The following is a 46,971-nucleotide window of genomic DNA, read 5'->3' on the forward strand; positions in this document are numbered from 1 at the left end:
TTTGTTGATCAGAAGGAATTGTTTCCAGCGAACAAAGCAGAGGCTTAAAGTTCGATAAATTAATAGATATTGAGCCTACAATTTTGCCTTCATCATCAAAGACAAGACGATCTTCTGCAGCACGATCGCCAAGTGCAAGACGAAGAGCCACACTGATAGCAACAGAGTACTTGGCAAGCAAGGCTGGATAGGTACTATCTAACGGTTTAAAAAACCAGACTTTGTTTGGCCATCAACATCAACAAATTCAACTTCTGAAACCGCATGGCCTGAGGGCGTTGTGGCTCCTAACAATTTCAACTGATTATAACGTAACGCCTTCACTGGCAGGGGCATTGGTGCATTCCTTAGAGTCCGATTCCAGAGGAATATTCATATTAAGCAGAAATAGAGATGGAGTTCAATAGTATTATTAATGACAACAATGATCCATCGTAAATTAATTTGACGATTTAATGGGCTTGTTAAGCCGTATTTTTGCCTCATAAAAAATCCTTATGAGATAAAATTTCTCTTTAAGGATAATCAAGTAATTTAAAGATCAATTAGCAATAAATTAGATTATTACATTTACAATCAATTTAAAATTTTAACTTAAAATTGGTCTTCATTTTGATAATAAAATTTGCTTTTAGAAATCGTTTACCGCCAGCCAATACAATAAATACGACGATTCCTATCTTAAGCTCAGTCCTATAAGATAAGTGTTGGAAATCAAAGTAAACAGCTAAGCTTAAGCCAGGATTATTCATTCTTTATGGTCAAACAAAACTCCATGGAAGGCTTTAATCCGATAAGATGGGCATTTATTGTTATTTATCTTATTCTTACCGTTACCTCTGTGTTTTGGCATTCTCCACTGGCTTGGGATATTGTACCCATCGTACTCGTCTTTTCTATTTTTATTGCGGTCTTGCTGCATGGAAAAGAACGTTATGGAATAAAAACCTACTGGTATTTTTTAGTCAATTTTTTGGATGGAGGCCGTTGCAATTTATGGGATCCAACGTTTGATATAAATACTGGAGCCTTTCAGTGTCTCAAGTCATATGGAAATTTATAGGCCAATAGCTTTAATTACTCTTTTAACAATGATATTCGTAACTTTACTGTCTCTAAGTATTAAAAATAGTAGCCACTTAACGGGCTAGCAGTATTTTTTGCGAGGATGAATCCTATATAACTTATTAAAAAATAAAATTATATTTCTTTTTTCTTTCTTTGGACCTACGTCCCACACTTTATGCGCGGGACTCAGTAGCGCATTACAACAGTTGTAAAGACAGACTAAATTCGTCTCCTCATCTCATCAGCATGAGCATCATTACTTGCAAAAAGAGTAAAGAACCCTCATCTTAACTGTTTCTTTGACAATAAATAGAAATGGATTTGATTAGTGAGAAAACTTTGTTATGCAGTTTAATATTATTGGTGCCGGCCGTTTAGGAAAAATATTGCTTTAGCCCTGGTTAATTCGGGTTTGGCTCAACTTGCCGCAGTCTGCAACACCAGTTTCGGCAGTGCTGAACAAGCAGTCCAGCAAATAGGCTCAGGTTTTCCTGTGGCCTCTTTAACTGAACTACCTAAAGTAAATTTAACGTTTATTACTACACCAGATGATCTTATTCCGTCAATTGCTCTGCAATTAAAGGAACAAGTACCAGTAGATTGCTTTGTTGTGCACTGTAGCGGTGTTTTGAGTTCCGCTGAATTAATGCCGCTAAAAACCCGTGGCTGTCATATTGCCAGCATCCATCCACTAAAAGCATTTAGTAAAGCAAATCTTGATCAACATGCCTTTACTCATTGCGATTGTGTCATTGAAGGTGATCAACTCGCAGTAGAACTCCTCACCTCATTATTCACAAAACTAGGGGCAAGGATTATCCCAATTAAAGCTGGTGGCAAGACGATATATCATGCTGCCGCAGTTATTGCCTCTAATTATTTGGTCACCTTGGCAGCAACTGCCAATGATTTACTGCAAGAAGCAGGTATTGAGGCCAAACTAGCCCAACAAATGATTGTGAATTTGATGGCAAGTAGCCTTAATAATGTGCAACAGGCAACCGCGATAAAAAAGGCACTTACCGGTCCCTTAGCCCGTGGAGATCTAAATACCATTAACAGACATTTAAAGGCCTTAGACAATTGCTTCGCGGATGAGCTCTATCGCCATGCTGCACTTGCTACCCTACCAATAACTGATTTAGATACTGAACTTAAGAGCGCTTTGACTGTCTTATTACAAAAAGCAATCTAAAAAAGGTTCTTTCAATCAACCTTATTTTTCTGAATACGCTTCACATAAAGCGTTTTTTTGACCGTCGCAATGGTCTGCTGACTTTCATCATAGATCTGAGTATGGAAAACTGGTAGTGTTTTACCATTATTCTCATTCAGAGCCTGCTTTATGGCATCCAACTGTTCATTATTAAGCGTGAAATCCGCATAAACGCGGCCTTTTCCCGGCTTGATATAGTTAATTTCTCCTTCTTTATCCCATACGACGTAATCAGGTCCTAGGCGGTGGATCAAAAGGAGAGCAAAAAAAGGATCAGTCATTGAATACAAACTTCCGCCAAATTGAGTACGCATGTAATTTTTATTGTACCAACGGAAAGCCAGAGAGACTTGTGCAAAAGAAAAATCCTTAGAAATTTTCTCTACTTTGATCCCAGCCCCCCAAAATGGCGGCCAGCAATTTAAAATAAAATGTAGCGTGCGAGCAGATAATTGCATAGTGGCTTATACGCCAGTAGTAGTGCCAAATACCTGCATGGCAGTTACATTTTGCAATCCGCGTGGCAATCGATTGCCACGACGACCTCGTTCGCCTTGGTAATGACCAAGATCAGTTGCTTTCAAAGTAAAATGGCGCTTACCTGCATACACCGTTAAGGAATCATCGACAGATAATATTTGTAGATCGATGACAAACTCTTCACGTTGCTGTGCCTTGGCAGAAGAGATATTAATTAATTTATTGCCTTTGCCTCTAGAGAGCTCCGGTAACTCACTCGCTGAAAACACAAGTAAACGTCCTGCATTGGTAACGCAGGCAATAAATTGCGATTCTTTTGCTACAAATAAACGTGGCGGTAATACTCGACTGTTTTCAGGCAATTTAATACAGGCTTTACCGTTACGGTTTTTAACATAGAGCTCTTTCAGTTGCGTAACAAAACCATACCCAGCATCACTAGCCAATAATACCCAATCCTCTGCTTCGCCACTAATAAGCGCTTCAAAATGTATGCCGTCACTGGGATTTAACCTACCAGTTAAGGGTTCTCCTTGACCACGTGCAGAAGGTAAAACATGCCCGGGCAAGGTATAAACCTTGCCTTCACTATCAAAAAACACAACCTGCTGGTTAGATCGAGCATTCGCTTGAGCTTTGAATGCATCGCCAGCCTTATAACTTAATTCACGACCATCAATGTCATACCCTTTCGCAGCTCGAATCCATCCCTTTTGCGAAAGCACCACGGTAATGGGTTCATTAGGAAGAATATCCTCTTCTTTCAACGCTTGAGAATCTTGGCGTTCAACCAATGGCGCTCGTCTGGCATCCCCAAATTGATTACGATCAGCAGTAATTTCTTCTTTCACCAAAGCCTTCAACCGTTTTTCATTGGCTAAAATGGTCTGCAAGGAATCACGTTCATTTTTCAAATCCTCTAATTCCGCACGTAATTTAATTTCTTCCAGTTTGGCGAGATGTCGTAATTTCATCTCCAGAATAGCTTCCGCCTGTCTTTCGCTCAAATTAAATCGTGCAATTAGCTCTTGTTTGGGATTGTCATGTTCTCGAATAATGGCTATGACCTCATCAATATTTAGATAGGCTATTAGCAGACCTTCCAGTATATGAATACGCTCAAGTACTTTATCCAAACGGAATTGCAGACGTCTTTTTACGGTTGTCAGACGATAAGTTAACCATTCTTGTAAAATGGTTAGTAACCCTTTAACTCGCGGCTTACCATCCAAACCGATCATATTGAAATTAATGCGATAACTACGTTCCAAATCGGTCGTAGCAAACAAATGTGACATTAATCCTTCGACATCCACTCGATTTGATTTCGGCACGATAACAAGACGAGTTGGATGCTCGTGATCAGATTCATCCCGTAAATCCTCAACCATTGGCAATTTCTTTTGCTGCATCTGGGCCGCTATCTGTTCTATTACCTTTGCTCCGGAAACTTGGTAAGGTAAGGCTGTAATCACAATATCGTGTTTTTCCAGACGATAAATTGCCCGCATCTTTATAGAACCTCCACCGGTTTCATAAATATTGCGGATCACATGGCTGGGTGTAATGATTTCTGCTTCAGTGGGAAAATCAGGGCCTTTAATATGTTTGCATACAGCCGCCAAATCTGCGTTGGGGTTATCAAGTAAGTGAATACAAGCGTTAGCGACTTCTGTAAGATTATGGGGCAAAATATCAGCAGACATCCCTACAGCAATTCCTGTTGCACCATTGAGCAATACGTTGGGCAATCTGGCCGGCAACAACGAAGGTTCTTGCAGCGTCCCATCAAAATTATCAATCCAATCGACTGTTCCCTGTTGCAACTCCGCTAAAAGCAAATCGGCGTATGCTGATAAACGTGCCTCAGTATATCGCATTGCAGCAAAGGATTTAGGATCATCAGCAGAACCCCAGTTACCCTGCCCATCAACAAAGGGATAACGATATGAGAAAGGCTGTGCCATCAATACCATTGCCTCATAACAAGCTGAGTCGCCATGAGGATGGAATTTACCAAGTACATCCCCCACGGTGCGTGCTGATTTTTTATGTTTTGAGCTGGCTTTCAAGCCCAATTCAGACATTGCATAAACAATACGGCGCTGTACGGGTTTTAAACCATCAGCAATATGGGGTAATGCTCTATCGAGAATAACGTACATGGAATAATCAAGATAGGCTTTTTCAGTAAATTCAGTAAGTGGTTTACGTTCTATGGCATCGTTCATAACACTAGGATTTTATACTTCAATTTGCTTATAACTATCATCGTAGTGCAAATAGGGTTAATAAGGCAAAGCTATTTTAACAACTAATTGTAATTAGAGCGAACTAAACGAATGAATAAATTGTTAACAATTTTTTGTGAGCTTACGGCATTAATTCGTATCTTATTGATTTTAATAAATATTCAGTTGTAACTTTCTCTTAAAAAGAGAGTAATCCCTGTGGATAATTTTGTGAATTAAAAGGATAACTTTTGGTAAACAAATAAAAATTCTCTATGGAAATCAGGCGCTAAAGCGATTAATTGATCAATCATGTTCGGCCAAACAAAATTAACTTCGTGGAAGTTAATTTTGTTATGACTCATAAGCGTCTTGCCTGACTGACAAGAGATCTAAATGAAAAATTATTTAATTTTCTTACGTAGCTTTTGGATTGCACGTATCTGTGCAACTGCACGAGCCAATTCTGCCGCTGCTCTTGAATAATCCAGTTCCGCGCCTTTATTAGCAATTGCTTCTTCTGCACGTGTTTTTGCAGCCAGCGCAGCAGCTTCATCAATTTCTTCCGCACGCTCTACTGTATCAGCCAATACTGTTACATAGTGAGGCTGAACTTCGAGCATACCACCAGAAACATAATAAATTTCCTGTGCACCGCCTTGGCGTGTAACACGAATCTCTCCAGGTTTAAGAATGGTCAGCAAGGGAGCGTGACCGGGAACAATTCCGATCTCACCCAATTCACCTGTGGCGACAACCATTTCGACGACACCCGAAAAAATTTCCTGCTCAGCACTAACGATATCCAAGTGCGTTGTTCTTGCCATGTTTACTTGCCTCATAAGGTTTTCGCTTTAGCAACTGCTTCCTCGATGCTTCCAACCATGTAAAATGCCTGTTCAGGCAAGTCATCGTACTCACCAGCAAGAATGCCTTGGAACCCTTTAATGGTATCTTTTAGAGAGACATACTTACCAGGGGAACCAGTGAATACTTCGGCAACGAAAAACGGCTGAGAAAGGAAACGCTGAATTTTACGCGCACGAGAAACAACACGCCTGTCCTCTTCAGACAACTCATCCATACCTAAAATAGCGATAATATCTTTCAACTCTTTATAACGCTGCAGCGTTTGTTGAACACGACGAGCCGTATCATAGTGCTCTTGACCAACAATCAGTGGATCCAATTGGCGTGAAGTTGAATCCAGTGGATCTACTGCCGGATAAATTCCCAACTCAGCAATTTGACGGGACAGAACTACTGTCGCATCCAAATGCGCGAAAGTAGTTGCAGGTGACGGATCTGTCAAGTCATCCGCAGGAACATAGACTGCTTGAATAGAAGTAATAGAACCCGTCTTGGTAGAAGTAATACGCTCTTGCAGCATACCCATTTCCTCCGCCAGTGTTGGTTGGTAGCCTACTGCAGAGGGCATACGGCCAAGTAATGCAGATACTTCAACCCCAGCAAGCGTGTAACGATAAATGTTATCGATGAATAAAAGAACATCCCGGCCTTCATCACGGAATTTTTCCGCCATGGTCAACCCAGTCAACGCTACACGTAATCGGTTTCCTGGTGGCTCATTCATTTGTCCATAAACCAGTGATACTTTATCCAGAACGTTAGAGTCTTTCATTTCATGATAGAAATCGTTACCTTCACGAGTACGCTCACCCACACCAGCAAATACAGAGTAACCACTATGCTCAATAGCGATGTTACGAATCAATTCCATCATATTAACGGTTTTACCTACGCCGGCACCACCGAATAAGCCCACTTTCCCACCTTTGGCAAAAGGACATAACAAATCGATAACTTTAATACCAGTTTCCAACAACTCCTGGCTACCAGCTTGTTCTTCATAGCTTGGAGCCTGACGATGAATGGCCCAATGCTCATCAGCATCGATAGGACCAGCTTCATCAACCGGACGTCCCAGAACATCCATAATACGGCCCAAGGTTTTCTTACCAACAGGCACTTGAATTGGTTCGCCAGTATTTTTAGCCTGGACCCCGCGTTTCAAACCATCAGTGGTACCCATGGCAATTGTGCGGACAACGCCGTCACCTAATTGCTGTTGTACCTCAAATACCAAATCCCCTTCAACGAGTTTTAACGCATCGTTAACTTTGGGAACGTTATCACGGGGAAACTCAACGTCTACAACCGCGCCAATAACTTCAACTACAGTTCCTAAACTCATCATATGCCCTCTTATAAAGCGTCCGCACCACCGACAATTTCTGCCAATTCCTGAGTAATAGCAGCCTGCCGAGCTTTGTTATACGCCAATTGAAATTCTTTGATTAACTCACCTGCATTATCAGTTGCACTTTTCATCGCAATCATTTTTGCAGCCTGCTCGCAGGCAATATTTTCCACAACCGCCTGATAAACCTGCAATTCAATGTAGCGCTCCAACAAAGCGTCTAATAATTCCTTGGCATCAGGTTCGTAAATATAATCCCAATGATGGCCAAGTTCTTTACTATCTTCTTCAGAACTAGGTAAGGGTAAGAGCTGTTTAATTGTCGGTTTTTGCGTCATAGTATTAACAAATTCGTTATACGCAATATGTAACGCGTCAATTTCACCCTTGTCAAAGGCGTCCAGCATGACTTTTACCACGCCAATCAAATCTCTTACACTAGGTTTATCGCCCAGTTGATCAACAGAAGCAATAATATTTCCGCCAACCCGTTTGAAAAAAGCTTGTCCCTTCCTACCAATAACACAAACATCAATTTCCTTCCCTTCATGCTGCCACTGGCGCATGTGACGTATTGTTTCGCGTAGTAAATTGGCATTCAAACCACCACACAATCCTCTATCCGTCGTTACGACAATAACACCAATCCGCTTGATATCACGCACTGTCATAAATGGATGTCGATATTCAGATGCTGCACGAGCCAGATGCTTAACAACTTTATATATTTTGTTTGCATAGGGCTTGGATGCACGCATTCTATCTTGCGTTTTACGCATTTTACTTGCGGCAACCATTTCCATCGCGCGAGTTATTTTTTGCGTGTTTTTAATACTCGCAATCTTTGTACGGATCTCTTTCGCTCCAGCCATATCTTGCTTCGCCTTTAATTAACAGATTTTTTGAAAATCTGCGTAATCAATTAAGCCATCACTGCTTTAGCAATGATGGCTAGTCAATTTACCAGCTACCAGTGCGTTTGAAGTCTTCGACAGCTGCCTTTAATTGGGATTCAATATCACCATCATAAGCACCAGATTCATTGATCTTGTGCAAAAGTTCCGCATGCGAAGCCTGCATAAAGCCGTGTAATGCTGTTTCAAATGCGCTAACTTCAGCAACAGGAACATCATCCAAGTAGCCTTTCTCTACGACAAAGAGAGATACAGCCATTTCAGCAACAGAGTAGGGTGAATATTGCTTTTGCTTCATTAACTCCGTAATACGTTGTCCACGCTCCAATTGCTTACGTGTTGCATCATCCAAGTCAGAAGCAAACTGTGAAAACGCTTCCAACTCACGGAATTGCGCAAGTGCTAAACGCGTACCACCACCCAATTTTTTCATAATTTTTGTCTGTGCTGCACCACCAACCCGAGATACAGATAAACCGGAGTTGATAGCAGGACGAACACCCGAGTTGAATAAATCTACATCAAGGAAAATTTGTCCATCTGTAATGGAAATTACGTTGGTGGGTACGAACGCAGATACGTCGCCTGCTTGCGTTTCAATAATTGGTAACGCAGTAAGTGAACCGGTTTTACCCTTTACTTCACCATGCGTTAATTTCTCTACTTCTTTCTCATTGATTCTTGCTGCGCGCTCGAGTAACCGTGAATGCAGGTAGAAAATATCCCCAGGATAAGCTTCACGTCCAGGTGGACGACGAAGTAACAGCGATATTTGTCGGTATGCCCACGCTTGCTTGGTTAAATCATCATAAACAATTAAAGCATCTTCTCCACGCTCCATGAAATATTCACCCATGGTACAACCAGCATATGGAGCTATAAATTGGAGAGCGGCAGAATCGGCAGCACCAGCAACGACTACAATGGTATGCTCCATAGCGCCATGCTCTTCCAGCTTACGCACAATCGCCGCTACAGAAGAGGCTTTTTGACCAACGGCCACATAGATACATTTTACTCCAGTCCCTTTCTGGTTGATGATCGCATCAATAGCAATAGCTGTTTTTCCAGTTTGACGGTCACCAATAATCAATTCACGCTGGCCACGTCCGACTGGAATCATTGCATCTACAGCTTTCAAACCAGTTTGTACAGGCTGATCAACTGATTGGCGAGCAATTACACCAGGAGCTACTTTTTCAATGGGGGACATCTTAGCCGCTTCAATAGGTCCTTTGCCATCGATTGGGTTACCCAGTGCATCGACAACACGTCCAAGGAGGTTTTTACCTACCGGAACCTCAAGAATACGACCAGTACATTTTCCTTTTTGGCCCTCAGACAGGCTTGAGTAATCACCAAGGATTACCGCACCAACTGAATCGCGCTCCAAGTTCAATGCCAAACCATAGACTCCACCAGGGAATTCAATCATTTCCCCTTGCATAACGTCGGCAAGGCCATGGAGGCGAACAATACCATCTTTCAGGCTAACGATGGTTCCTACATTTCGTGCCTCGGAAACAACATTGAATTCTTCAATCTTTTTTCTGATTAATTCACTGATTTCAGATGGGTTTAACGCTACTTGTTCTGTCATGAAATCTATCCTCTCTCTAGGCGGCTAAATCGGTGATAAGCTTACTTAATTTGCCTCGCACCGAGCCATCAATAATTAAATCGCCAGCTTGAATAACCGCACCACCCAGCAGTGATTGGTCAACATTTACATCAAGCGTTACTTGGCGTTGTAGCCGTTGACTAAGCGAACTGATTAAATGCTGTTGCTGAGCTGTTGAAAGTTCTGAAAAACTATAAACTTTTACCACCAGCGTTTTTTCTTGCTCTGCACGCAATACCTCAAACAACACTTTAATATCAGGCAATAGCATCAGGCGCTTATTATAAGCCAGTAATGCTATGAGACTTTCTATTGTGGCTGCCTCTTTATTGCTAATCTTTGCAAAAGGAATCATTAATAGTTCTGTTTGCTGTTTTTCTGTTACTGCAGGATTAGTAATAAATTGCATTGCTTTATTATCCAATACCGACATTGCCAAACTCTGCAGTATTTCAGACCATTGACTAAGTTTTTTAGCGGCCAGCGCATGCTCAAAAATGGCTTTTGCGTAGGGTCTAGCGATCGTTGTGGTATCTGCCATGTTAAATCTCTTTAATCAGGTTATCCAATAACGCGCTATTCGCCTGTTTATCGATTTCACGCATAAGAATCTTTTCGGCGCCAGCTACTGCTAATTGAGCTACTTGCTTACGCAAATTCTCTTTCGCACGATTTATCTCCTGCAGCAATTGCTCATGAGCAATCTTGGCTTGCTTTTGTGCCTCCAGCTTAGCGTCTTCTTTAGCTTCTTCGATCAGCTGCGCAGCGCGATGATTCGCTTTTTCAATAATTTCTGAAGCTTGTGATTTCGCTTGTTTAATTCATCACGAACACGATGTTGAGCCAGTTCCAATTCCTTACGGCCACGCTCTGCGGAGGATAAGCCATCAGCTATTTTGTCTTGGCGTTCTTCCATTGCTTTAGCCAGAGGAGGCCAAACAAATTTCATGGTAAACCAGACAAACGCGGCAAAAACCAACATTTGAACAATCAAGGTCAAATTTATATCCAAGGTAATTTCTCCTGTAACATTTGGGGCGCAAAATCGCCCCTATTCAGTGTTATCAAGAACCCAAACTGCTGAGGAAGGGGTTAGCGAAAGTGAAGAACAACGCAATACCCACACCAATCATCGTCACCGCATCAAGTAAACCTGCAACAATAAACATTTTTACTTGTAACATAGGTACCATTTCAGGTTGACGAGCAGAACCTTCAAGGAATTTTCCACCCAACAAACCAAAACCAATCGCGGTGCCTAAAGCGCCTAAACCTATCAACAGGGCGACTGCAATAACAGTCATACCTTGAACTTGTGCTATCAAACTTGCAGCTTGCATATAAATCCCCTTAATGGACAATTGTTTAAATTAAAAATGATTAATGGTCTTCATGGGCCAGACTTAGATAAACGATAGTCAGTACCATAAAAATAAACGCTTGCAACGTGATCACCAGAATGTGGAATATTGACCAGGCCAAAGCTAATAAAAACTGCGCTGCGCCCAGAGTAACTGTTCCAGCCAATGAGGATGCAGTTGCATTCAAGGTTAGCAAGGCTATCAGAATAAAGATCAATTCGCCAGCATATAGGTTACCGAATAGACGCAGTGCCAGCGAAATCGGTTTTGCAATCAACCCCACTAACTCCAACAACAGGTTGAAGGGAATAAATGCGGGATGATTAAAAGGTTGTAAAGTTAATTCTTTCACAAACCCTTTGATCCCCTTGATTTTTATGCTGTAGAAAATAATAAGCGCAAAAACTGATAAAGACAGGGCAAAAGTAAGATTAAGATCGTTCGTGGGCACAACCTTTAGATAATGGATACCAACTGATTGAGCTAGAAGTGGTAACATATCGACCGGAACGATATCCATAAAATTCATCAGAAAAACCCAAACAAAAATTGTCAGGGCCAAGGGTCCAATCAATTTATTTTTTCCGTGAAAACAGTCTTTAACCTGATTATCAGCAAACTCTAGCATTAACTCGGCAAAATTCTGCAGCTTACCCGGTACGCCTGTCGTTACTCTGCGGGCTCCTACATAGAGCAGCACTAAAATAAAAATACCTAGTACTACAGAAAAAACAGTGTATCAAGATTCAGCGTCCAAAAACCGCCCGAACCAAAGCTCATTGTTTTGAGATTGAAGGAGAGATACGTTAAATGATGTTTGATATATTCAGTGCTTGATACCATTTCAGTCACTTTCTGGCCTATTTTGTTTGTTAGCAAAAATCAGTGGTGCGAACCAATGGTTCATCAACACCATAATGTAAGTGAAAAAAACGCAAGAGGGGCTACTTTAAACAGTACAAACACCAGGGTAAACAGGATAACTGACGACAAAATTTTCAACGCTTCGCCTATATAGAAGCTTTTGACTATTTGCCGCGCTGCTCTGGCGCCCTGGTGGTGAAACAGTTTTTTTGCGAACAAGGCAGAAGGGATGACTGCTACCAGTCCTCCTAATATCGCGGATATCGCTTCGTTTGTTCCGAAAGTCAGCAGAAAAGCCAGTGCTATTACCACACTAGTAGCCAGCTGAGCTCCCATTAAGCGTATCACACCTCGCACGCTCCGCCTATCTTTCACATTTTCACCCATCTTTCAACGCGCGAATTATAAAGTAATCAAGCTGTATAAGCAACGTCGGCAGCAAAGTTAAGTCATTATTTGTCCTTTTTTGCTAAATCATATTGATTCTGGAATTGAATTTTTATTGATCTTATTAATTATTTAAAAATCTAGGTACTTATTTTTGATGCAAACAAGCTTTAATTGCTATAACTGCATTCGGCGCTGGAATATTAAGCGCGTATTGCTTATATTTTATAATAGGTGTTTTTATTTTTACACCAACAGTGTTTACCTCGACGTTAAGGAATTATAATATGTCAGAAAAGCAACAACGCACCGCTGCTAGTATGCGGGAAAAAATGCTCAATCGCTACGGTGATGGACTCCACCACAAACATGATAAAAACCATAACCCCTATAGAAAACATTGTAAATCTCACCCGGTACAACTACTGAACGGACATAATGAAGAAGATGTAAATTCATCGACGGGATTGTTACGTGCTTTTAAGTTAAGAAAAATTCGTAAACGACTAGATAAAGGTCGCATCCATTGATAAAGTAACGGTATCCTCCAGGTTAGCCACTTCCTGGTTTGGAACTGCGCACAGTGGCTTGAGTTCGCTCAGGCCACACTCTTCTAATGCAGATTAACCATCTTTTGTTGGCTGCATGCTCAAATTGTAATATTTGAGTAATTTAACGACTCGTTCGACACCTGTGGTATTCCTGGCAATATCGATTACAGCTGTAGCTTGGGCTGGTCTCACATCTCCCATTAGGTAAACAATACGATCAGAAGTAACAATCTTAAAAGCATTTGGATCAATCGCTGAGTTAGCAAAAATCTGACTGCGAATTTTAGCGGTGATCCAGCCGTCCTCTAACGTGTTACCTGGTTGTGGACTAATATCCATTTGGTTGAACAAACGACGATAACCAGATAGAGCAGATATCCTTTTAATCGCTGTCTCACGCAGTTCCAGACTGGGGACATGGCCTGCCAAAAGAATATCTCCATTGAAAACGGCCAGGTCGATTGCACAGCTCTCTGCTTTAAAAACGTTGTCTCCATACAACACACGATGTGCTTCTGCAGAAAGCTCATAATCACTGAGTTTCTTATAAACATTATGGCGATCATAAACTAAAGTAGCTCCGGTCCATACACCACCAAGACAACCAGTCAAAAGACTGCAGCCTAAAAAAATGACAACAAAACATCCTTGTTTTCTCATAGCTCTTAGACAATATATTGGAAAACTTTAACCACTTTACGAACACCTTGTACCTGTCTAGCCACATTGACCGCTAAATCGGCTTGCTCATGAGTAGCAATTCCCATTAAATACACAACGGCGTTTTCTGTCACAATACGAATTGAACCTGATTCCAAATCTTTTTTGGCCAACATTAAACTACGTACCTGACTAGTTATCCAGGCGTCCTTTGTTCGCTGACTTAGAGGTATAGGATAATCAACAGAAATCTCATCATAGACTCTTCTCACATTAGGAGTATTTTGTGCGATTTTTTCCGCTACCACTCTTAGTGATGCTGTTGGTGTTTGCCCAACAAGCAAGACAACACGGTTAAAGCTGCTTACTAGAATGCGTGAATCACGAAAACGGGGATCAGTGACTATAGCGGTATGAACCTTATGAAAAATACGAGCATCACTTTCTAATGTAACAACACTACGCCGATCATAAACAACAAGACCAGCAGCAGCCCCAGCTACGACTACGGCGACGCATCCTGTCAACAATGAACTAACTAGTAAAAAATTATTGAGCGAATCTTCATAACTTACCCCAACATTTGACCAAACAAAGATTGATCTATCAAATCACAAAAACAATGCAAGATGAATAAATGTGTTTCACGAATACGTGCCGCACTATCAGCCTGCACTCTAAGTTCAATGTCTTCAGGCCCTAGGTGATTAGCAAGAACACCTCCATCGCGCCCACTTAAAGCAATCGTATCCATCCCACGATCATTTGCTGCATTTACGGCGTGCAAAATACTATCTGAATTACCAGATGTTGAAAGTGCTAGTAAAACATCCTTTTCTTGCCCTAATGCATGAATTTGACGGGCAAAAATCTGATCATAATGATGATCATTGGAAACCGATGTCAGTGAGGCCATATCTGTACTTAAGGTTATAACAGGTAAAGGAGGGCGCTCTACTTCAAAATGATTGAGCATAACAGCAGAAAAATGTAAACAATTCGCAGCTGAGCCGCCATTACCGCACAACAATATCTTTCCATCGTTAAGAAGGCAATTAACCAAGCGTAATCCTGCCTTAGCTATTAATATGGACAAAGCATCAGCAACAGCTATTTTCCCTTCGATGCTAATACCAAAGAGTTGCCTAACTCTGTCTTCCATCTGTGTCATCTTTATATTCCCAATTAATTACGTGAGTTCGGCATAAAAAGCTTGTGTGCATTTTATGCCGTTAGATTCACATTTTTCTAAAAATCCAAACCAAAAGCATTTTTATCCACTCAATTTTTGCGGGCTTCCCCTCTAAAGTCAGTACATCAAAACGGGTAGGTTGTGTTTCATTAATTTTATTTGTAAGTAAATAGTGGGCAGCCGTTTTTACGAGTCTTTGCCGTTTACTGTATGTCACGCTTGCTGCAGCACCTCCAAATGAAAGTGAGGTACGAGCACGCACTTCGATAAAAACAAGGTAAGTGCCTTCTCGCATTATCAAATCTATTTCACCCCAACGACAGCGATAATTACTCGCCACCCATTTCAATCCCTGAGCAGAAAGGTGTGTCCGTGCTTGTTGTTCCTCTGTGTACCCAATCCTTTGCGACATTGTTTTACCACACCTATCTGTATTAGTCGGCCATGGCTACTGCTACACCATTCTTAAATTGACCCCAAGCAGGAATTCTTGCAACCTGCTGTGCCCGATTCAGATAAAGAGCACCACTTTTATCATTAACTCCCATCGCAGGGAAGAGTAATAGCTGATTCAATTGATTGGCCAACGCGTAACTATCCATCCCTAAGGCATATAAGCGATTATAACTATTAAGCTGTTCGGGCCAGTTCTTATTACCCATCTGATGAGCAAAAACCCAAGGCATGTCGCAGAAAATGATGCCATTTAAATCCTTATCTTTCATGATATTCAAACTTCCGCTATACACTGTGGACGTTGCATAAACCGGAACATCACCAGCAAAATAATATTTTAAAAGAGGCATGATTTGCCGTGCTTTTGAAGGATAGGCAAGCATAAAAATCATATCAAAATCCTGTCGTCGTGCAGGAACGGATTGAATATTACTGCCTAGTAATTGTTTAAGTGTCTTTTCGCGTGCCTGACTATCAGAGATATGAAGAATATCCCGCACAGCACTATTCAAATCCTCGTTATTGGCATACCTCAATTGATCAGTGATGATCCCTTCACCAGAGCGCCATTGTGAGGAAAAGGCAGCAACAATTTCATCGCCCCAACTCCCCTTTGGAGCAATAATCAAAGCCCGTCTATACCCTTTTTTACGGGCCTTGACAGCAACTTGCCTTGCCTCGTTAGAAGGTGATAAACCGAAACGGTAAGCATTCATATTAGTCCCCGTTTCCATATCATTCAGCAAAAGAGTGGGAACAGGATGCTCCATCGCTGCAACACTAGCCACATCAGTTTTGCTTAAAGGACCAACAATATAATCAGCGCCATCTGCTATTGCCTGCTGGTATAAATCGGTAACATTTCCTGAGGCTGTATCATATAAACGAATTTTCGCTATTGAACCAGTATTATTTTCTGCTGCACCTACAAAACCATCACGAATAGCATTACCAGGTCCGGCTAAAGGCCCTGTAAGAGGGAGTAAAAGAGCCATTTGGCGAGGGGCTCCATGCAAATAAGGTTTAACAGCAGATAAAGGGGAGGGCAAAATACCATTAGCAGGATGCCCAGGATAGTGCTGTTGCCATTGTTCAACACGAGCATAAGTAGCCTCAGCGTTTGCAGAATTCTGTCGTGGAATAAGCGCCAACTCCATCCATCCCTGTAAATCGGATCCCTCATGCGCCTCAATTGCCAAGGTATTAAGTTCAGCAACAGGCAATTTAGTCAAAGTAAGCCATAAAATGCGGCGGTTATTAGCCTGTGCTACCTCATCAGTTAAAAGGCGCTCTAATTTAATGCGTTCAATCACTGATTCGCTAGCATTACCCACTGATTCATAAGCATTAGCCAGGATTTCATGAAATTGAACTTGATAAAAAGGTGGCAAACTGTTAATTTCACGTACGCTCGACAGCTTGGCAATAGCTGCCTTCGGCTGCTCACGAATCAAATATGTTTTGGCGAGTAATATATTTTTTCGCTAGTCTGCTCGGGTGATAAATTATTAGTTTGCGTTAACGTTCTTATACCCTCTCGCCACTGGCCATCGTAGATAAAACGTCCGGCCGCCATGAGCAAAAGATTTTGCTGCTCGTCGCCGCCCTGATTTTTTGCCAAAGCAAGGTATGCACTTGCCGGCATTGGATAAGGAATGGTGGATTGCTTGTTTGAGCGTGAAGGAGTATTTTGATTTTCAGCAACTTTTGTGCATTGAGAAAGCAAAATGACCGAAACTATTAACAATACTAATTTTAACACGAATGAATTTGGTAACATGGAGGTACGTCCGAAGCGCTGGAACGGAATAGGATAAACTATGGTAAAAAGTTCAGCAACCATTGTTGGTACTCTTTATATCGTTGCCACACCGATTGGCAATCGCGATGACATTAGTTTGCGCGCGTTGGATATTTTAAAAACAGTTGATACCATACTGGCTGAAGATACCCGTCATTCCCAACAATTGCTGAGTGCCTTAGGCATTCATAAGCCTTTACTTTCATTACATGCACATAATGAAAATGACAAAAGCGAACAGATCCTTAATGCCTTACAGCAAGGAAAATCGTTTGCTCTCGTTAGTGATGCAGGAACTCCATTAATCAGCGACCCCGGCTTTCCCCTCGTGCGACTTGCACAAGAAAATCAAATTCCAGTTGTTCCGATTCCTGGGGCTTGTGCTTTAATAACAGCACTTTGTGCCGCAGGCGTTCCTTGTGATAGCTTCACCTTTGCCGGTTTTCTTCCCGCTAAATCAGTTGCGAGAAAAAATAAACTTGATGCTCTACAAAACTCAGAGCATACCTTAATCTTTTATGAATCTACACATCGAATTGTTGATTGTATTAATGATATTATGCAAGTTTACGGTCAACATTATGAAATGGTGCTGGCTAAGGAATTAACTAAAATTTTTGAACGCTTTATTAGGGGGACTGTCCAGGAAATAAAAGATTGGTTGCTGATGGATAATAACCACTCAAAGGGTGAGTTTGTCCTTATTCTTCCAGCAAAACCTATGGCTACAACCTGCACAAAGGGAGAAGAAATTTTAACAATTTTACTTGAGGAACTGCCCTTAAAGCAGGCAGTAAAAATTGCGAGTTTATTAACAAAAATCTCAAAAAATGAACTCTATAAGAAGGGGCTAGATATGTTAGAAAATGGCAGATGATGCTATTGAAAACTTTTACCATCGCTGATTTATGCTGCAGTCGGTGAATTCGTATTTTTACAAGCATAAAGATAATTTTTTACATACCGTAAGACACGACATACATCCTATAGAGAACAGCTTGATTTAGTTTAATTGATAAAGTATCAGCTACTTAAAAATAAATTTCGATCTGTATAGAATGTGAATATGGTTGTGTTAATAAGGATATTAATCATGCCAAAATTGCCTAAACTTTGTTTTTACCTTTGTTGTTATCATGTTCTCTTAGTTCTGCAATTACTTTAGGTCGCGTTGTTGTTGCAGATCCTCTCCTCGGTAGTCGTTCTATCATTTACGAACAAATTAATGGCTTTGCTGTAGTGGAAGGAGATATTCTTGTTGCTAAAATTGCCGATTTACGACGATTTCGTGCAGTAATAAGGCATAAAATTGGTGGCAGTAGATGGCCAGGTGGTATTATTCCTTTTGAAATAGCAGAAGATTTACCTTTTAAAAATAAATTGGCTGTTTTACAGGCGATCGCGCATTGGCAAGAAAAAACCAGTATTAAATTTGTAGAATTAACTAGCAAAAATCGCCATGACTATCGTGATTATGTTGTTTTTTTCCTGCAGAAGGCACAACCTGTTCATCTTATGTAGGAAAACAAGGTGGACGCCAGGAAATTAACTTATCAACTCGTTGTACTGCGATGAATACTGTGCATGAAATTGGCCATGCGCTCGGTTTATGGCATGAGCAATCACGTGCTGATCGAGAAGAATTTATTCGTATCCTTTGGGAAAATATTGAGGAGGATCATAAATTTAACTTTGATCAACATTTAACAGATGGTGAAGATTTTGGTAGTTATGATTACCAATCAATTATGCATTATGGTGCCTATGCTTTTTCAAAAAACGGTAAAAAACGATTGAGCCCTTGAGTGATGGAATCGAAATAGGTCAAAGAAATTATTTGAGCGATAAAGACATTGCAGCAATTAACGCGATGTATCCGGACGGCTATTAGTAGCAATATATAGATTGTAACAACCAACTATTAGCTAATAGTTGGTTGTTACGATAGATTGTTGTTTTATGCAGTAAATGAAAATGTTCGTTCAGCATTATCTTCATGATTTATACTAATCTGCATGGCTTTATCCTGATTATGCTTGCGGTAAGAACTTCCCAGGCTGTAAATAGTATAGACAGCTGTCATTGCTAAAGCAGCAGGTAAGGAGATTGCCATAGTACCCATAAATAAAGCAGGCATAACCGCATTTTTACCCAGGGTAAAATAAAAATTATCACTCGCAGTTTGCTGTTCCCACTGAGCTGATCTAATTACCTTTGGGTCTGCATTTTCTAATTTGGCTGTACGAAGAGCAACATTCTTCTCCTTATAATTGCTATAAGCGCCATCAGACAAGTAGATTGCTACCCCAAGAGTACATACCATATAGGAACCAACGACCAAAGCAGCAGGTGTCAGTAACATGGAAGCCGAAAAGCCCATCATTAATAGTAAAGCACCCGTGGCATTAAACAGGTAAGTGGAGCTTTCTACTTCCCAACTGTTATCAAGTTGCTTGATTTGTTCCCGTAATATTTCCAGTGCCAGTACATGCTCATGATCGGGATATTGCTCATGATATATACATTCTTCTTCATATTCTGCTTTTTTAGTTAAATAAGCATCTTTAGCCAGTTCACGCCGATATAAAAGCAGAGAGATGTCGAAGAATAGGAATCCTGCGGTTGCCCAACCAGCTACTGGATTAGAAATCCCAAAGTATTCATTATAATTAGTGAGGCCATTAACGCTAGCCCAAACTATATCGTTTAGATAAGTAGTTCGGCGCTCATAAAGTTCATCTGAAAAACGCCGCCAGGCAGTTAAATCTGTTTCATCCGTCGTCGGGGCAAGCGCATGTTTAAGCGCGATTCCCATATTCAGAATCATGCGGGCGACGAAAAAGCCAACGCTTAAGGCGCGGAAAATATCATTAGGCTTTTCCCAAGTGTGGACAATAGCATCAACATCAATCTCTTTACCCAGTATATTGCCTAATTTTTCCATCCATTGAAATTCACGAGCCAGAAAAAGTGAATTTTTCATAGTTAGTCGACAGAAAGTCCAATAAATACGGCTTACATTAGCAAAACCAACATTACTTATTATTTTGGAAATGCTAAAGGGGGTCTCTTTAATTTCTTTTATGCTAGCACCAATTTGAGTACTCAATTTCTTCAGAAATGCTTCATCCTTGGGGGCCACTACAGGTGTTACTACATCATTGCAACGACCTTTTATTGCTGCAGAAAAATCTGCAAACTCGTGTGCCTTGCCTTTTTCATCATGAATTTCATAATAATTTTTCAGCAGTACACTGCAGTAATAACAGTAAAGCCAAAATTTCTTTCCAGCCTCCTGGTTGGCAATACCCTTCTTTTTAAGAGCAGCAAATAATTGATTAAATTCTTGCTCGATTAGTAGTTTATTACTAGCCAGAAATTCGTACCGACGCTTGTCCAACTCAGCACCCGTCGCAAGCACTTCGACGTCATGAGTATTATTGACTTCCGAAGTAAAAAAATGTGTTTGTCCCGGGCAAAGCGGTAGTATCGATCTGAATAGGAGGCCATAGTCTAATCCATCAAAAAATGTGCAATAAGTTAAAAATACAAACTTATCATTAGAATGATCTGCAAAGCAAGCTATTTTGTATTTATTTTTTCATATTGCCTAGCAAATAGCAACATAAACTTTTATTATCTCTAACCATATGATTTTGCATATTTTTTAGATATCTGAATAGACGGCTTTTAAGAAAGAAGAAGAAATCCCTGCGATTTTACTTGCCAATACAAAAACTGGAAAAAATTCTACCAAGTAAATCATCAGAAGAAAATTCTCCTGTAATTTCTCCCAATGCTTGGTGAGCCAGACGTAAATCTTCGGCAAGTAATTCCCCAGCTCGTTGTGTTACCAACTGTTTCTGTCCAGCAAGTAGTAACTCTTTTGCCCTATCTAAAGCGTCTAAATGGCGCCTTCGAGCTAAGAATAAGCCTTCCGTTGGTTGATAACCAACTACTTCTTTAATTTTGTCTTTTAACAATTCCAGGCCAGCGCCAGATTTAGCAGAAAGGTAGACAGCCGCCTCTTTTTTTGAGGAGTTAGTCCCATAGAATCAATCTTGTTATAGACTTGAATCACTGGAACACCGGGTGGCAGAGTAGTGCGAATGGTTTCGCTTAATTCACTACTATTATCAGTCTTGCTGACATCGATTACCATCAATAAGCAATCAGCGCGGCTCACCTCTTGCCAAGCTCGCTTAATTCCTTCTTTCTCTACCAGATCCTCGCTTTCGCGCAGGCCTGCTGTATCGATCACGTGTAATGGAATATCATCGAGCAAGATATGCTCGCGCATAACATCACGTGTGGTGCCAGCTACATCCGTTACAATTGCCACATCGCGGCCAGCCAAACAATTGATAAGCGTTGACTTTCCAGCATTCGGACGACCAACAATCACAATAGACAGGCCTTCACGAATAATAGCGCCCTGTGACGCATTGTTACGAATACTCGTCAAGGATGCCAATATATCTGCCAACATTGCAGCCACTTTACCATCGTGAAGAAAATCAATTTCCTCCTCAGGAAAATCGATTGCTGCCTCTACAAAGAGGCGTAAATGAATTATACTTTCGTTTAATTTGTGGATTTTATCTGAGAAATCACCTTGCAGCGATCTCAATGCCATGCGAGCGGCTGTTTGTGAACTGGCATTAATAAGATCCGCAATCGCTTCTGCCTGGGTTAAATCCATTTATCATTCAAAAAGCCCGTTCGGAAAACTCTCCTGGTTTGGCTAACCGCGCCCCGAGAATTATGCATTCTTTTAGTAGGGAATCTAAAGCAATAGGCGCTCCGTGTCCTTGCAGTTCTACGACATCTTCTCCCGTAAAAGAATGAGGGGCTTTAAAGTAAATGACTAGACCATTATCTAAAATATCACCATTTCGATTAATAAAAGAGCAATATTTGGCAACACGGGGTGTTAAGTCCTTTTTAGCATTTAATTGTAAAGCGATTGAGTAAGCTTGTGGACCCGAAAGACGTATAACTCCCACTCCCCCGCGTCCAGGAGGAGTGGCGATAGCTGCAATAGTATCTGATGCCATTTATTTCGCAGAAACCAAAGCTTTCTTTGGTCTATCATCGCTATATTTACGCGTTATATACCATTGTTGCAGGATAGATAATGCGTTATTCACTATCCAGTATAAAACCAAACCTGCCGGAAAATTCCAGAATAGACCAGTAAAGAGGATTGGTAAGAACATCATAATCTTTGCTTGCATTGGATCAGGCGGCGTAGGATTTAAGCGCTGCTGGATCAACATTGTCGCTCCCATAATGATGGGTAATACATGGTATGGATCGGCAACTGCCAAATCTTTAATCCAGAAAATAAACGGAGCTTGGCGTAATTCGACGCTTTCTAATAAAACCCAATAAAGAGCAATAAAGACAGGTATTTGGATAAGAATAGGCAAGCAGCCCCCTAAGGGATTCACTTTTTCCTGGCGATACAACTCCATGGTTGCCTGACTCATTTTGGCCTTGTCATCACCATAACGTTCACGCAGAGCTTGTAATTTAGGTTGTAACTTACGCATACTCGCCATCGATTTGTAGCTGGTGGCTGACAAACGATAAAAGGCTAATTTAATTAATACGGTAACTAAAACGATGGACCAACCCCAATTACCTACTACTGAATGGATTGCTTTCATTAATGAGAACAATAGGGAAGACAAGAACCATAGCCATCCATAATCAACTGTTAAATCAAGTCCTGGAGCAATTCCCTTTAAAACACTAGTAATTTCAGGGCCAATGTAGAGACTAGAGCCAACTTTTTTCTCTGCTCCTGGTGCAACAACGATTGGTTCACTGACTGAACCAATCGTGTAATCCTGATCGGCAACACGAGTATAAAATAAGTTGTTGCTGCTCAAATTTGGTACCCAGGCACTTAGGAAATAATGCTGTTGCATTGCAATCCAACCACCTTGAGATTTCGTCTCCAGGTTTGCTTTAGTCATATCCTTGAAAGGAACCTTTTGGAAACGATGCTGGGGATTAGAGTAAGAAGCACCTGTATAAGATCCAACATGGAAAATACTCGATTGGTCCTCTTGTGGTGAACTGCGCAAGAGTTGAGTATTCATATAACCACTCCAAGCGTCTTTACCCTGATTATTCAATAGGTAATTCACTTGAACCAGGTAACTTCCCTTTGTAAAGACAAACTCCTTTTTAACATCTAACCCTTCTGAAGTTTTACCATTAAGAACAACAGTTAATTTTTTCGCATCTGGCTTTAATTCATAGTTTTGTTTGTCGGAGGTAAAGTTGAAATTAACAGTCTGCAATGACTGTCCTGATCCAGTTAATAAACCACTATTCGCCACATATCGCTCACCTGCACGATTTTGTAATAAGGTGAAGGGTTTATCTTTTTCTTCAATACTTTCAGGGTAGTCAAGTAATTGCGCTTCAACAATATCACCATAGCGTGTATCAATACGTAGATTGAGTACATCAGTTTTGACTTGGATTATTGGTGAAGAATTTTTTACATTTGCCGTTTCAGCAAGAGTAGCAACAGACGTTGTTTCTGTCTGATTTGCAGTACTGGTTGCTATGTTAGGTAGCAATTGATTTTTAGGCTCTGTAGCCTTCTCTTCAGTTGCTAGTTGTTGTGGTTGAACTGGCGGATAATCATGCTGCCAATTAGTCCACAGAGAGTAAACAATCAGCGCTAGCGCTGCATATAAAACTACACGTCGTATATCCATTAAGGCTTCTCTTCGTTAGGTAATACAGGGTCATAGCCGCCAACTGCCCAAGGATGGCATCTTAACAGCCGTCGACAGGTAAGCCAGCTCCCTTTTAAAACACCAAAATGTTTAATGGCAACCAGGGCATATTCTGAACAACTTGGGTAATAACGGCAACAAGGTTTCATGATAGGACGTAATAAAAATTGATAGACAACAATAGGTAAGCAAATTACATTGCGTATAAAGCGATTAATTTGTCCCATATAGCACCTAACCTGGCAATTATTGTTTTGCTTTCTACCTTTGCCACACCGTGTTTGGCCAAAACTATCACATCTATTGCAGGTAACCGCGTAGTTCGAAATCCTTCACGTAATAAACGTTTGATGCGATTTCTATCATGTGCTTTGGGTACCATTTTTTTGATAATGCCAACCCAAGCCTAGAATACCCCAGAGAATTTTTACGGTATAAAATAATGAACTCTGAGGTAACTAACTTCTTTGCCTGCTCAAACACATGGTCATAATCGCTTTTTCTTAATAACCGACGTGTTTTGCCAAAACAGTGCACTTAGGCTGATAAACGCTTACGCCCTTTAGCACGACGACGTTTTAGTACCAAGCGACCACCTCTTGTTGCCATTCGTTGACGAAAACCATGATCGCGTTTGCGCTTCAGATTACTTGGTTGAAAAGTGCGTTTCATGATGAACCTGTTGTTAATTAAATTTTGAGGTTGGCAATGATAGAAAACTTTACATCTGCTGTCAAACCATGTTGAAAGAATAAGCACGATTTTTAGTTGTTAGAGGGCCCAGCTAATAATTAATAAAAAGAATATTTTAGAGTTTTTATTTATATTTAGGTTTCTATTTTCTGTTGAAAGTTTTATTTTTTGTTTAAATACAGTAGGTTATTAAAATGTTTTTCTGTTAAAAACCACTCAATAGCCTTTAGATGAAATGTCTATAAGTTCAAGGTCTTCCTTCTCTTAGTAAAGTTATCCACTTATTTTAATAGTATTTGTTTTGATATTACTAACATCTTTTAGATTTGAGCTGATTGGCAATTAATGTCAAAGAGAACGGGTTTCCGTTGTTGACCAATTACTATAAAATTATTCTTTTAATATATTATTTCTTTTATATAGTTCTCAAAATCTGTTAATTCTTGTTATATCTAAAGTAAATACAATTGGTTACACTATTTTTTGTTGTAGATAAGCTTTGGTTACTCAGGCTAATAACCTCTTTATAAGATGATTCCCTTTGTAGGAGTTTCTCTTATACATAGCTTATTCATTATTTTTAACCAGTTTATCCCAAGGATTATAAAATCGGTTTATCTGGGTTCGTACTCGTTTTTATTGTTCAAGCTATTTCTTGATTTCATCAATTTTGATATTTTCATTCGGGTATTTTATTGCTATTGTGGATAACTCTGTTTTTTGTTCATTGCTTAGTATAATTGACGCCCTTGTAAATCTGATTTACCTAAATTTAATGTTGTTCTTGTTTCACATGGGCCTTGTTGTTGCCGGTTTGATATGGGCAATCTTTAAATTTCCTGAGCAAGTATTTCCCTTGCTCCCCAGGTTCATTCGGTGGCAATATTTTATTTGATTGTGCTTGCGTGATATTGTTTTAGCCTATTGAGGAGTTTTTGTGTCTGCAAATGTTTGGCAGAAGTGTTTGGGGCTGTTAAAAGAGGAATACCCCGTCCAGCAGTTCAATACCTGGTTACGCCCCCTACAAGCGGAAATACAGGATAACGGCCTTGTATTGCTTGCTCCTAACCGTTTTGTAGTAGATTGGGTAAAGAAAAATTTTTATTCAAGAATTAAAGAATTGGTTAGCCAGTTTGGTGGTGATGCTGTTTCAATGGTTAGTATAGAGATTGGTACTAAAGTAGCACAGCCTGTGGATACAGATGCTCAACCTGTAAAAGTACAGACAAACAGTACTAAAGCAATACTGAAGAAGGCAGCTGATTATAAAAATAGCTATCTTAATAAAAATTTCTTTTTGATAGTTTCGTTGAGGGTAACTCAAACCAATTAGCTCGCGCTGCTTCCTTACAGGTTGCTGAACGTCCAGGGGATGCTTACAATCCTTTATTTATCTATGGTGGGGTTGGGTTAGGCAAAACTCACCTAATGCATGCGATTGGCAATACTATCTTAAAAATAATCCTGAAGCGAAAGTGCTTTATCTTCATTCGGAACGATTTGTAGCTGATATGGTTAAAGCTCTACAAACGAATTCAATTAATGAATTTAAGCGTTTTTATCGTTCACTGAATGCACTATTAATTGATGATATCCAATTTTTTGCTGGCAAAGATCGATCTCAAGAAGAATTTTTCCATACTTTCAATGCGTTGTTGGAAGGACAACAGCAAATTATTCTTACTTCTGATCGTTATCCAAAAGAGATAGAAGGGGTTGAAGAGCGGCTTAAATCTCGTTTTGGCTGGGGATTAACTGTAGCTGTTGAACCGCCAGAACTTGAAATGCGTGTAGCTATTTTAATTAGCAAAGCCGAACAATCTAATATTGAACTTCCCTATGAGGTTGCTTTTTTATTGCCAAACGTATCCGCTCTAATGTGCGTGAATTGGAAGGTGCTTTGCGTCGAGTTATTGCAAATGCTCATTTTACTGGCAAGCTTATTACTATTGATTTTGTACACGAGGCTTTACGTGATCTGCTTGCGCTGCAAGATAAATTGGTTACTATTGAGAATATTCAAAAAACTGTTGCGGAATATTATAAAGTCAAAGTTGCCGATTTGTTATCAAAAAGGCGGAGTCGTTCTATTGCTCGTCCCCGGCAAATGGCAATGGCTTTAGCAAAAGAATTGACTAATCATAGTTTGCCTGAAATTGGTGATCATTTTGGTGGGCGAGATCATACCACTGTTATTCATGCGTGCCGTAAAGTCAAAGAATTAATTCAGGATGAAAATGATTTTGCCGAGGATTACAAGAATTTGATGCGTACTTTGTCGTCTTGATTAGAGATTAACTATGTTCGATCTGACACTTACTAAAGAACAATTACTTACCCCTTTACTAACGGTGGCTGGTGCTGTTGATAAGAAACAATCTTTGGCCATTTTGTCTAATTTTCTGTTTAGTTTGAATGATAATCGCTTGTTGATAACTGCGACTGATTTAGAAATGGAAATAACGGCTTTTATCAACTGTAATGCAAGTCACTCCGCTGGAAAAATAACAGTTCCTGCGAAAAAATTTATCGATATTATACGTTCGCTTGATGATGATGCCTGTCCAACTATTACAATGAAGGCAGGGACAGTAGTGATTAGTGCGGCTCGCAGTAAATTTAAGCTGGCCACCTTGCCTGCAGATGATTTTCCCTCAAGTGAGAATGAGGTGAGTGACGTTGAATTTTCATTATCCCGCACGGATCTTATTCATTTATTGCAATCAACCCATTTTGCTATGTCGCAACATGATGTTCGTGTTTTTTAAATGGATTACTTCTAGAGTTAGATGGGAATACAATTACAGCTGTTGCTACGGATGGTCATCGCATGGCTGTTTGTCGTTTATCTTGTGACTCCATTGTTTCGCAACATCGGTTTTTATTGCCAAAAAAGGGTGTTCAAGAAATGCTTCGGTTGCTTAACAATGTATCTGATGAGCAAATAGGCATTGCCGCCGGTAAAAATTATTTCAAATTATGTACTCAGGAATATACGTTTCAGTCCAGATTAATTGAAGCTCGCTTCCCCCCTTATGCTAAGGCTATTCCTAAAGAACAAGATAAATTTGTACTGTTAGACCGAGATGTACTGAAGAGAGCCCTTGCCCGTATAGCTATTCTTGCTCATGAGAAATCTCGCGCGGTGTTGTTGCATATGCAACCGGCTCTTCTTACTCTAATTTCGAATAATCAGGAACAAGAAGAAGCGATGGAGTCATTGGAAGCCCACACGGATGGTAATGAATTAAAAATCGGGATTAATGCGGGTTATCTTCTTGATGTGTTGAATATTGTTCCAGAGGGATTGATACGTTTATCAATGTCGACTACTGATAGTAGTATTTTGGTTGAGTCTGTTCAGGATGAACATTATCAATATATTATCATGCCCATGAAATTATGAGTCTTACTCATTTGCAGATCAAAAATCTTCGTAATATTGAATCTGCACGTTTGGATCTTCACCCACATCTTAATATTGTTCTTGGTGCAAATGGTAGTGGTAAAACCTCGTTTTTAGAGGCTGTCTACTTGTTAGGAAGTGGTCATTCATTTCGTACAAGAGAAATTTCACCTTTGGTCCGGCAATCGTCTGATTGTTTGACGGTTTTTGCTAGAACCAACGATGAGCAAACGATTAGCATACAAAAGTCTCTTCTTCTACCAACGCAAGTACGTATTAATTCTGCCGTTTGCCAGAGTAGTAGTGAATTAGCTTATTTTTTGCCTTGCCAGGTTTTTTATCAGGATATTTTTCAGATTATAGATGCAGGTCCATCAGTTCGCCGCAGTTTATTGGATTGGGGATTGTTTCACGTGAAACAATCTTATCATCCTTTATGGAAAAACTATCGTCGAGCACTAAAACAAAGGAATAGCCTATTAAGACAAGCTGCATCCAAAAAACAACTAGTACCCTGGGACAACATGTTGATAGCGCTCTCCGAGCAGCTAAATGAGTTGCGCCAACAATATTTTGTTTTGCTTAACAAAGAGTTTCAAAATTTACTTAGTCAGCTAACGGATAATAAAGCCACACTAACTTACTATAAAGGGTGGGATAGACGTGAGAGCGGTAAGAGCCTGTCTGCAATATTGGCTGATAATCATGAAAGTGACCTACATAGACAGTTTACCCAATATGGTGCACACCAGGCTGATCTGATAGTCAATTGCGAGGATTTTCATGCAAAACAATATTTATCTCGTGGGCAACAAAAAATAATTCTTTTTGCATTAAAATTAGCACAGGCAAAATTAATAACGAAAGGTTGTCTTTATCTTTGCGATGATATTTCATCAGAATTAGATCAAAGCCATATCAGTAATTTATTTGAGCTAATAAGAAACACACACGGTCAATTCTTTATAACAAGCATTCATGTTGACAGTCTTCATTTCGCAAAAATCTTGTTGATCACAAAACGTTATTTATTGAAAACGGTCATTTCACATAGCAAGAAATTTAAGGCAGAATAGCCGGTTCCAATAAATTAACCGATTCGTGGAACTAATGAGCATCGATATAGAAACAATAAAAGAACTGTTTAAGTTTCTTGAGGAAAAACTTGTCAACGAGAATAGTGAAGCAAGAAGAAAAATCTATTTGTTGCATCAACCATTAGCGTTAAGTATTTCGAAAAAACTTTCATCCGCAGTAGCAGAAGCCCAACAAGCAATTCTTAGTACGGGCAAAAAATTACCGTCTAACTACAGAAGCGCTAATTTAGCTAAGGAACGGGACGAACTACTCAACAATATTAATGAAGCAATACAGAAAATTTCTACCTATGAGGCCCTCGTATTGTGCGTAATGAACTGCTTTAAACAGGGGCTAAAAGGGTGCCAAGAACATGCAACACTTGTTAGTTTAGCATTAATGAGTCTTTATGGGGTTAATAAGGGTCCTAAAGCCGAAAATGTAATGCTGGAAATTCCCGGTACACGGTTAAACCATGAATTTGTTGTGTTAGCTCGTGCTGAAGGAAGTGCACTTGATGAAGTTGCAACGTGGGGCAATGGTCTTGTTTTAGATTCTTACGGGCACTGGTTTGCAGGCGTTGATAACTTGCCCCTCGGCACAGGCATAGCAAATTTATTGCATGACAAAACTAAAAGTGGACTAACAGTTAAAGTTTTTCACGATAACAAAATGAAGCTTAATTTACTTAATCGCTATAAGGATGATCCAAATCATCCTTACCACACTATTGAAAAAACTAGCTTAACTATACTAACCAACAATATTACAAGCTTTGTCGAGAATGCAATGACAACATTAGCTTTACCTACCTTAAGGGAACTTCCTTCGCCATTACCATGCACGGATTCATTCTTTAGTGTAGCAAGTGCACCAACCACTCCCAATCAATGTATTCCAAAAGAAAGGTCAGAGAATGGATTGGGGATTTAATAAAACTTACCTTGATGAAGGGAATAATTAGTTGGTAACTGTTTCACGTGAAACAACAAAACTACAAACCCCCTTCTCTAAAGAAGTATGACACGATGAATCATATAAAAAAGCCTTAAGTAGTGGTACAATGTCCCATTTGTTACAGCTATAGGTAAAGAGGATCTTTATGAGCGTTGACGCCAGTTACGATTCGTCGAATATCAAAGTTTTAAAAGGCCTGGATGCAGTTAGAAAACGTCCTGGTATGTATATAGGTGATACCGACGATGGTACTGGTTTGCATCATATGGTCTTTGAGGTGGTAGATAACTCCATCGATGAGGCCCTGGCCGGCTATTGTAAGGAAATTCGTGTAACGATTCATTCCGATGAATCAATCACCGTTAAAGATGATGGTCGTGGAATTCCGGTTGATATTCATAAAGAAGAAGGCCGCTCAGCTGCGGAAGTTATCATGACAATTTTACACGCAGGTGGAAAATTTGATGATAATTCTTATAAGGTTTCTGGTGGACTTCATGGAGTAGGGGTGTCAGTTGTTAATGCACTTTCAGAAGAGTTACATCTATCCATTCGTCGCAATGGCAAGCTGCACGAGCAACACTACCGCAATGGGGTGCCTGATGCACCTCTGTCAGTGACAGGGGACGCAACATCAACAGGTACACAAGTTTGGTTTAAACCAAGTGCTAACACCTTTACCAACATTGAGTTCCACTACGATATACTTGCGAAGCGCTTACGAGAGCTCTCTTTCCTTAATTCTGGCGTCTGCATTTACCTCTATGATGAACGCACTCAAAAACAGGATACTTTCCGCTATGAAGGTGGAATTCAAGCCTTTGTTGAGCATCTGAATCGTAATAAAACACCTATTATGCCAATCGTTTTCTCACTAAGCGGAGTGAAAGATAATATTAGTGTGGAGCTTTCACTGCAATGGAATGACTCATTTCAGGAAACTATTTTTTGTTTCACCAACAATATTCCTCAACGCGATGGCGGTACGCATCTGGCGGGCTTCCGAGCTGCATTAACCCGAACCCTTAATACCTACATAGAGAATGAAGGGTTTGCCAAAAAGGCTAAAATAACCACTACAGGGGATGATGCCCGTGAAGGTCTAACCGCTGTATTGTCCGTCAAAGTCCCTGATCCAAAATTTTCATCACAAACTAAAGATAAACTGGTTTCGTCTGAGGTGAAAGCGGCAGTAGAATCGTTGGTAGCCGAAAAATTAAACGACTTTCTTTTAGAAAACCCAGCTATTGCCAAGTCGATTGTTGGTAAAATCATTGATGCTGCAAGAGCACGTGAAGCAGCACGTCGCGCCCGCGAAATGACCAGACGTAAAGGCGCACTTGATATCGCCGGGTTACCAGGGAAATTAGCTGATTGTCAGGAAAAAGATCCCGCTCTCTCTGAATTATATATCGTTGAGGGAGATTCTGCGGGTGGTTCTGCAAAACAAGGTCGGGATCGGAAGTTTCAAGCAATCCTGCCGCTTAAAGGTAAAATCCTTAACGTTGAGAAGGCGCGCTTTGATAAAATGCTTTCTTCACAAGAGGTCGCTACACTCATCACCGCTTTAGGTTGTGGCATAGGTCCTGATGAGTATGATCCGGATAAAATTCGCTATCATCGTATTATTATTATGACTGATGCCGATGTGGATGGTGCACATATTCGTACTTTATTATTGACCTTTTTCTATCGCCAAACACCAGAACTAGTCGAACGTGGCTACATTTATATTGCCCAACCTCCCTTATATAAAGTAAAGCGCGGTAAGCAGGAGCAGTATGTCAAAGATGATGATGCCCTATTTGAATACTTAACACAGGCAGCATTAGATGGCGCTGAGTTTTTCCCTGGTAAAGATATCCCTGCAATCTCAGCTCATGCTTTGGAAGAGTTAGTTAGCCAATATAGACGGGTTGAGAAAATCATAAAACGCCATGCAAGACGTTACAGCACTGAAATTCTCAAGAGAATACTTTATTTACCTGCATTGCAGCATGATAATTTTAACAATCAGGACATTATTAGTAATTGGGCAAAGCAACTACATACGGGCTTACAGCAGCTAGGCAGCAAAACTCACCAATATGCTGTTGATGTGATTCATAATAACGAAAATGGTTACTACATCCCTCGCGTAATGGTTACTCAACACGGTATGGTCAATCCGATTCAGCTAAATACGGAGTTCTTTTTCTCGAAGGATTACAGAGAAATTGCTAGCTTGGGTACAAAACTATCATCGCTGATTGAAGAAGGTGCTTTGGTCAAACGCGGTGAACGAACAAAAGCAGTAGAATCTTTTGAAGAAGTTATTAATTGGTTAATGGATGAAGCGAAACGAGGGCAAACGATACAACGATACAAAGGTCTTGGAGAAATGAACCCAGAACAACTTTGGGAAACAACTATGGATCCTGAAGTTAGACGTATGCTACAAGTTAGTGTGGAAGATGCTGTTGCTGCTGATGAAATCTTTACTACATTAATGGGTGATAACGTTGAGCCACGACGTGATTTTATCGAAAGCAATGCTTTGGATGCCGAAAATATTGATGTGTAGTAACTGATTGATAGAATTGCGTAAAATTGCAATTTGCTTATCCCACTGCATTGGTAATACATCAGTGAGCAATGCCTTTGCAAAACAGTATGCTATTGAATCCTTTTATCTAACCAATTAAATAACAATTTTTTGTTTCCTCATTACCTGCATCCAGACTTTGGATGCATAAAAAGGCGATATTAGCTTTTTTATCTGCGATGGCTAATTTGTAACGTAATTTTAGGAGTGGATGACGAGCTACATTAAGGGTTATTCCTTGCAGTTTTTTATCAAAAAACACTCTTTCCTGTTTAATTTCCAAATGTTGAGCCAAGGATATAGGCCAAAATTGTTGATTATCACGCAGTACAAACTTGACATTATGAGTTAATAATTGGGGGTTTTGACTAAAAAATCCGCTAAGGTTGATTTCCTTATGGGGTGCGGCAAGTGAGGGAGGTAATAATAATATCTACTCCAACCAACTAGCTGTGCAGTTATTTCTTGTCGTGCTCTATGTCCGCCGCGCGAAGCTAATTGAGGGATACTTTTTTCAAAAAGCAGGCCATCCTTTTCCTGCTTGCGTCTTCCACTTACCGCGTAAGACCAGATAATTACCACGAAAAAATCTTCCGGTTTAACTGAACGAATAATAAAAAATCATCATTGAGATAGAGAAAGTTATCCGCGAGCCCTGGAATGCGCCATAATACCGATTCAATGCTCAGACTATTAAAGGTTGGCAAGCTATCTCCAAACTCACCAAATATCTCCTGATGATCAATCAATCTAATTTTATCACTAAAAGGGCTGTTTCTTAGATGCTTTACTATATTTGGAGTTTGCGCATCAGTAACGATAAAAATGGTTCTTATCCAGGGAGCAAAGCGCAATAAAGAAAGTACACAGTAATCTACTTCACCAGACTCATTAAATCTTGTTTGGGCTGCGGCTGTTGGTATTCTATTAAAACCTGCCATAGCAAGATAATTTGCTAGCTTCTCTGCATGGTGGGGATCTTGACCATCAACCCAGGTTATAACTGCATCAATTGGTTCAGCTGTTAACATATAGAGTCAGTGCTTCTTTGCTTTTCTGTTAGGAAGGAGTCAAGAGAACCAATTCTTCTATTCAACCAGGCAAAAATAATATCTTTTACTAACAAAGGTGTCCTATCGAGACTTTGTAGACAGACAAAGGCTAAATTTATATTCCTATCAGCCCGACGGATGTGCTGCTTTACTTTGCGAGGTGATTCAAGGTCGAGCTTCAATTGTAAACAATCTAATTGATTATCAATGACAGCTTCCTTCGCTTTAATTGCAAGATGAGCGGCAAGTGATGTCATAACAAATTGTTCAGCAGAACGGAAACGAAAGCATAGATTATTCTTTAACTGCTCACGGTGTAAAGTAAAATAATTGGCTAATGTCGAGCGACGCAGGCTATGTGGATTATGATAGAGATAAAAAAATAATTTTCATAGCCGATTAATCGAGCACTAGTCTCCTGTGCAAGTCGGTGCTTAGGAAATATCAATTCATTAGACAGGATTGCTTTCCTAAAAGTTCTAATTTTAGCACGGATGCGATGAGACAATTTTTGCGAATGAAATTTTTTCCATCTACCCCGTAACACGACATGACTATTTTGAAAAAATCTTTGGGTAAAACTGGTTTTACTAGAACAAAATCATCGTTAAGATAAAGAAATTTTTCCGATAGTTCAGGTATACGCCAAAGTAATGTTTCAATGGTTCGGCTGTTAAAGGTAGGTAAGAAATTATCAAATCCTGAGAAAATAACTTTGTGATCAATCAAACGAACTTTATGCTCGTAACAAGTTCCAGCAAGTTTGCTTAGTAAAGGGGGAATTTGGTTATCAGTAACGATATATATAGTTCTTAACCATGGCGCAAAACGAAATAACGAGGTAATACAATATTCAAGTTCGCCGATCTGATGGAATCGAGTTTTTGCGCTTGCTTCAGAATGAACGGTATTTTGTGATAAATAATGTGACAATTTCTCTTGATAGGCCGGCTCGATACCATCAACCCAAGTTATAACTGCATCGATACTTTCTATTGGTGGTGAATAACTAAGTTGCATCACGTTTCCTCTTCTTGCTAACTCTTTTGGGAAGCGCCATAACATAACTTCCAAATAACAAAAAATGAATCTAATCATTTAGCGTTGCATAATGTTAATTTTTAACAGCCATATTGTAACGCTTGTACTAAAAAACTTATGGAAAACCGTATTGAATAGGAAAAAAACTGCTATGATGCGTAGGCTTTCCAGGAATCTAGACTAATTATTTTGACTGAATTAAAGGAGTAAATCAGATATGTACAGTAAGTTAAGCACGTTGGTGTTGCTTTTAACTGCGCTAAATACTACAAATTTGTATGCTGGGACAGTTGGAAATATAGAAAAGGAACCAGCTCCTCCGGGATATGCTTTTAGCGTGACCCCTTTCTACGGTGCTATTAACGATGAGGGTATCCGTAAATTATATCTGGCAAAAACAATTGGCAGCGGGAATAATACCACTTATATAAAAACCCATTTCCCTGACAATGATTCCAATTGGGGTATTGGTGCAAGTGTGGGTTATCGCTTTAACCCATTCAATGATGTCGTTTTAAGTTATGCCTATTTATCTACCAGAGGGCAAAGGAATGTCTACAATACTGCAGGCGGGACACTCATTAATACCTTATCCCAAATTGCTAATTTTGGCGCTCAAGATTTAACAGGTGCTGCCGTAGCTTCAGTTAATACAAAATTCACTTACCAGACAGGCGATTTAATTACTCGCCGATTGTTTAATGCGGAAAATTACCAAAACATTCAATTCTCTCGATTTTTTGGTATTAAGGCGGCCTATTTCACAAAACGGTTTGATGCAGTTTACGCAGGTAATGTTGATGCGTTTGGCGGTCCTTTTCCCCTTAGAGATGGAATCAATTATGAAGCCAAATATTATGGAATCGGGCCACGTATTGGTATGGGTGGACGATGGTTTTTAACCGTTATATAAGTCTTGGTGGCGATGTTTCAGCTTCCTTGCTGGTTGGTGCTTATACTAATGAGTGGCGTGAAACGTTGATAACTGATTTCAATATTGGTGCTTTGCCGCAAAACGGGACTTATCGTTTTAATCAAAGAACGGATTCTAACGTTTGGATCGCACCAGTTTTAGCAGGTAATTTATCCGTTGCAGGCAATTTTGATATGCCCAATAACACTATTTTCCAAATCGAAGGAGGTATTGGCTCAGAGCAATACTTGCCTCAGTTAAACTCTGATGCTTATTCACATCCCAATAATGCAAATAAAATACATATAAATCAGCATTTTATGATAAGAAGTCTTTTTATAAAACTTAGCTATTTTTGTTAATCTTAAATAAGCATGGCTTGATTCAATCGAGCCATGTTCTACTTCTTTGATAAAATAATAATGACAAAATTTCTGAGTTTCTATTAATAATTTTTTGCCTTTCTGGGTGAAATGTAGAGTTGCAAAGGAGGTGACGCCGTGCTTATGAGTCCGTTAGATCAGGCACATCATCGTGATAATGTCGTGGTTATGTACCCTAACATTCACCCAACAGCGCTTGTTTCACGTCATGCACATATTGCGACAAATGTTGAGATCGGTCCTTACACAATTATCGGTGATCATGTCAGTATCGATGAAGGTACAATTATTGGTGCACATGTAGTCATCGAAGGTTGGACTGCTATTGGTAAGCGAAATCAAATTTATCATGGTGCAATAGTCGGTAATATTCCTCAAGATCTTAAATTTAACGGGGAAAAGAGCAAACTTACTATCGGTGATGACAATATCATTCGTGAATACGCTACAGTTAGTCGCGGAACAAAGGGTGGTGGCGGCGAAACCCGTATCGGTAACAATAATTTGATTATGTCTTATGTGCATGTGGCTCATGATGTGCAAATAGGTGCGCATAACGTTTTAGCTCATGCAGCAGGCATTGGCGGCCACGTTATCATTGAAAACTGGGTGACCATTGGCGCGTTAAGCGGCATTCATCAATTTGTCAAACTTGGGCGTTTGGCTATGATCGGGGCTAATAGCATGATAGCAAAGGATGTACCTCCTTATGCCTTAGTAAAAGGCAATCCCGCAAAATTCTATGGTGTTAATTTTACTCGTTTGCGGCGCAATGATTTTACGTCGGAAGAGCGTATACAAATACAACGTGCCTATAAAATTCTTTACCACTCGGGGTTGCATTTAAGCGAAGCAATTGAGGTCATGGAACAAGAGCTACCTAATAATGAGCATATTGATTATTTGCTGCAATTTTTGCGCAATGCCAATCGTGGAATTTACCGTTGATACGGTTAAGCAATTTAAGTTCACTCGCTTAAAAGAGAATTAGTCTATGAGATGTAAAAAATTGGATGGGGATTGTAATCCTTTAAGTCTTAAGGAGTTAGCAACAATCTCCGGCGCACAGCTTTTTAATATTCAAGCTGACGATTCTCTTTTTTAGTACAAGGATTAGCCTCACTGAGCGAAGCAAATGAAACGCAGCTTTGTGTGTTGCACCATAAAAAATACGTGCATGCTTTGAAAAACTCTGCAGCTGGGGCGTGTATTATTTCGCCTGCTTATGTTGCTTTAGCGCCAAAGAATATGCGCTTACTTGTGCATGAGAACCCTTACAAAGCCTATGCTTTGATTGCACAGGTGCTTTATTTACCCAGTTATGAAAAGCAAGGGTTTATCTCGGAGAAGGCCTTTATTTCTTCTACTGCCATTATTGGTGCAGAGTGTATCGTTGAATCTGGTGCTTACATTGGTGAGCAAGCAGTTATTGGTAAAGGTTCAAAAATAGGTGTAAACACCTATATTGGAGATGGGGTTGTAATCGGTCAAGAATGTCTTATTGAAAATAATGTCAGTATTTCAAATGCTATCATAGGAAATAAAACGATTATTTATCCCGGAGCAAGGATCGGCCAGGATGGGTTTGGTTTTGCCAGCGATAGAGAAGGGCACTATAAGATCCCGCATTTGGGCCGGGTGATTATCGGAGATGATGTTGAAATAGGAGCCAATACCTGTATTGATCGTGGTTCTCTCAATGATACGGTGATTGAAGATCAATGTAGAATCGATAATCTGGTGCAAATTGGACACAATGTAAAAGTAGGTAAAGGTTCTGTTTTAGTCGCTCAGGTTGGCGTTGCTGGCAGCACAGAGTTGGGCAAATTCGTGACCTTGGCTGGACAGGTCGGCATTATTGGCCATTTAAAGGTAGGTGATGGTGCAACGATTTTTGCAAAAAGTTTGGTAGTCAAAAATGTTGAGCCAGGAGCAAAGATGGCAGGATATCCTGCAGTGCCTTTATGGAGTTGGCATCGGCAGGTTGCTTTTTTAAAGAAACTCTTAGCATCTAAGAAATGACTTCATGCAAATTACACTAAAAATGACTGTGCAACGCTGAAAAATAATAAGGTTAAGGGCAGAGAATGATTGAAATAGAAAATAAATTAAATCAATTATCTGTAAGTTGGGCGGGTCGATTTCTTTATTATTTTTTGCCTTATAAAAAGGATGTGGTGTTAAAAAACATTGACTTAGTATTTCAGGAAGGTATGGGGAAAAAGGAAAAAAGCGCTTTGCAATGGCTTATTATTCGCATTTTTTCTTACTTTGAAGGAAATACTTTTTTTCCTTTTATGCCAATGAAGCGCATGCAAAAGCAGGCTGAGATACGAGGCCTGGAGTATTTTTTAGCTGCTTCAGCTCGGGGAAAAGGGATACTGCTTCTTAGCGCCCATGTTGGTAATTGGGAAGTTGCTCCACTTATATCATTTCCAGCCCTAAAAACGTTTAATAAACGAATCCACTGTGTTCGCAAAACCTTAAAAATAAGTTTATGGAAAGACTTTTATTTCAGCGGGGTGAAAAAGCGGGTATTTGTATGATCAGAAATAGCGGTGCCATGCGCAAGGTACGCAGAGCTTTGGCCACAAAGCGGCTCATTATAGCAGTCTTGCCATTCTGGCACGATCTACAAACGCATCTATTGTCCCTGTGGCTTTTTATCGCCTCAAAAATAGCCGGCATGTAACCGAATTTTATCCTGAAATAAAATGGCAGGATCACCATGATAAAAAGAGAAGCGGTCTACTATAATACCCTGGCTTATAACCACGCTTTGGAACGGATAATCATGTGTAACCCGGAGCAGTGGATTTGGTCTTATAATCGCTGGAAGTTATAGGGATCCTCCTCAAGAATAGTTCTTGATAAGTAAACTCTCAAGACTACAACTTGGGCTGTTTACTTTGAATATTGGAACGCTAACAATGGCAGAAACACAAAAGGAACTAAGTCAATTACCTGTCAACGTGGTTGGCCGTTTTTTTTATTATTGCCTTCCTTTTAGAAAAAAATTATTAAGCAAAATATAGATTTGGCATTTGAATATAACTTAACCCCGCATGAAAAAAATCTTTAATCTTGGCCTTTTACTCTCATTTGGCAATGTCCATTAAGGACGTTTTTCTTATGTATTTTAAAAGTAATGAGCAATTACAGCGGAGGATTAAAATTCAGGGGGGCAGAACATTTATTGCAAGCAACGGAGAAAGGAAAAGGGGTTCTCTTACTTACTTGTCATTTGGGAAGTTGGGAATTTTCATCTGTCATTGGATTGCCGTCTATAAGAGATTTTAAGGGGAGATTTCACTTTATTCGTAAAAGAATAAAAATAAATTTTTCCAGACTATTTTGTTTCAACGATATCGTAGCGCGGGTTTACATGTTATTGACAAAAAAGGCGCCCTCAGAAGAGCGCGAGGAGCGCTTGCGGCAAACGATGCAGTACTTTTTGCTATGGATCAACATGCCGCCACTCATAACAAGCAAGGAATTGCAGTTGAATTTTTTGGTAGAAAAGCGGGGACCTATCGCAGTTTGGCCGCATTGGCGCAGCGTACCGGAGCACCAGTTGTACCTCTAGTCTGCTATCGTTTAGCGAGTGGCCAGCATGTAATAGCGTTTTATCCCCAAGTTGAGTGGACGCAATCTGCGACGAAAGAAGAGGCTATTTATCATAACACACGGAATTACAATCAGGTCTTGGAAAAGCTTATTTTGACTCATCCGGAACAATGGTTATGGTCCCACCGGCGTTGGAAACTCTCAGAGGAAGATTGTTAACTTCCTGTCAGTATCCATCAATAGACTGCTTTCGAAACTCGCGGCAGAGCGAGGAGGAATGGCGGGCAGAACCGCAGTCTACATGCCAGTACATGAGGATTCGAGCGGCACCGTAGAGGTCTAATGCCAATATTCTTCAATCCAGTTAACCGGTAGTACCTTACGATACCATTTGCCGCTTTTGCCAAGAATTGCTTCATGTGGATTCGGTTTCCCATGAAAAACAATCACTTTTGCTTCTTTTGGCAATTGTGCTGGTCGATAAAGATTACCTGGAAATGACGGAAGGCAATGACGCTTAAAGCTTTGACACCATCCGGTTGGCCAATAATCTAATTTGCCTTGGTTTGCAATAAAATGCGTGCAATACTCTTGTTCGTTGCGTACTCTCTTAAGTGCGTTATATGTATTACTTTGCAGGGACTCCAAGAGATCTGAGTGTTTACCTATAGTGAATCTGAATACAGAGGTATTCCCGGTTCCATCTGCCTTATCCCATTCCTTGATAACTAAAAAATCCCCTTCAACTGTAAAAAATCATCTAAATGACCTACGATAACAAGATCTAAATCAAGAAATAAGGTGTCTCCTTCCAGGTCATAGAGTGGGTTGGTAAAACAGGTTAATTTTAACCAACCATGTTGTAAGGTCCATTCTTTTCGTTGATCAAAATCAGAAAAACCGACCAGAGGAATTGGTTTTATTTCTACTTCTTGACGAATATCACGGCTATCATCAGTTAAGCAAACAAAGCGAAAAGGGCGCCTTAGATTGCGCTTAACCATTGAATACAGAACATTCACATAGTTTGCACTGTATTTCTGCCCCCATTTAATGCATAAAATATTGACAGGCTTCATTGCTTATTCAGACAACAAGTTATGAAAAGAATGCTCTTATCGCTTATTTCTATTGATTAGGCAAGTGCAAACACTGTATTTAAAATATTTACTTGCTCGAGTTAAGGTGCAATCATGATGGCCAAAATCAGTATGCTTCACTTATAAATGTTTGCCAATGATTAATGTGCGGTGCGTCGATCCCTTAGTGATTAATCAATCTAACGCTAAAATACTAGTGTGTGAGGAGTTTGTCGATAAAATAAATTCCCATTGGTTTCAGCCCTCTTTTTGGGGTAAGGATGCTTTGCCAATAGTTGCCGGTGGAAGAGGTATGGCGTGGTTTATTGCCAGGCCAGAAGGTGACTGGGTTTTACGTCTTTATGGCCGTGGCGGATTAGTGGTACATGTTACCAAGAGGGCCCATTTTTTTCTTAATCATTGTTTCGTTCGAGCTTTTCGTGAATTTCGTCTTCTAACCAAACTTCATCAGGCAGGCCTCAACGTCCCTAGGCCGATTGCTGCCGCCTACCGCAAAGTAGCCTGTTGTTGGTATCACGCTGAAATTATTATTGAGCGTGTTCCTCATGCCGAGTCTTTTGCCCAACATTTAGTAGTACCTAATGAGAAATTATGGTTTGAAGTAGGTCGCCTTATTCGCCAATTCCATAATTATGGTGTTTATCATGCCGATTTAAATTGTCATAACATTTTAATTTCAAAATCAGGTGTTTATCTAATTGATTTTGATAAGAGCAGACTTAGGAAGGGGCAAGCATGGAAAAAAATAATTTGCAAAGACTAAAACATTCCATTGAGAAATTATCAAACACAAGTATCGTTCATTCACCTCAGCTTAGGGTTCACTGGCAAATATTACTCTCAGGCTATGAAAATGATATTGATCAATCTGCTTTTTAGTCTGTAAATTAATTCATTGTACTTTTTGATGCGGTGGTGAACACAGCGACTTCTCCTACAAGTTTTTTTGCCATGATTTAGACCTGTTGTTAATTGAGAGAAAGAGGGAGAGAGAATCAATAATCTGTAAGGTAAGAGGTAAGATAGAATAAAAAAGCCGCATCCTTGCGGCGAAGCACGTCCATTGTGCGGGTCCCTTTAATCGACATCCTGTCAGACTTGTCCATGTCATCCCTTATGTGATCAAGTATAGCGCGCGTTGAGAGGATGTCATGGTGGAATTTGCTGGGTGATTTGTAAGAAATATCTCAAAGAAGCAAGGGCATTATCTGGATGTTATTTTTAATCAGTCTCTTGAATTGCTCTGAGGTGAAGGCACCGTACTCTGGGTATTTTGATAATAGTCCGTTTCTCTCGAATCTGTACGATTCCCAAGAGAGCGTAAACATTTCAACAAGGGAGCAAAAAAATTTAAGCCCCTTGAATAAGGGGATGAGGGCTCTTCTTCCTTGGCGTGTTTAAGAGATTTCCCAGACGGTTTATAAAGAAGTTCTTCTTGTGTTGAGGCAAAATGGTGGTAGCTATGCTTAACCGGATCGTCAACAATAGGCTCAGGAGAGATGGTATTAACAATCGTGTATGCCGAGCTAAAAGCACCATAGCAAGCCAATACAGGAATTGCTAATACAAGGCACAAGGTTATAAGAGCGGTCCCTATTGTGGCCACTGGTAGGGCTGTTAAGGGAAGGAACAGTAGTGTTAAACCAAGTGAAGTAAATACAGGAGTATTTCCTCTTTTTTCAGTAACTCCATAGATACAAGAGCTGTCGGGAAAAGCCAGTCAGTGATTTTTTCCGAAAGATAGGAGCTTGATAGAATGGTACCGCCTAAAACAAGCAATGGTGAAAAGATAAATAGGCCTGCAAACATAAGAGCCATTAGCGCAAAGCTAATGAGCCCAGCAACAGGAAGAAACAGAACTGTTAGCAACGCAATAAATACATTTCTCATAGTCGATTTAGCGTTCGTTAAACTAATTGTGCAATATGGTACCACATTTTTCGATAAAAATAGAGATGCTCTGCAAGGCAAGAGCATCGATAAGACGAGTTGTTCTACTGAAATGGCGTAAAAGGCGAGAACAATGACTCGGAGTGAATGATTTCCGTACCAGTGCTTGGCTGAGTTCGATTTTCTCGCCGAGCTCCTTCTGCGTAGATATTGTTAGCACTGATTCCGATAGAAACAGGTGCAGTAGCTATCTCTTGGCGACGATTTTCAGCAAATCCACTAAAGAAAGAACTTATTTCTCTATATAAGTCAGTTGAATCATGACTCAGTCTTGCTAATCCTTCTAACTGTCTGCCAATTTTGGAAAGGTCCTCTCGTGGTGCTTCGGCTAATTTTTGAGCAATTCTTTCTGTCTTTGATGTTAAGTGATGAGTTACTAACACATGGAATTTATGGAACAAATCAATATTGAACTCAGGGCTTTTTAATAGTTCATAAGGTGTTTCCCCTTTTAATAACTCGAGTTGTCGTTTTAATAGTAAAGCTTGCCCTATTGTTACCAAAAATTGCGTGTTGGAAAATGCTGACCGCAGTTTAGTGATTAATTCATGTTCCTGCTCTTGGGGTAGACTGTCCACTAAAGAAGTAGCCAGCAAAGTAGCATGTTGATTAACCAAGGTATGACTTAAACGTTGAAACTGATTAAACAGGTCAGCATTAAAATTTTCTAAAAGCAGTGTGTGAGATTGCGTCGTGGCGGGATTAATCAAGGCCTCAATAAGTGTGCGTACTTGCAGTGCCTGGATAGTTAGAGCGTGAATGGCAGTGGTTGGCTCTAAACTTTGAAGTTTAGATTTAAAGGTATTAAGTTCATTGACCGGGCATTGCAAAACCATTGTCGTCACTAAATGGAGTTTTTCTTTGCGCGATAATTGCATTAATCCCTCACTACTTGCCGACATGGAGGTAATATCAGTAACCAAGAGTTCATAAGGCTGATCCATTTTTAGCAATTCTTCCCTGGAATATTTAGGCATTTAAATTCCTCCTTATTGATGGTGCAGTAGATTAATGTAGTTATAGTCGGACAATCCTCATTATATGTACAAGTCACTCTGTAGTAACGAAACCCAGGGAGGATGCAGTGCAATAATATAATTGCTCCCAATCTTAAAGTTTTATTATGAAATGACGACTATACTAATGAAAGTGGTTGCCTGAAAATAATAATAAGGAGTGGGCAATGTCTAAAAATCATCTTCTGCAAGATCCTTTCTTAAATGCATTACGCAAGGAAAAGATCCCCGTGTCTGTTTTTTGGTTAACGGCATCAAATTACATGGTATCGTTGATTCCTTCGATCAGTATGTTGTGATGCTGAAAAACTCGGTGACGCAAATGGTATACAAACATGCCATTTCAACCGTAGTTCCTTCACGGTTAGTGAATTTTTCCGCTGGTGAGGAAGAAGGAAATATGGCAGACTAAATGTCCTTCTTTTTACCGGAAAATACAGTTGTTTGAACGTCCGCAAGGTGGTGAGCGCGCTATTCTTGTGCAATTAGCGCTTCCTGGCGTTGATGCCGGAACGGCATTAGCTGAATTTAAGGAATTAGCAGTTTCGGCGCAAGCAGAAATCCTTGCTTGCGTGCTTGGCACACGCGCAACCCCTGAAGCCAAATATTATGTTGGTCTTGGGAAAGCCGAGGAAATTCAGCAATTGGTAAAGGCGCATCAAGCAGAGCTTGTTTTGGTCAATCATGAACTTTCACCTTCACAAGAGAGAAATCTGGAGCGTTTGTTTCAGTGTCGTGTAGTGGATAGAAGCGGTTTAATTCTGGATATTTTTGCGCAACGGGCACGGACCTTTGAGGGGAAATTGCAGGTTGAGTTAGCGCAATTGCAGCATTTATCGACCCGTCTGGTGCGTGGTTGGACTCACCTTGAGCGGCAAAAGGGCGGAATTGGTCTACGGGGGCCAGGGGAAACCCAGTTGGAAACCGATAGACGGTTATTACGTGAACGTATTCGTTCCATCCATAAACGGTTAGAAAAAGTTAGACGCAGCCGCGAGCAAAATCGCCGTGCCAGACGTAAGCTTGCTATGCCTACCGTATCACTGGTTGGTTATACTAACGCCGGCAAGTCCACTTTGTTCAATGCTCTGACGGGCGAACAGATTTATGTTGCGGATCAGCTATTTGCTACTTTGGACCCAACAATGCGTAAATTGGAGTTACCTGGTGCAGCTTCTGTTATTTTAACGGATACCGTTGGTTTTATCCGTGATTTGCCTCACCACCTAATAGAAGCGTTTCGTGCCACGCTTGAAGAAACACAAGAGGCTGATTTATTGCTGCATGTGATTGATATTTCTGATCCTCATTGGCGGGATACCGTATTTGCTGTCCAACAGGTCTTGGACGAGTTGGAGGTAAAAGATATCCCCATTATTCAGGTTTTTAACAAAATTGATCAACAAGAAGATTGGCAGCCGAAACTGGATAAACAAGAAGATGGCTATAAAGTTTGGGTTTCTGCAAAAACAGGGGTAGGCCTTGATTTGCTTCGCGAAGCTATTGCCATCCAATTGCAGGGTGACATTATTGAGGAGGAAATCTGTCTTCCTGCCAGTGCTGCAAAGTTGCGCGCTCAATTGTACCAATTAGGCGCTGTACTCAGTGAAGCGGCCTGTGAGCAGGGAGAGTGGCGGTTAAAAGTGCGTTTAACCACGGCGCAAAAGTCGCGTTTATTCCCTGCAATTGAGCGTGCTAAGAGTTCTTAATAATACTATTCAGGCTTGCTAAGGTTTGCCCGCCATACAAGGTGTGACTTAACTGCCCCTGTGGATTAAAAACAAAAGTTACTGGCACGCCACGAATATTACCTAAATGAAGTTCTCTTGCCGGATTATGTTGCAAGCTTGGGTAGCGAATATTGTATTGCTTAATCAAATTCAACTGTTTTTCTACAGACAGCATGTCATAGTTAACCGCGAAGAGAGCGACCTTATTTTTCTTATTACGATAAAAACGATTAAATTCGGCTATTTCATCCAGGCAAGGATTACACCAACTGGCCCAGTAATTAATAAAGACCCATTTACCTTTCAAACTGGAAAAAGAAATATGCTTGCCGTTAAGATCTTTTAAGACAACTTCACTAGCATGTCCACAGAGGACAACTCCAAAGTAAACGACAATAGCCAATATTAACTTTAAGTGAAACATGCTTCACCCCATAGAATAAATTTTTGCCATTCTACCATATTCTTTGTAATTCGAGACAAGTATTACGTATCTCTCTTTTTCTATCATTCATTAAGTGGTTATTTCCATTCAGGTGGATGGCTAATTTTACTATGCTTTGTTATAGGGCAAATAATAGCATGGGCAAATTGATTATTTTCAACTATGCTTATTTTTCTACTTCTCTGTGAGTTAAACCTATGAATAACATAGAAATTGAACAGTTACTTACTGGCACCTTAATGAGAGAAGGGGGCCGGAGTCAAACTTCAGCGCTATATTGGCGCGGATAGACAGAGTAATTATGAACCTATCTTATTGTTTGATTTTTTGATAGCGACGAAGCAATGGATTATGTTGCTGGTTTTCCAGAACATCCTCATCGAGGTTTTGAGACAATCACTTATATGTTGCATGGACAAATGGCTCACAAGGATAATCAGGGACATCAAGGAATAATTGGCCCAGGTGATGTACAGTGGATGACTGCTGGACGAGGCATTATTCATTCAGAGATGCCCAGACAGCAAAGTGGCCGCTTAACGGGCTTGCAATTGTGGCTTAATTTGCCTGCTGAGCGCAAATGGTCTGCGCCACACTACCAAGAATATACCGCCATACAACTTCCCATAGAACAACATCGCTCGGGTATAACGATTAAAGTTATTGCAGGGAAGACTGTTCAAGGAACTTCTTCGCCAATCAGTGGTATTGCGACCTTGCCGCTGTTTTTTGATATTACTCTTCCGCGTCAGCAGCGATTGCAGCAACATATCCCTGCTACCCATCAGGCCATGCTTTTTGTCTTATCAGGCGAAGTAATTATTCAAGGACAAGTGGTTAAGCAAGGCGTATTAGCAATATTAAGTACAGGGGAGTCATTGCTGTTACAAAGCGGTGATAAAGATAGTCGGTGCTTGCTAATTGCAGCAAAAAACTGAAAGAGCCTGTTGCCAGGCTTGGCCCCTTTGTTATGAATACACAAGATGAAGTGATGCAGGCTTTAGATGATTTTCGCAATAATCGTTTTTAATTTAGGAAAGGCAACACCTCCTTAACTTTTTAGCGAAGAGACATTAGGTTTATCCCATTTTACTGTTTAAATGAGTAAGCGGTGCTCTTTGCGAAAATTTGTAACTTATTTAATAAGTTACAAATTTTTGGCTTTCATTAAGCCGGTCAAGAGGGTCTCTAAGAGTTTATAATTTAAACAAAAAGATAATTATCTATTCGATTTTTGCTTGCCGGAAAGAATTAATAATGTATAATCAGTGTT

Annotated in this window: 53 protein-coding genes and 7 pseudogenes; 24 read left to right on the forward strand and 36 right to left on the reverse strand. The window is 40.1% G+C overall.

The annotated features are described in order from the left end of the window. Both BN58_RS21695 and BN58_RS30470 read right to left on the reverse strand, forming a co-directional pair. Positions 1-181, reverse strand: a 181-nt coding sequence (locus BN58_RS21695) for a hypothetical protein (RefSeq protein WP_040916096.1), incomplete at its 3' end; no start/stop codon positions are given. 17 nt (positions 182-198) lie between these two features. Further along, positions 199-336 carry a hypothetical protein gene (locus tag BN58_RS30470; protein ID WP_019215634.1) on the reverse strand — a complete coding sequence of 46 codons (138 nt, stop codon included), beginning with the start codon at positions 334-336 and terminating at the stop codon, positions 199-201. A gap of 421 nt (positions 337-757) precedes the next feature. On the opposite strand from BN58_RS30470, the gene BN58_RS03295 reads away from it, so the two are divergent. Then, positions 758-1,063 carry a hypothetical protein gene (locus BN58_RS03295; protein ID WP_019215636.1) on the forward strand — a complete coding sequence of 102 codons (306 nt, stop codon included), beginning with the start codon at positions 758-760 and terminating at the stop codon, positions 1,061-1,063. 417 nt (positions 1,064-1,480) lie between these two features. Beyond that, complete coding sequence (locus BN58_RS21700; protein WP_019215637.1) at positions 1,481-2,263, forward strand: Rossmann-like and DUF2520 domain-containing protein; 783 nt, start codon at positions 1,481-1,483, stop codon at positions 2,261-2,263. An 11-nt stretch (positions 2,264-2,274) separates the two neighbouring features. Here the strand turns inward: BN58_RS21700 and BN58_RS03305 are convergent, their stop codons facing one another. The 11 genes and pseudogenes from BN58_RS03305 to BN58_RS21710 form a co-directional block, all read right to left on the reverse strand. After that, complete coding sequence (locus BN58_RS03305; protein ID WP_019215638.1) at positions 2,275-2,742, reverse strand: DUF4442 domain-containing protein; 468 nt, start codon at positions 2,740-2,742, stop codon at positions 2,275-2,277. 6 nt (positions 2,743-2,748) lie between these two features. Then, on the reverse strand, positions 2,749-4,995 hold the full coding sequence (gene parC, locus BN58_RS03310) for a DNA topoisomerase IV subunit A (RefSeq protein WP_019215639.1): 2,247 nt from the start codon (positions 4,993-4,995) through the stop codon (positions 2,749-2,751). A 404-nt stretch (positions 4,996-5,399) separates the two neighbouring features. Then, positions 5,400-5,822, reverse strand: coding sequence for a F0F1 ATP synthase subunit epsilon (locus BN58_RS03320; RefSeq protein ID WP_026069216.1), 423 nt, complete (start codon positions 5,820-5,822; stop codon positions 5,400-5,402). An 11-nt stretch (positions 5,823-5,833) separates the two neighbouring features. Next, on the reverse strand, positions 5,834-7,210 hold the full coding sequence (gene atpD / locus BN58_RS03325) for a F0F1 ATP synthase subunit beta (RefSeq protein ID WP_026069217.1): 1,377 nt from the start codon (positions 7,208-7,210) through the stop codon (positions 5,834-5,836). An 11-nt stretch (positions 7,211-7,221) separates the two neighbouring features. Beyond that, a complete protein-coding gene (gene atpG / locus BN58_RS03330) occupies positions 7,222-8,088 on the reverse strand; it encodes a F0F1 ATP synthase subunit gamma (protein ID WP_019215642.1) in 867 nt (288 codons plus the stop codon). A gap of 88 nt (positions 8,089-8,176) precedes the next feature. After that, the gene (gene atpA / locus BN58_RS03335) at positions 8,177-9,730 is read right to left on the reverse strand and encodes a F0F1 ATP synthase subunit alpha (RefSeq protein WP_019215643.1); all 1,554 of its coding nucleotides are present in this window, start codon (positions 9,728-9,730) and stop codon (positions 8,177-8,179) included. A gap of 16 nt (positions 9,731-9,746) precedes the next feature. Beyond that, a complete protein-coding gene (locus BN58_RS03340; RefSeq protein WP_019215644.1) occupies positions 9,747-10,292 on the reverse strand; it encodes a F0F1 ATP synthase subunit delta in 546 nt (181 codons plus the stop codon). Position 10,293: 1 nt separating this feature from the next. Next, positions 10,294-10,763: pseudogene (locus tag BN58_RS21705) on the reverse strand (F0F1 ATP synthase subunit B). Between the two features lie 52 nt (positions 10,764-10,815). Next, a complete protein-coding gene (gene atpE, locus BN58_RS03350; RefSeq protein WP_019215645.1) occupies positions 10,816-11,091 on the reverse strand; it encodes a F0F1 ATP synthase subunit C in 276 nt (91 codons plus the stop codon). Between the two features lie 40 nt (positions 11,092-11,131). After that, positions 11,132-11,955 (reverse strand): annotated as a pseudogene (gene atpB / locus BN58_RS03355) (F0F1 ATP synthase subunit A). Between the two features lie 63 nt (positions 11,956-12,018). Continuing rightward, positions 12,019-12,363 carry an ATP synthase subunit I gene (locus BN58_RS21710; protein WP_332247922.1) on the reverse strand — a complete coding sequence of 115 codons (345 nt, stop codon included), beginning with the start codon at positions 12,361-12,363 and terminating at the stop codon, positions 12,019-12,021. A 287-nt stretch (positions 12,364-12,650) separates the two neighbouring features. Between BN58_RS21710 and BN58_RS03365 the strand changes: the two genes are divergently transcribed. Then, complete coding sequence (locus tag BN58_RS03365; RefSeq protein WP_019215648.1) at positions 12,651-12,893, forward strand: hypothetical protein; 243 nt, start codon at positions 12,651-12,653, stop codon at positions 12,891-12,893. A gap of 93 nt (positions 12,894-12,986) precedes the next feature. Here BN58_RS03365 and BN58_RS03370 read toward each other — a convergent pair whose 3' ends face one another. The 6 genes from BN58_RS03370 to BN58_RS32595 form a co-directional block, all read right to left on the reverse strand. Then, positions 12,987-13,574, reverse strand: a complete 588-nt coding sequence (locus BN58_RS03370; protein WP_019215649.1) for a BON domain-containing protein — start codon at positions 13,572-13,574, stop codon at positions 12,987-12,989. A gap of 5 nt (positions 13,575-13,579) precedes the next feature. Continuing rightward, positions 13,580-14,104 carry a BON domain-containing protein gene (locus BN58_RS03375; RefSeq protein ID WP_019215650.1) on the reverse strand — a complete coding sequence of 175 codons (525 nt, stop codon included), beginning with the start codon at positions 14,102-14,104 and terminating at the stop codon, positions 13,580-13,582. A 41-nt stretch (positions 14,105-14,145) separates the two neighbouring features. Beyond that, on the reverse strand, positions 14,146-14,745 hold the full coding sequence (locus BN58_RS03380) for an SIS domain-containing protein (RefSeq protein WP_019215651.1): 600 nt from the start codon (positions 14,743-14,745) through the stop codon (positions 14,146-14,148). Between the two features lie 67 nt (positions 14,746-14,812). Continuing rightward, entirely contained in the window at positions 14,813-15,178 is a 366-nt protein-coding gene (locus BN58_RS03385) for a YraN family protein (protein ID WP_019215652.1), read from the reverse strand. Between the two features lie 22 nt (positions 15,179-15,200). Continuing rightward, complete coding sequence (locus tag BN58_RS03390) at positions 15,201-16,676, reverse strand: penicillin-binding protein activator (RefSeq protein ID WP_019215653.1); 1,476 nt, start codon at positions 16,674-16,676, stop codon at positions 15,201-15,203. After that, positions 16,673-16,969, reverse strand: a complete 297-nt coding sequence (locus BN58_RS32595; RefSeq protein ID WP_232220296.1) for a hypothetical protein — start codon at positions 16,967-16,969, stop codon at positions 16,673-16,675. Before BN58_RS32595 ends, BN58_RS03390 begins: the two co-directional genes overlap by 4 nt. Before the next feature lie 73 nt (positions 16,970-17,042). On the opposite strand from BN58_RS32595, the gene rsmI reads away from it, so the two are divergent. From rsmI to BN58_RS35745, 3 genes are all read left to right on the forward strand, one after another. Beyond that, entirely contained in the window at positions 17,043-17,900 is an 858-nt protein-coding gene (gene rsmI / locus BN58_RS03400) for a 16S rRNA (cytidine(1402)-2'-O)-methyltransferase (RefSeq protein ID WP_019215655.1), read from the forward strand. A 236-nt stretch (positions 17,901-18,136) separates the two neighbouring features. Beyond that, positions 18,137-18,544 (forward strand): M12 family metallopeptidase, encoded by a 408-nt coding sequence (locus BN58_RS35740; protein ID WP_269570090.1) that lies wholly within the window; start codon positions 18,137-18,139, stop codon positions 18,542-18,544. A gap of 23 nt (positions 18,545-18,567) precedes the next feature. Further along, complete coding sequence (locus BN58_RS35745) at positions 18,568-18,828, forward strand: M12 family metallopeptidase (protein ID WP_269570091.1); 261 nt, start codon at positions 18,568-18,570, stop codon at positions 18,826-18,828. Between the two features lie 152 nt (positions 18,829-18,980). Here BN58_RS35745 and BN58_RS21720 read toward each other — a convergent pair whose 3' ends face one another. The 7 genes and pseudogenes from BN58_RS21720 to rpmH all read right to left on the reverse strand — a co-directional run bounded on the left by BN58_RS21720 (position 18,981) and on the right by rpmH (position 24,456). Next, entirely contained in the window at positions 18,981-20,444 is a 1,464-nt protein-coding gene (locus tag BN58_RS21720) for a hypothetical protein (RefSeq protein WP_019215656.1), read from the reverse strand. Positions 20,445-20,742: 298 nt separating this feature from the next. After that, positions 20,743-22,080, reverse strand: a pseudogene (gene mnmE / locus BN58_RS21725) (tRNA uridine-5-carboxymethylaminomethyl(34) synthesis GTPase MnmE). Then, entirely contained in the window at positions 22,081-23,763 is a 1,683-nt protein-coding gene (gene yidC, locus BN58_RS03420; RefSeq protein WP_019215659.1) for a membrane protein insertase YidC, read from the reverse strand. After that, positions 23,763-24,011 (reverse strand): membrane protein insertion efficiency factor YidD, encoded by a 249-nt coding sequence (gene yidD, locus BN58_RS03425; protein ID WP_019215660.1) that lies wholly within the window; start codon positions 24,009-24,011, stop codon positions 23,763-23,765. Before yidD ends, yidC begins: the two co-directional genes overlap by 1 nt. Then, positions 23,978-24,166, reverse strand: a complete 189-nt coding sequence (locus BN58_RS32600; RefSeq protein WP_232220297.1) for a ribonuclease P protein component — start codon at positions 24,164-24,166, stop codon at positions 23,978-23,980. The genes yidD and BN58_RS32600 overlap by 34 nt, the downstream gene beginning before the upstream one ends. Continuing rightward, on the reverse strand, positions 24,085-24,321 hold the full coding sequence (locus BN58_RS32605) for a ribonuclease P protein component (protein WP_332247923.1): 237 nt from the start codon (positions 24,319-24,321) through the stop codon (positions 24,085-24,087). The genes BN58_RS32600 and BN58_RS32605 overlap by 82 nt, the downstream gene beginning before the upstream one ends. Further along, complete coding sequence (rpmH, locus tag BN58_RS03435) at positions 24,322-24,456, reverse strand: 50S ribosomal protein L34 (protein ID WP_019215662.1); 135 nt, start codon at positions 24,454-24,456, stop codon at positions 24,322-24,324. Between the two features lie 958 nt (positions 24,457-25,414). Here rpmH and dnaA point away from each other — a divergent pair. The 6 genes and pseudogenes from dnaA to gyrB all read left to right on the forward strand — a co-directional run bounded on the left by dnaA (position 25,415) and on the right by gyrB (position 32,480). After that, positions 25,415-26,764, forward strand: a pseudogene (dnaA, locus tag BN58_RS21730) (chromosomal replication initiator protein DnaA). A gap of 13 nt (positions 26,765-26,777) precedes the next feature. Then, positions 26,778-27,245 (forward strand): beta clamp domain-containing protein, encoded by a 468-nt coding sequence (locus tag BN58_RS32610; RefSeq protein ID WP_232220299.1) that lies wholly within the window; start codon positions 26,778-26,780, stop codon positions 27,243-27,245. A gap of 32 nt (positions 27,246-27,277) precedes the next feature. Beyond that, positions 27,278-27,883 carry a DNA polymerase III subunit beta gene (gene dnaN / locus BN58_RS32615; protein ID WP_232220301.1) on the forward strand — a complete coding sequence of 202 codons (606 nt, stop codon included), beginning with the start codon at positions 27,278-27,280 and terminating at the stop codon, positions 27,881-27,883. Continuing rightward, complete coding sequence (gene recF / locus BN58_RS03460) at positions 27,880-28,959, forward strand: DNA replication/repair protein RecF (RefSeq protein ID WP_019215663.1); 1,080 nt, start codon at positions 27,880-27,882, stop codon at positions 28,957-28,959. Before dnaN ends, recF begins: the two co-directional genes overlap by 4 nt. A gap of 34 nt (positions 28,960-28,993) precedes the next feature. Next, positions 28,994-29,893: a hypothetical protein gene (locus BN58_RS03465; RefSeq protein ID WP_019215664.1), complete on the forward strand. Its 900-nt coding sequence runs from the start codon at positions 28,994-28,996 to the stop codon at positions 29,891-29,893. Positions 29,894-30,062: 169 nt separating this feature from the next. Then, positions 30,063-32,480, forward strand: coding sequence for a DNA topoisomerase (ATP-hydrolyzing) subunit B (gene gyrB / locus BN58_RS03470; protein ID WP_019215665.1), 2,418 nt, complete (start codon positions 30,063-30,065; stop codon positions 32,478-32,480). Positions 32,481-32,589: 109 nt separating this feature from the next. On the opposite strand, the gene BN58_RS28040 is transcribed toward gyrB, so the two are convergent. The 4 genes from BN58_RS28040 to BN58_RS21745 form a co-directional block, all read right to left on the reverse strand. Then, positions 32,590-32,796, reverse strand: a complete 207-nt coding sequence (locus BN58_RS28040; protein ID WP_019215666.1) for a hypothetical protein — start codon at positions 32,794-32,796, stop codon at positions 32,590-32,592. Positions 32,797-33,076: 280 nt separating this feature from the next. Continuing rightward, positions 33,077-33,532, reverse strand: a complete 456-nt coding sequence (locus BN58_RS28045) for a Stealth CR1 domain-containing protein (protein ID WP_026069222.1) — start codon at positions 33,530-33,532, stop codon at positions 33,077-33,079. Next, a complete protein-coding gene (locus BN58_RS03490; RefSeq protein ID WP_019215667.1) occupies positions 33,526-33,810 on the reverse strand; it encodes a hypothetical protein in 285 nt (94 codons plus the stop codon). The genes BN58_RS28045 and BN58_RS03490 overlap by 7 nt, the downstream gene beginning before the upstream one ends. A 187-nt stretch (positions 33,811-33,997) precedes the next feature. Beyond that, the gene (locus tag BN58_RS21745) at positions 33,998-34,573 is read right to left on the reverse strand and encodes a stealth family protein (protein WP_026069223.1); all 576 of its coding nucleotides are present in this window, start codon (positions 34,571-34,573) and stop codon (positions 33,998-34,000) included. Between the two features lie 238 nt (positions 34,574-34,811). Here BN58_RS21745 and BN58_RS03500 point away from each other — a divergent pair, with 238 nt between their 5' ends. From BN58_RS03500 to BN58_RS32620, 8 genes and pseudogenes are all read left to right on the forward strand, one after another. Continuing rightward, positions 34,812-35,507 carry an Lpg1974 family pore-forming outer membrane protein gene (locus BN58_RS03500; RefSeq protein WP_040916101.1) on the forward strand — a complete coding sequence of 232 codons (696 nt, stop codon included), beginning with the start codon at positions 34,812-34,814 and terminating at the stop codon, positions 35,505-35,507. Then, positions 35,486-35,869, forward strand: coding sequence for a hypothetical protein (locus BN58_RS03505; protein WP_156812337.1), 384 nt, complete (start codon positions 35,486-35,488; stop codon positions 35,867-35,869). Before BN58_RS03500 ends, BN58_RS03505 begins: the two co-directional genes overlap by 22 nt. A 138-nt stretch (positions 35,870-36,007) precedes the next feature. Further along, on the forward strand, positions 36,008-36,838 hold the full coding sequence (lpxA, locus tag BN58_RS03510; RefSeq protein ID WP_026069226.1) for an acyl-ACP--UDP-N-acetylglucosamine O-acyltransferase: 831 nt from the start codon (positions 36,008-36,010) through the stop codon (positions 36,836-36,838). Between the two features lie 204 nt (positions 36,839-37,042). Next, positions 37,043-37,912 (forward strand): UDP-3-O-(3-hydroxymyristoyl)glucosamine N-acyltransferase, encoded by an 870-nt coding sequence (gene lpxD, locus BN58_RS21750; RefSeq protein ID WP_019215669.1) that lies wholly within the window; start codon positions 37,043-37,045, stop codon positions 37,910-37,912. Between the two features lie 65 nt (positions 37,913-37,977). Further along, positions 37,978-38,436, forward strand: coding sequence for an LpxL/LpxP family acyltransferase (locus BN58_RS28050; protein ID WP_026069227.1), 459 nt, complete (start codon positions 37,978-37,980; stop codon positions 38,434-38,436). A 49-nt stretch (positions 38,437-38,485) separates the two neighbouring features. Next, positions 38,486-38,647: pseudogene (locus BN58_RS37455) on the forward strand (lysophospholipid acyltransferase family protein); the annotation flags it as partial. Then, positions 38,619-38,735: an LpxL/LpxP family acyltransferase gene (locus tag BN58_RS37460; protein WP_156812338.1), complete on the forward strand. Its 117-nt coding sequence runs from the start codon at positions 38,619-38,621 to the stop codon at positions 38,733-38,735. The pseudogene BN58_RS37455 and the gene BN58_RS37460, both read left to right, overlap by 29 nt. Before the next feature lie 509 nt (positions 38,736-39,244). Then, on the forward strand, positions 39,245-39,676 hold the full coding sequence (locus tag BN58_RS32620; RefSeq protein WP_232220300.1) for a lysophospholipid acyltransferase family protein: 432 nt from the start codon (positions 39,245-39,247) through the stop codon (positions 39,674-39,676). Positions 39,677-39,796: 120 nt separating this feature from the next. Here BN58_RS32620 and BN58_RS31475 read toward each other — a convergent pair whose 3' ends face one another. After that, positions 39,797-40,105, reverse strand: a complete 309-nt coding sequence (locus BN58_RS31475; protein WP_198009808.1) for a hypothetical protein — start codon at positions 40,103-40,105, stop codon at positions 39,797-39,799. Between the two features lie 80 nt (positions 40,106-40,185). After that, complete coding sequence (locus BN58_RS31480; protein ID WP_198009809.1) at positions 40,186-40,536, reverse strand: hypothetical protein; 351 nt, start codon at positions 40,534-40,536, stop codon at positions 40,186-40,188. A gap of 157 nt (positions 40,537-40,693) precedes the next feature. On the opposite strand from BN58_RS31480, the gene BN58_RS21770 reads away from it, so the two are divergent. After that, positions 40,694-41,320 (forward strand): 3-deoxy-D-manno-octulosonic acid kinase, encoded by a 627-nt coding sequence (locus BN58_RS21770; protein WP_019215672.1) that lies wholly within the window; start codon positions 40,694-40,696, stop codon positions 41,318-41,320. Positions 41,321-41,782: 462 nt separating this feature from the next. On the opposite strand, the gene BN58_RS03545 is transcribed toward BN58_RS21770, so the two are convergent. The 3 genes from BN58_RS03545 to BN58_RS03555 form a co-directional block, all read right to left on the reverse strand. Beyond that, positions 41,783-42,133: a hypothetical protein gene (locus BN58_RS03545; RefSeq protein ID WP_019215674.1), complete on the reverse strand. Its 351-nt coding sequence runs from the start codon at positions 42,131-42,133 to the stop codon at positions 41,783-41,785. A gap of 62 nt (positions 42,134-42,195) precedes the next feature. Then, a complete protein-coding gene (locus BN58_RS30490; RefSeq protein WP_156812339.1) occupies positions 42,196-42,447 on the reverse strand; it encodes a hypothetical protein in 252 nt (83 codons plus the stop codon). A gap of 104 nt (positions 42,448-42,551) precedes the next feature. Continuing rightward, positions 42,552-43,484: a hypothetical protein gene (locus BN58_RS03555; RefSeq protein ID WP_019215676.1), complete on the reverse strand. Its 933-nt coding sequence runs from the start codon at positions 43,482-43,484 to the stop codon at positions 42,552-42,554. A gap of 206 nt (positions 43,485-43,690) precedes the next feature. On the opposite strand from BN58_RS03555, the pseudogene hfq reads away from it, so the two are divergent. Further along, positions 43,691-43,935, forward strand: a pseudogene (hfq, locus tag BN58_RS21775) (RNA chaperone Hfq). A 28-nt stretch (positions 43,936-43,963) separates the two neighbouring features. After that, the gene (hflX, locus tag BN58_RS03565) at positions 43,964-45,232 is read left to right on the forward strand and encodes a ribosome rescue GTPase HflX (protein WP_019215678.1); all 1,269 of its coding nucleotides are present in this window, start codon (positions 43,964-43,966) and stop codon (positions 45,230-45,232) included. Here hflX and BN58_RS03570 read toward each other — a convergent pair. Continuing rightward, positions 45,219-45,677 carry a TlpA family protein disulfide reductase gene (locus BN58_RS03570; RefSeq protein ID WP_019215679.1) on the reverse strand — a complete coding sequence of 153 codons (459 nt, stop codon included), beginning with the start codon at positions 45,675-45,677 and terminating at the stop codon, positions 45,219-45,221. The two genes, hflX and BN58_RS03570, sit on opposite strands and share 14 nt — an antisense overlap. A gap of 218 nt (positions 45,678-45,895) precedes the next feature. On the opposite strand from BN58_RS03570, the pseudogene BN58_RS21780 reads away from it, so the two are divergent. Beyond that, a pseudogene (locus BN58_RS21780) lies at positions 45,896-46,728 on the forward strand (pirin family protein). Positions 46,729-46,971: the final 243 nt, after the last annotated feature.

This window comes from Legionella tunisiensis, from assembly GCF_000308315.1.
Lineage (GTDB): Bacteria > Pseudomonadota > Gammaproteobacteria > Legionellales > Legionellaceae > Tatlockia > Tatlockia tunisiensis.

What these genes read in the sequence shown, in the direction of transcription:
- BN58_RS30470 (WP_019215634.1), bottom strand. Translation starts at nt 336, where the DNA reads ATGCCCCTGCCAGTGAAGGCGTTACGTTATAATCAGTTGAAATTGTTA.
- BN58_RS03295 (WP_019215636.1), top strand. Translation starts at nt 758, where the DNA reads ATGGTCAAACAAAACTCCATGGAAGGCTTTAATCCGATAAGATGGGCA.
- BN58_RS03305 (WP_019215638.1), bottom strand. Translation starts at nt 2,742, where the DNA reads ATGCAATTATCTGCTCGCACGCTACATTTTATTTTAAATTGCTGGCCG.
- parC (WP_019215639.1), bottom strand. Translation starts at nt 4,995, where the DNA reads ATGAACGATGCCATAGAACGTAAACCACTTACTGAATTTACTGAAAAA.
- BN58_RS03320 (WP_026069216.1), bottom strand. Translation starts at nt 5,822, where the DNA reads ATGGCAAGAACAACGCACTTGGATATCGTTAGTGCTGAGCAGGAAATT.
- atpD (WP_026069217.1), bottom strand. Translation starts at nt 7,210, where the DNA reads ATGAGTTTAGGAACTGTAGTTGAAGTTATTGGCGCGGTTGTAGACGTT.
- atpG (WP_019215642.1), bottom strand. Translation starts at nt 8,088, where the DNA reads ATGGCTGGAGCGAAAGAGATCCGTACAAAGATTGCGAGTATTAAAAAC.
- atpA (WP_019215643.1), bottom strand. Translation starts at nt 9,730, where the DNA reads ATGACAGAACAAGTAGCGTTAAACCCATCTGAAATCAGTGAATTAATC.
- BN58_RS03340 (WP_019215644.1), bottom strand. Translation starts at nt 10,292, where the DNA reads ATGGCAGATACCACAACGATCGCTAGACCCTACGCAAAAGCCATTTTT.
- atpE (WP_019215645.1), bottom strand. Translation starts at nt 11,091, where the DNA reads ATGCAAGCTGCAAGTTTGATAGCACAAGTTCAAGGTATGACTGTTATT.
- BN58_RS21710 (WP_332247922.1), bottom strand. Translation starts at nt 12,363, where the DNA reads ATGGGTGAAAATGTGAAAGATAGGCGGAGCGTGCGAGGTGTGATACGC.
- BN58_RS03365 (WP_019215648.1), top strand. Translation starts at nt 12,651, where the DNA reads ATGTCAGAAAAGCAACAACGCACCGCTGCTAGTATGCGGGAAAAAATG.
- BN58_RS03370 (WP_019215649.1), bottom strand. Translation starts at nt 13,574, where the DNA reads ATGAGAAAACAAGGATGTTTTGTTGTCATTTTTTTAGGCTGCAGTCTT.
- BN58_RS03380 (WP_019215651.1), bottom strand. Translation starts at nt 14,745, where the DNA reads ATGACACAGATGGAAGACAGAGTTAGGCAACTCTTTGGTATTAGCATC.
- BN58_RS03385 (WP_019215652.1), bottom strand. Translation starts at nt 15,178, where the DNA reads ATGTCGCAAAGGATTGGGTACACAGAGGAACAACAAGCACGGACACAC.
- rsmI (WP_019215655.1), top strand. Translation starts at nt 17,043, where the DNA reads ATGGTAAAAAGTTCAGCAACCATTGTTGGTACTCTTTATATCGTTGCC.
- yidC (WP_019215659.1), bottom strand. Translation starts at nt 23,763, where the DNA reads ATGGATATACGACGTGTAGTTTTATATGCAGCGCTAGCGCTGATTGTT.
- yidD (WP_019215660.1), bottom strand. Translation starts at nt 24,011, where the DNA reads ATGGGACAAATTAATCGCTTTATACGCAATGTAATTTGCTTACCTATT.
- BN58_RS32600 (WP_232220297.1), bottom strand. Translation starts at nt 24,166, where the DNA reads ATGGTACCCAAAGCACATGATAGAAATCGCATCAAACGTTTATTACGT.
- rpmH (WP_019215662.1), bottom strand. Translation starts at nt 24,456, where the DNA reads ATGAAACGCACTTTTCAACCAAGTAATCTGAAGCGCAAACGCGATCAT.
- BN58_RS32610 (WP_232220299.1), top strand. Translation starts at nt 26,778, where the DNA reads ATGTTCGATCTGACACTTACTAAAGAACAATTACTTACCCCTTTACTA.
- recF (WP_019215663.1), top strand. Translation starts at nt 27,880, where the DNA reads ATGAGTCTTACTCATTTGCAGATCAAAAATCTTCGTAATATTGAATCT.
- BN58_RS03465 (WP_019215664.1), top strand. Translation starts at nt 28,994, where the DNA reads ATGAGCATCGATATAGAAACAATAAAAGAACTGTTTAAGTTTCTTGAG.
- gyrB (WP_019215665.1), top strand. Translation starts at nt 30,063, where the DNA reads ATGAGCGTTGACGCCAGTTACGATTCGTCGAATATCAAAGTTTTAAAA.
- BN58_RS28045 (WP_026069222.1), bottom strand. Translation starts at nt 33,532, where the DNA reads ATGTTAACAGCTGAACCAATTGATGCAGTTATAACCTGGGTTGATGGT.
- BN58_RS03490 (WP_019215667.1), bottom strand. Translation starts at nt 33,810, where the DNA reads ATGACATCACTTGCCGCTCATCTTGCAATTAAAGCGAAGGAAGCTGTC.
- BN58_RS21745 (WP_026069223.1), bottom strand. Translation starts at nt 34,573, where the DNA reads ATGCAACTTAGTTATTCACCACCAATAGAAAGTATCGATGCAGTTATA.
- BN58_RS03500 (WP_040916101.1), top strand. Translation starts at nt 34,812, where the DNA reads ATGTACAGTAAGTTAAGCACGTTGGTGTTGCTTTTAACTGCGCTAAAT.
- BN58_RS03505 (WP_156812337.1), top strand. Translation starts at nt 35,486, where the DNA reads ATGGTTTTTAACCGTTATATAAGTCTTGGTGGCGATGTTTCAGCTTCC.
- BN58_RS28050 (WP_026069227.1), top strand. Translation starts at nt 37,978, where the DNA reads ATGATTGAAATAGAAAATAAATTAAATCAATTATCTGTAAGTTGGGCG.
- BN58_RS37460 (WP_156812338.1), top strand. Translation starts at nt 38,619, where the DNA reads ATGATAAAAAGAGAAGCGGTCTACTATAATACCCTGGCTTATAACCAC.
- BN58_RS31480 (WP_198009809.1), bottom strand. Translation starts at nt 40,536, where the DNA reads ATGAAGCCTGTCAATATTTTATGCATTAAATGGGGGCAGAAATACAGT.
- BN58_RS21770 (WP_019215672.1), top strand. Translation starts at nt 40,694, where the DNA reads ATGATTAATGTGCGGTGCGTCGATCCCTTAGTGATTAATCAATCTAAC.
- BN58_RS30490 (WP_156812339.1), bottom strand. Translation starts at nt 42,447, where the DNA reads ATGAGAAATGTATTTATTGCGTTGCTAACAGTTCTGTTTCTTCCTGTT.
- BN58_RS03555 (WP_019215676.1), bottom strand. Translation starts at nt 43,484, where the DNA reads ATGCCTAAATATTCCAGGGAAGAATTGCTAAAAATGGATCAGCCTTAT.
- BN58_RS03570 (WP_019215679.1), bottom strand. Translation starts at nt 45,677, where the DNA reads ATGTTTCACTTAAAGTTAATATTGGCTATTGTCGTTTACTTTGGAGTT.